The sequence below is a fragment of the Bradyrhizobium sp. BEA-2-5 genome, from assembly GCF_032918025.1.
Taxonomy (GTDB): Bacteria; Pseudomonadota; Alphaproteobacteria; order Rhizobiales; family Xanthobacteraceae; genus Bradyrhizobium; species Bradyrhizobium pachyrhizi.
This window is the reverse complement of the sequence record NZ_CP136629.1, coordinates 57672-115220: the sequence shown is the minus strand read 5'-3', so window position 1 is coordinate 115220 and position 57549 is coordinate 57672. Positions and strand designations below refer to the sequence as shown.

49 protein-coding genes, 1 tRNA gene and 1 pseudogene (2 of these 51 running past the window's edge) are annotated in these 57549 nt (G+C 65.9%); 24 read left to right on the top strand and 27 right to left on the bottom strand.

Annotated elements, in window-relative coordinates; all coding sequences use genetic code 11:
* Positions 1-363 carry the 5' portion of an organic hydroperoxide resistance protein gene (locus tag RX327_RS00505; RefSeq protein ID WP_317249139.1) on the bottom strand. The gene continues 63 nt to the left of window position 1, outside the view, so only the first 363 of its 426 coding nucleotides appear in the window; the start codon lies at positions 361-363; the stop codon falls past the left edge of the window.
* A 168-nt stretch (positions 364-531) separates the two neighbouring features.
* Between RX327_RS00505 and RX327_RS00500 the strand changes: the two genes are divergently transcribed.
* Positions 532-993: a MarR family transcriptional regulator gene (locus tag RX327_RS00500; RefSeq protein ID WP_317249138.1), complete on the top strand. Its 462-nt coding sequence runs from the start codon at positions 532-534 to the stop codon at positions 991-993.
* A gap of 59 nt (positions 994-1052) precedes the next feature.
* On the opposite strand, the gene RX327_RS00495 is transcribed toward RX327_RS00500, so the two are convergent.
* Both RX327_RS00495 and RX327_RS00490 read right to left on the bottom strand, forming a co-directional pair.
* Positions 1053-1128, bottom strand: a tRNA-Ala gene (locus tag RX327_RS00495).
* 94 nt (positions 1129-1222) lie between these two features.
* Complete coding sequence (locus RX327_RS00490; RefSeq protein WP_317249137.1) at positions 1223-1630, bottom strand: TIGR02300 family protein; 408 nt, start codon at positions 1628-1630, stop codon at positions 1223-1225.
* A 145-nt stretch (positions 1631-1775) separates the two neighbouring features.
* Here RX327_RS00490 and aroA point away from each other — a divergent pair, with 145 nt between their 5' ends.
* The 12 genes from aroA to RX327_RS00430 all read left to right on the top strand — a co-directional run bounded on the left by aroA (position 1776) and on the right by RX327_RS00430 (position 14454).
* On the top strand, positions 1776-3113 hold the full coding sequence (aroA, locus tag RX327_RS00485; RefSeq protein ID WP_317249136.1) for a 3-phosphoshikimate 1-carboxyvinyltransferase: 1338 nt from the start codon (positions 1776-1778) through the stop codon (positions 3111-3113).
* Complete coding sequence (gene cmk / locus RX327_RS00480) at positions 3110-3739, top strand: (d)CMP kinase (RefSeq protein WP_317249135.1); 630 nt, start codon at positions 3110-3112, stop codon at positions 3737-3739. Before aroA ends, cmk begins: the two co-directional genes overlap by 4 nt.
* Before the next feature lie 393 nt (positions 3740-4132).
* Complete coding sequence (gene rpsA, locus RX327_RS00475; protein ID WP_317249134.1) at positions 4133-5842, top strand: 30S ribosomal protein S1; 1710 nt, start codon at positions 4133-4135, stop codon at positions 5840-5842.
* 470 nt (positions 5843-6312) lie between these two features.
* Positions 6313-7290: a signal peptide peptidase SppA gene (sppA, locus tag RX327_RS00470; RefSeq protein ID WP_317249133.1), complete on the top strand. Its 978-nt coding sequence runs from the start codon at positions 6313-6315 to the stop codon at positions 7288-7290.
* Positions 7291-7464: 174 nt separating this feature from the next.
* Positions 7465-7794, top strand: coding sequence for an integration host factor subunit beta (locus RX327_RS00465; RefSeq protein ID WP_317249132.1), 330 nt, complete (start codon positions 7465-7467; stop codon positions 7792-7794).
* Positions 7795-7878: 84 nt separating this feature from the next.
* Complete coding sequence (locus RX327_RS00460) at positions 7879-8265, top strand: lipopolysaccharide assembly protein LapA domain-containing protein (RefSeq protein ID WP_028337541.1); 387 nt, start codon at positions 7879-7881, stop codon at positions 8263-8265.
* 76 nt (positions 8266-8341) lie between these two features.
* The gene (locus tag RX327_RS00455; RefSeq protein ID WP_317249131.1) at positions 8342-9043 is read left to right on the top strand and encodes a phosphoribosylanthranilate isomerase; all 702 of its coding nucleotides are present in this window, start codon (positions 8342-8344) and stop codon (positions 9041-9043) included.
* Between the two features lie 120 nt (positions 9044-9163).
* Positions 9164-10381 carry a tryptophan synthase subunit beta gene (gene trpB, locus RX327_RS00450; RefSeq protein WP_317249130.1) on the top strand — a complete coding sequence of 406 codons (1218 nt, stop codon included), beginning with the start codon at positions 9164-9166 and terminating at the stop codon, positions 10379-10381.
* A complete protein-coding gene (gene trpA, locus RX327_RS00445; RefSeq protein ID WP_317249129.1) occupies positions 10378-11214 on the top strand; it encodes a tryptophan synthase subunit alpha in 837 nt (278 codons plus the stop codon). Before trpB ends, trpA begins: the two co-directional genes overlap by 4 nt.
* 104 nt (positions 11215-11318) lie before the next feature.
* Positions 11319-12260, top strand: coding sequence for an acetyl-CoA carboxylase, carboxyltransferase subunit beta (gene accD / locus RX327_RS00440; RefSeq protein WP_317249128.1), 942 nt, complete (start codon positions 11319-11321; stop codon positions 12258-12260).
* Positions 12261-12355: 95 nt separating this feature from the next.
* Complete coding sequence (locus tag RX327_RS00435) at positions 12356-13600, top strand: bifunctional folylpolyglutamate synthase/dihydrofolate synthase (RefSeq protein ID WP_410712227.1); 1245 nt, start codon at positions 12356-12358, stop codon at positions 13598-13600.
* 113 nt (positions 13601-13713) lie between these two features.
* The gene (locus tag RX327_RS00430; RefSeq protein ID WP_317249126.1) at positions 13714-14454 is read left to right on the top strand and encodes a metallophosphoesterase family protein; all 741 of its coding nucleotides are present in this window, start codon (positions 13714-13716) and stop codon (positions 14452-14454) included.
* 106 nt (positions 14455-14560) lie between these two features.
* On the opposite strand, the gene RX327_RS00425 is transcribed toward RX327_RS00430, so the two are convergent.
* The 6 genes and pseudogenes from RX327_RS00425 to RX327_RS00400 all read right to left on the bottom strand — a co-directional run bounded on the left by RX327_RS00425 (position 14561) and on the right by RX327_RS00400 (position 24357).
* Entirely contained in the window at positions 14561-15019 is a 459-nt protein-coding gene (locus tag RX327_RS00425; RefSeq protein ID WP_050383451.1) for a DUF2231 domain-containing protein, read from the bottom strand.
* 84 nt (positions 15020-15103) lie between these two features.
* Positions 15104-16116: pseudogene (locus RX327_RS00420) on the bottom strand (ATP-dependent DNA ligase).
* 147 nt (positions 16117-16263) lie between these two features.
* On the bottom strand, positions 16264-16584 hold the full coding sequence (gene trxA / locus RX327_RS00415) for a thioredoxin (protein WP_074121876.1): 321 nt from the start codon (positions 16582-16584) through the stop codon (positions 16264-16266).
* Positions 16585-16700: 116 nt separating this feature from the next.
* Positions 16701-20177, bottom strand: coding sequence for a double-strand break repair helicase AddA (gene addA / locus RX327_RS00410; protein WP_317249125.1), 3477 nt, complete (start codon positions 20175-20177; stop codon positions 16701-16703).
* Entirely contained in the window at positions 20171-23317 is a 3147-nt protein-coding gene (gene addB, locus RX327_RS00405) for a double-strand break repair protein AddB (protein ID WP_317249124.1), read from the bottom strand. The genes addA and addB overlap by 7 nt, the downstream gene beginning before the upstream one ends.
* Before the next feature lie 80 nt (positions 23318-23397).
* Positions 23398-24357, bottom strand: a complete 960-nt coding sequence (locus tag RX327_RS00400) for a LysR family transcriptional regulator (RefSeq protein WP_244481772.1) — start codon at positions 24355-24357, stop codon at positions 23398-23400.
* A gap of 54 nt (positions 24358-24411) precedes the next feature.
* On the opposite strand from RX327_RS00400, the gene RX327_RS00395 reads away from it, so the two are divergent.
* Positions 24412-25335 carry a hypothetical protein gene (locus RX327_RS00395; RefSeq protein ID WP_244481771.1) on the top strand — a complete coding sequence of 308 codons (924 nt, stop codon included), beginning with the start codon at positions 24412-24414 and terminating at the stop codon, positions 25333-25335.
* Positions 25332-26345: a DUF2891 domain-containing protein gene (locus tag RX327_RS00390; RefSeq protein ID WP_050383446.1), complete on the top strand. Its 1014-nt coding sequence runs from the start codon at positions 25332-25334 to the stop codon at positions 26343-26345. Before RX327_RS00395 ends, RX327_RS00390 begins: the two co-directional genes overlap by 4 nt.
* 16 nt (positions 26346-26361) lie before the next feature.
* Here the strand turns inward: RX327_RS00390 and RX327_RS00385 are convergent, their stop codons facing one another.
* The 8 genes from RX327_RS00385 to ubiE form a co-directional block, all read right to left on the bottom strand.
* Positions 26362-27084, bottom strand: a complete 723-nt coding sequence (locus tag RX327_RS00385) for a nucleotidyltransferase family protein (RefSeq protein ID WP_317251421.1) — start codon at positions 27082-27084, stop codon at positions 26362-26364.
* Positions 27085-27209: 125 nt separating this feature from the next.
* Positions 27210-27530: a PilZ domain-containing protein gene (locus RX327_RS00380; protein ID WP_317249123.1), complete on the bottom strand. Its 321-nt coding sequence runs from the start codon at positions 27528-27530 to the stop codon at positions 27210-27212.
* 87 nt (positions 27531-27617) lie between these two features.
* Positions 27618-29141: a tRNA (adenosine(37)-N6)-threonylcarbamoyltransferase complex ATPase subunit type 1 TsaE gene (gene tsaE, locus RX327_RS00375; protein WP_317249122.1), complete on the bottom strand. Its 1524-nt coding sequence runs from the start codon at positions 29139-29141 to the stop codon at positions 27618-27620.
* The gene (locus tag RX327_RS00370) at positions 29138-31648 is read right to left on the bottom strand and encodes a sensor histidine kinase (protein ID WP_317249121.1); all 2511 of its coding nucleotides are present in this window, start codon (positions 31646-31648) and stop codon (positions 29138-29140) included. The genes tsaE and RX327_RS00370 overlap by 4 nt, the downstream gene beginning before the upstream one ends.
* Positions 31649-31967: 319 nt before the next feature.
* Positions 31968-32426 (bottom strand): dUTP diphosphatase, encoded by a 459-nt coding sequence (gene dut, locus RX327_RS00365; RefSeq protein ID WP_317249120.1) that lies wholly within the window; start codon positions 32424-32426, stop codon positions 31968-31970.
* Positions 32423-33847 (bottom strand): bifunctional phosphopantothenoylcysteine decarboxylase/phosphopantothenate--cysteine ligase CoaBC, encoded by a 1425-nt coding sequence (gene coaBC, locus RX327_RS00360; RefSeq protein WP_317249119.1) that lies wholly within the window; start codon positions 33845-33847, stop codon positions 32423-32425. Before coaBC ends, dut begins: the two co-directional genes overlap by 4 nt.
* A 69-nt stretch (positions 33848-33916) precedes the next feature.
* The gene (gene ubiB, locus RX327_RS00355; protein ID WP_317249118.1) at positions 33917-35491 is read right to left on the bottom strand and encodes a 2-polyprenylphenol 6-hydroxylase; all 1575 of its coding nucleotides are present in this window, start codon (positions 35489-35491) and stop codon (positions 33917-33919) included.
* Positions 35488-36249: a bifunctional demethylmenaquinone methyltransferase/2-methoxy-6-polyprenyl-1,4-benzoquinol methylase UbiE gene (ubiE, locus tag RX327_RS00350; RefSeq protein WP_317249117.1), complete on the bottom strand. Its 762-nt coding sequence runs from the start codon at positions 36247-36249 to the stop codon at positions 35488-35490. Before ubiE ends, ubiB begins: the two co-directional genes overlap by 4 nt.
* 162 nt (positions 36250-36411) lie before the next feature.
* Between ubiE and mutM the strand changes: the two genes are divergently transcribed.
* The 3 genes from mutM (at position 36412) to ggt (ending at position 39683) form a co-directional block, all read left to right on the top strand.
* Positions 36412-37317 carry a bifunctional DNA-formamidopyrimidine glycosylase/DNA-(apurinic or apyrimidinic site) lyase gene (gene mutM / locus RX327_RS00345; protein ID WP_317249116.1) on the top strand — a complete coding sequence of 302 codons (906 nt, stop codon included), beginning with the start codon at positions 36412-36414 and terminating at the stop codon, positions 37315-37317.
* 1 nt (position 37318) lies between these two features.
* Positions 37319-37882 (top strand): GNAT family N-acetyltransferase, encoded by a 564-nt coding sequence (locus RX327_RS00340; protein ID WP_050383440.1) that lies wholly within the window; start codon positions 37319-37321, stop codon positions 37880-37882.
* A 121-nt stretch (positions 37883-38003) separates the two neighbouring features.
* Entirely contained in the window at positions 38004-39683 is a 1680-nt protein-coding gene (ggt, locus tag RX327_RS00335; RefSeq protein ID WP_050383609.1) for a gamma-glutamyltransferase, read from the top strand.
* Positions 39684-40178: 495 nt separating this feature from the next.
* Here the strand turns inward: ggt and RX327_RS00330 are convergent, their stop codons facing one another.
* Positions 40179-41549 carry a serine protease gene (locus RX327_RS00330; RefSeq protein WP_317249115.1) on the bottom strand — a complete coding sequence of 457 codons (1371 nt, stop codon included), beginning with the start codon at positions 41547-41549 and terminating at the stop codon, positions 40179-40181.
* 226 nt (positions 41550-41775) lie between these two features.
* Here RX327_RS00330 and RX327_RS00325 point away from each other — a divergent pair, with 226 nt between their 5' ends.
* Complete coding sequence (locus tag RX327_RS00325; protein ID WP_317249114.1) at positions 41776-42579, top strand: molybdopterin-synthase adenylyltransferase MoeB; 804 nt, start codon at positions 41776-41778, stop codon at positions 42577-42579.
* Between the two features lie 212 nt (positions 42580-42791).
* Here the strand turns inward: RX327_RS00325 and RX327_RS00320 are convergent, their stop codons facing one another.
* Positions 42792-43799 carry an aldo/keto reductase gene (locus tag RX327_RS00320; RefSeq protein WP_317249113.1) on the bottom strand — a complete coding sequence of 336 codons (1008 nt, stop codon included), beginning with the start codon at positions 43797-43799 and terminating at the stop codon, positions 42792-42794.
* A 121-nt stretch (positions 43800-43920) separates the two neighbouring features.
* Here RX327_RS00320 and RX327_RS00315 point away from each other — a divergent pair, with 121 nt between their 5' ends.
* Positions 43921-44832, top strand: a complete 912-nt coding sequence (locus RX327_RS00315) for a LysR family transcriptional regulator (protein WP_317249112.1) — start codon at positions 43921-43923, stop codon at positions 44830-44832.
* 593 nt (positions 44833-45425) lie between these two features.
* Here RX327_RS00315 and RX327_RS00310 read toward each other — a convergent pair.
* The gene (locus RX327_RS00310) at positions 45426-46427 is read right to left on the bottom strand and encodes a 2-hydroxyacid dehydrogenase (RefSeq protein WP_131870462.1); all 1002 of its coding nucleotides are present in this window, start codon (positions 46425-46427) and stop codon (positions 45426-45428) included.
* Positions 46428-46765: 338 nt separating this feature from the next.
* On the opposite strand from RX327_RS00310, the gene RX327_RS00305 reads away from it, so the two are divergent.
* Entirely contained in the window at positions 46766-47290 is a 525-nt protein-coding gene (locus RX327_RS00305) for an SH3 domain-containing protein (protein WP_410712132.1), read from the top strand.
* A gap of 178 nt (positions 47291-47468) precedes the next feature.
* Here RX327_RS00305 and irrA read toward each other — a convergent pair whose 3' ends face one another.
* Complete coding sequence (irrA, locus tag RX327_RS00300) at positions 47469-47960, bottom strand: iron response transcriptional regulator IrrA (RefSeq protein WP_317249110.1); 492 nt, start codon at positions 47958-47960, stop codon at positions 47469-47471.
* Between the two features lie 327 nt (positions 47961-48287).
* On the opposite strand from irrA, the gene fabA reads away from it, so the two are divergent.
* From fabA to fabV, 3 genes are all read left to right on the top strand, one after another.
* Positions 48288-48809 carry a 3-hydroxyacyl-[acyl-carrier-protein] dehydratase FabA gene (fabA, locus tag RX327_RS00295; RefSeq protein ID WP_317249109.1) on the top strand — a complete coding sequence of 174 codons (522 nt, stop codon included), beginning with the start codon at positions 48288-48290 and terminating at the stop codon, positions 48807-48809.
* Between the two features lie 43 nt (positions 48810-48852).
* Positions 48853-50076: a beta-ketoacyl-ACP synthase I gene (gene fabB, locus RX327_RS00290; RefSeq protein WP_317249108.1), complete on the top strand. Its 1224-nt coding sequence runs from the start codon at positions 48853-48855 to the stop codon at positions 50074-50076.
* Positions 50077-50154: 78 nt separating this feature from the next.
* Positions 50155-51327 carry an enoyl-ACP reductase FabV gene (gene fabV / locus RX327_RS00285; RefSeq protein WP_317249107.1) on the top strand — a complete coding sequence of 391 codons (1173 nt, stop codon included), beginning with the start codon at positions 50155-50157 and terminating at the stop codon, positions 51325-51327.
* A 249-nt stretch (positions 51328-51576) separates the two neighbouring features.
* Here the strand turns inward: fabV and RX327_RS00280 are convergent, their stop codons facing one another.
* The 6 genes from RX327_RS00280 to truB all read right to left on the bottom strand — a co-directional run.
* Complete coding sequence (locus tag RX327_RS00280; RefSeq protein WP_317249106.1) at positions 51577-52173, bottom strand: glutathione S-transferase family protein; 597 nt, start codon at positions 52171-52173, stop codon at positions 51577-51579.
* A complete protein-coding gene (locus tag RX327_RS00275; protein ID WP_317249105.1) occupies positions 52170-52646 on the bottom strand; it encodes a GNAT family N-acetyltransferase in 477 nt (158 codons plus the stop codon). The genes RX327_RS00280 and RX327_RS00275 overlap by 4 nt, the downstream gene beginning before the upstream one ends.
* A 123-nt stretch (positions 52647-52769) precedes the next feature.
* On the bottom strand, positions 52770-53504 hold the full coding sequence (locus tag RX327_RS00270) for a superoxide dismutase (RefSeq protein WP_050383432.1): 735 nt from the start codon (positions 53502-53504) through the stop codon (positions 52770-52772).
* Positions 53505-53710: 206 nt separating this feature from the next.
* The gene (gene pnp / locus RX327_RS00265; protein ID WP_317249104.1) at positions 53711-55873 is read right to left on the bottom strand and encodes a polyribonucleotide nucleotidyltransferase; all 2163 of its coding nucleotides are present in this window, start codon (positions 55871-55873) and stop codon (positions 53711-53713) included.
* A gap of 315 nt (positions 55874-56188) precedes the next feature.
* Entirely contained in the window at positions 56189-56458 is a 270-nt protein-coding gene (gene rpsO, locus RX327_RS00260; RefSeq protein WP_008540131.1) for a 30S ribosomal protein S15, read from the bottom strand.
* A 2-nt stretch (positions 56459-56460) separates the two neighbouring features.
* On the bottom strand, positions 56461-57549 hold the 3' portion of the coding sequence (gene truB, locus RX327_RS00255; RefSeq protein WP_317249103.1) for a tRNA pseudouridine(55) synthase TruB. It continues 18 nt past the right edge of the window; the window shows 1089 of its 1107 coding nt (coding positions 19-1107); the start codon falls outside the window, past its right edge — the gene reads right to left on this strand; its stop codon occupies positions 56461-56463.

Below are 57549 nucleotides of genomic sequence, written 5' to 3'. Positions count from 1 at the left end.
ATGCGCCTTTTCGACCAGCGCCTCGGCCTCGGCGCGGGCAAGGCCCGGCAGCGAGACGGCCAGATCGATGTCGAGGCCGAAGCCGCCCTCGGAGCGCGGGCCGATGCCGACGGTCGAGGTGACGGTGGCGTCGGCCGGCACCTTCGGGCCGCCCTGCGAAGCCACGAACTTCATCGCGCCGATGAAGCAGGCGGCATAGCCGGCCGCGAACAGCTGCTCGGGATTGTTGCCGGCGCCGCCACCGCCGCCGAGCTCCTTCGGCGTGGTGAGCTTGACGTCGAGTGCGCCGTCGAGGGTCGCGGCATGGCCGTCGCGGCCGCCGGTGGCTTTTGCGCTGGTCTTGTAGAGGACGTTCACGGACATTGTGGTCTCCCTTGGTGGGTTGGGCTTGAATTCAACAACACGTGTATTGCACGCAAATATATTGCGCACAATATAAAATATGCGGCCTCACATTTAATTGTTCGCAATTGAATCCGCGGTCCCGTGAGCCCAGAATGACCCGGAAACGAGATGGATTCGATGGGAATCATGGCCAGGAAACCGACGGCGGCGGATCAGGCATTGCGGCTCGACAACCAGATCTGCTTTGCGGTCTATTCCGCAGCGCATGCCTTCAACCGCGTCTACAAGCCGCTGCTCGACCGGCTCGGCCTGACCTATCCGCAATATCTGGTGATGCTGGTGCTGTGGGAACGCGACGACGTGCCGGTCAAGGACATCGGCGAGAAGCTGTTCCTGGATTCGGGCACGCTGACGCCGCTCTTGAAGCGGCTGGAGGCGGCCGAGTTGATCAGGCGGACCCGGAGCACCGAAGACGAGCGGGTGGTGCTGATCGCGCTGACGCCGCAGGGTCACGTGCTGCGCGAAAAGGCCCGCGCCGTGCCGCAGTCGATCCTGGCGGCGTCGGATTGCTCGGTGTCGGAACTGGTCGCGATGAAGGACGAGATCGTCGCGCTGCGCGACAGGCTCAATGCGGTGATCGGGGAGTAGGGGGCGTCTTCGCCCTTCGGGCTACGCCGGACACCACGCGTAGCCCGAAGGGCGAAGCGTGGTGGAGCCAGGCGGGATCGAACCGCCGACCTCTTGCATGCCATGCAAGCGCTCTCCCAGCTGAGCTATGGCCCCTTATCCAGTTTGGATGATCCTGGGGGATCGATCCCGGCCGCGAGGCCTAGACGACTCGCGCGGCAGCACCGTTGATCATAGATCAGGGCTGATCTCAAGTCTCTTCATCACCTCCGACGTCACCAATGATGTCGGTCACGTCCTCATCACCCTCTTCCTCGTCGGCAATGAAGGTCGAATCATCGTCATCGTCGTCGTCGATGGTCTCGTCGACCTCGATATCGTCCTCGGATTCGGGCACGACGGCCTTGACCTTGCCGGTGTTTTCCTCGGCGTCGGCCTCTTCGAGGGAGACCAATTCTTCGGCCTCTGCCGGCTCCGGCATGTCGGCTGCGGTCGCAGGCGAACTGACGGTGGCGCCACGGCCCCGCGGCGGGGCGACCGGGGCGATCGGCACCACCTCGCCGGTATAGGGCGAGATCACCGGATTCTTGTTGAGGTCATAGAACTTCTTGCCCGTGGTCGGGCAAATACGTTTAGTTCCGAGTTCGGACTTGGCCACGTGGTAATCCCAGAATTTTCCTGAAAAACGGAGCTTCACTTGGCTAGTTGAGGGGCCGCTGTCAATAGCGGTTTGCGCGCATTTGACGGGCGCGTGACGCGGTGTTGCCTATGTGATACCTGCCGCGGCGCGAGAGGACACAATCTTGGCCCATTCTGACACCCCGACCCCGCTGGAATCGCGCGCGTGCGGCCCCCTGGCCGGCACGGTCCGCGTGCCCGGGGACAAATCGATCTCCCACCGCGCCCTCATCCTGGGCGCGCTCGCGGTCGGCGAGACCAGGGTTTCAGGCCTGCTGGAGGGCGAGGACGTCCTCAATACAGCCAAATCCATGCAGGCGCTCGGCGCCAAAGTAGAGCGGACGGCGCCGTTCGCCTGGACGGTCTCCGGCGTCGGGGTCGGCGGCTTCGCACAGCCCGCCGCGCCGCTGGATTTCGGCAACTCCGGCACCGGCTGCCGGCTGGTCATGGGCGCCGTTGCCGGCTGCCCGATCTCGGCGGTGTTCGACGGCGACGCCTCGCTGCGCAGCCGCCCCATGCGCCGGATCCTCGATCCGCTGGAGCTGATGGGCGCCCGAACCAGCAACATAAGCGAGGGCGGCCGTCTGCCGCTGACCCTCCAGGGTGCGCGCGATCCGCTGCCGATCATCTACAGGACCCCGGTCGCCTCGGCCCAGATCAAATCGGCCGTGCTGCTGGCGGGCCTGGCTGCGCCGGGCACCACGACCGTGATCGAGAGCGAGGCCAGCCGCGACCACACCGAGCTGATGCTGAAGCATTTTGGGGCCGACATCACCTCGGTCCAGGAAGGCCAGCACGGCCGCCGCATCACGCTTGTGGGCGAGCCCGAGCTGCATGGCGCCAACGTCGTTGTCCCCGCCGATCCCTCTTCGGCGGCCTTCCCGATTGTTGCGGCGCTGGTCGTCGAGGGTTCCGATATCGTGCTGTCCGACGTCATGACCAATCCGCTGCGCACCGGTCTGTTCACCACGCTGCGCGAAATGGGCGCCTCGATCGAGGAGAGCGAGGTGCGGGGCGATGCCGGCGAGCCGATGGCGCGCTTGCGCGTGCGCGCCTCGAAGCTGCGCGGCGTCGAGGTGCCGCCGGAGCGCGCGCCCTCGATGATCGACGAATATCTGGTGCTGGCGGTCGCAGCCTCCTTCGCCGAAGGCACGACGATCATGCGCGGGCTGCAGGAGCTGCGCGTCAAGGAATCCGACCGGTTGGAGGCGACCGCCGCCATGCTTCGCGTCAACGGCGTCAAGGTCGAGGTCTCAGCCGATGATCTGATCGTCGAGGGCCGCGGCCATGTCCCCGGTGGCGGCACCGTCGCCACCCACATGGACCATCGCATCGCGATGTCGGCCCTGGTGATGGGCTGCGCCTCCGACCAGCCGGTGACGGTCGACGACACCGCTTTCATCGCCACCAGCTTCCCGGATTTCATTCCGATGATGCGTTCGCTAGGGGCCGAGTTTTCATGATCATCGCCATCGACGGGCCGGCGGCCTCGGGCAAGGGGACGCTCGGCAAGCGTCTCGCCCATCATTACGGCTATCGCCACTTGGATACCGGCGTGATCTACCGCGCGGTGGCCTATTCGATGATGCAGGCCGGCGCCGAGCTCAGCAACGAGGTGCTGGCCGTGGCCGCGGCGCTGGAGCTCGACCCCGAAAAGTTCGGCAATCCCGCGCTGAAGACCCAGAAGGCCGGCGAGGGCGCCTCGATCGTCTCGGCGATCCCCAGGGTCCGCGAGGTCCTGGTCAACTTCCAGCGGCAATTCGCCGCCGATCCGCCCGGGGCGGTGCTGGACGGCCGGGACATTGGAACCGTGATCTGCCCCCATGCCGACGTGAAGATCTTCGTCGTGGCAGACCCCCGCGTGCGGGCGCGGCGGCGCACGCTGGAGGCGCGCGCCCGCGGCGAGGACGCCGACGAAGAGGCGGTGCTCGCCGACATCCTCAAGCGCGACGAGCGGGACAAGAACCGGGCGATCGCGCCCCTGCGGCCGGCTCCGGACGCCCACACGCTGGACAATTCGAACCTCGACATCGAGGCCGGCGTGCGTGCCGCCATCGCCATCGTCGAGGCCGCGCGCGCCAGGCGCTAGAATCGCGGGCCGTCGCGGCGCTTTCGGCCCGAAAACCCAGCAAAATGGGGCATTTCCTGCTTGCCGAAAGTCGCATGCAGGGCTATATCAGCGCCGTTCGGAGCAGCATCGACGATGTCGAGGCCGTGTCTGAGCGGGCCGGCGATGGGTTTGAGTCAACCTCAAACGAAACCAACGCCGCATCTGGAGGAACGCCCGCTCCCAGGTCTTGCAGTCGATATTTTCGTTTCAGGTTCCGGATCAATCATACGTACCGAACGTGCAGTCTTGCTGCCGGCCCGCTGTTGCACCTCCTGCAATGAGCGGTCGTCAGGGTTTGCGGAACCCCGACACTTCACGCACGGTGCGCCCATGAACCCAACGGCCGGCAAGACTTCCGCAACTGGAGAACAAATGGCTTCGACTTCTGCTGATACCTATAGCCCCTCGCGTGACGATTTCGCCGCGATGCTCGACGAGTCCTTCGCAGGCGGCAACCTGCAGGAAAGCTCCGTCATCAAGGGCAAGGTGGTTGCAATTGAAAAGGACATGGCCGTCATCGACGTCGGCCTGAAGACCGAGGGCCGCGTCGCGCTGCGCGAATTTTCCGGCCCCGGCCGTGAAAGCGATCTCAAGGTCGGCGACGAGGTGGAAGTGTTCCTCGATCGCATCGAAAACGCGCTCGGCGAAGCCGTGCTGTCCCGCGACAAGGCGCGCCGCGAAGAGAGCTGGGGCAAGCTCGAGAAGGCGTTCCAGAACAACGAGAAGGTCAACGGCGTCATCTTCAACCAGGTCAAGGGCGGCTTCACGGTCGACCTCGACGGTGCCGTGGCATTCCTGCCGCGCTCGCAGGTCGACATCCGCCCGATCCGCGACGTTGCGCCGCTGATGAACAACTCGCAGCCGTTCCAGATCCTCAAGATGGACCGTCGCCGCGGCAACATCGTCGTCTCCCGCCGCACGGTGCTGGAAGAGACCCGCGCCGAGCAGCGTCAGGAGCTGGTGCAGAACCTCGAAGAGGGTCAGGTCATCGACGGCGTGGTCAAGAACATCACCGATTACGGTGCGTTCGTCGACCTCGGCGGCATCGACGGCCTGCTGCACGTCACCGACATCGCGTGGCGCCGCGTCAACCACCCGACCGAGGTGCTCTCGATCGGCCAGACCGTGAAGGTCAAGATCATCAAGATCAACCACGAGACGCACCGCATCTCGCTGGGCATGAAGCAGCTGCTGGACGATCCGTGGCAGGGCATCGAAGCCAAGTACCCGCTGGGTGCCCGCTTCACCGGCCGTGTCACCAACATCACCGACTACGGTGCGTTCGTCGAGCTCGAGCCGGGCATCGAAGGCCTGATCCACGTCTCCGAGATGTCGTGGACCAAGAAGAACATGCATCCCGGCAAGATCGTCTCGACCTCGCAGGAAGTCGACGTGCAGGTGCTGGAAGTCGATTCCGTCAAGCGCCGCATCTCGCTCGGCCTCAAGCAGACCATGCGCAACCCCTGGGAGGTCTTCGTCGAAGCTCACCCGACCGGTTCGGTGGTCGAGGGCGAGGTCAAGAACAAGACCGAGTTCGGTCTGTTCCTGGGTCTCGAGGGCGACGTCGACGGCATGGTCCACCTCTCCGACCTCGACTGGAAGCTTCCGGGCGAGCAGGTGATCGACAACTACAAGAAGGGCGACATGGTGAAGGCCGTGGTGCTCGATGTGGACGTCGAGAAGGAGCGTATCTCGCTCGGCATCAAGCAGCTCGAAGGCGACCCCTTCGCCGAGCCGGGCGATGTCAAGAAGGGCGCGGTCGTGACCTGCGAAGTGCTCGAAGTGAAGGAGAGCGGTATCGAGGTGAAGATCGCCGGTACCGACTTCACCACCTTCATCAAGCGCTCGGAGCTCGCGCGTGACCGCAACGACCAGCGCGCCGAACGCTTCGCCGTCGGCGAGAAGGTCGATGCCCGCGTGATCCAGTTCGACAAGAAGGCCCGCAAGGTCCAGGTGTCGATCAAGGCGCTCGAAGTCGCCGAAGAGAAGGAAGCCATCGCGCAGTACGGCTCTTCCGATTCGGGCGCGACGCTCGGCGACATTCTGGGCACCGCGCTCAAGAACCGCGACACCGACAAGTAAGCGTTCGCGTGATTTGAGCGAACAATCGGGGCCCCGGCGCAAGCCGGGGCCCCTTTTGTGTATCTTGCCGCGTAGCCCGGATGGAGCGAAGCGATCCGGGACTTTCAATCCGCGCTGCTGAAGCCTCCCGGACTACGCTTCGCTTCATCCGGGCTACCGATTTCTCTTCCCCTTCCCCCTGAAAGGGGGAAGGTAGGGATGGGGGTCAGCCACAGGCGATGCTGCTCATGGAGAGAGCTGATCCCATCCCCACCCGCTTTGCTCTGGCGAGCAAAGCGACCTCCCTTTTCAAGGGGAGGTTAAGGCGCGACCGGGATGAAGGGCACGTGCACGCGGGCTACGAGTGTCTCCGAATACCGGGCCTTGTTTTCTTCATATTGCGTCGCAATTGATGTATTTGGCTAAGCTGATAGTGACGCTGCGACTGCAAAACGCGCGGATTGCGCGCTGACCATTTCTGGAGAGATCCGATGTCGCTGGATTCAGACGTGATCGTCGATCGTCGCCGCATCAGGCGCAAACTGACGTTCTGGCGCGTCGCCGCCGCGGTCATTGCGATCGCGGCCATTGTCGGCGTGGGCGTGATCGCCGCCGGCGGGCGCGGCGGCTTCTCGACATCGAACACGATCGCGCGGGTCAATATCGACGGACTGATCCGTAGCGACCAGGATCGCGTCGAGGCGCTGGAGCGGCTCGGCAAGTCGAGCTATGCGGCTGTTGTCGTTCACATCAACTCGCCGGGCGGCACCACTGCCGGCTCCGAGCAGCTCTACGACTCGCTCACCCGCCTGAAGGCGAAGAAGCCGCTGGTCGTCGTCGTCGAGGGTCTCGCCGCATCGGGCGGCTACATCACGGCGATCGCGAGCGACCACATCATCGCCCAGCAGAGCTCGCTGGTCGGCTCGATCGGCGTGCTGTTCCAGTACCCCAACGTTTCGGAATTGCTCAAGACTGTCGGCGTGAAAATGGAGGAGATCAAATCTTCCCCGCTGAAGGCCGCGCCCAACGGCTTCGAACCCACCAGCCCGGAGGCCCGCGCCGCGATCGACGGTCTCGTCAAGGACTCCTATGCATGGTTCCGTGGATTGGTGAAGCAACGGCGCGGCATGGACGATGACCTGCTGGAGAAGGTCGCGGACGGTCGCGTCTTCACCGGCCGGCAGGCGGTCGATCTCAAGCTGGTCGATCAGCTGGGGGACGAGAAGACCGCGATCGCCTGGCTGGTTGCCGAGAAGAAGGTCAAAAGCGACCTGCCGGTGCGCAATTACAAGCTTAATCCGCGGTTCGGCGACCTGACCTTCCTGCGTACGGCGGCGTCCGTGACGCTCGATGCGTTCGGTCTTGGCGCGATCGCGCGGCGGATCGAGCAGGGCGGCGTGGCCGAGGCAGTCGACCGGTTCGGGCTGGACGGCATGCTGGCGCTGTGGAGCCCGGCCGGAACCAACTGATCGGCTGCCAAAGGCGTGCTCATCAGGCTATTCCCGCTTTGCGGGAATCGCCGCATGCCCCAATTGGGCTATTTGTCACGTGATTTCACGGCGCCCTAAATCGATTTAGCGTCTTGACAGTGCACGGCATTTTCACGGAAATGGGTTTCCGCAAGAGCCCGGATCCCACTCTCGATGATCAAATCCGAACTTGTTCAGCGTATCGCCGAGCACAACCCGCATCTGTACCAGCGGGATGTCGAGAACATTGTGAATGCGATTCTCGAAGAGATCGTAGCGGCGCTTGCGCGTGGTGATCGCGTCGAGCTGCGCGGCTTCGGTGCCTTCTCGGTCAAGCACCGCCCTGCACGCGCTGGGCGCAATCCACGCACCGGCGCCCATGTGCCCGTCGATCAGAAGAGCGTTCCGTTCTTCAAGACCGGCAAGGAAATGCGCGAGCGGCTGAACCGCGACGTGACCGAGGCGGGCGCCGCCAAGGTCGATGCGCCCAAGGCTGATGCTTAAGGCCGACGCCTAAGGCGCGACGTCAGGCGTTGCCGTGCTGCGGGCGATATGCCCGCACTTTCTCCATCGCTGCGAGAGATGGTCATGCGAAAGTTCTTCACGGCAGTGGTCGTCATTCCGCTCGGACTGATCTTCATCATTTTTGCAGTCGCCAACCGTCACTGGGTGACGGTGTCGTTCGATCCCTTCAATTCGGTGACCCCGACGGTTGCAGTCACACTGCCGCTGTTCGTCGTCATTATCGCCTCCGCGATCCTGGGCGTGATCGCGGGCGGCATCGGAACCTGGTTCAAGCAAGGGCGCTGGCGCCGCGCGGCCCGGCAGCACGAGGCTGACGCCCGCCACGTCCGCGCCGAGCTCGCCGAGCTCAGGGCCGCCGCCTCCCGGGACGACGCGCAGCGCCGTCCGGCCCCGGCCCTATCAGGTTTTTACGGGGCCGCCGGGCGAGACAAGCTGGGCGCGACGTTGTAGAACCCGCCCCGTCGGACCGGGGACCGCCCCCGGTTCCGGCCGCCCGAAAACCCGTTTTGAGACCCGTTTTGAGACCATGTCCCTGCTCGTCAAAATCTGCGGCCTGTCCACGCGGGAGACGCTTCAAACGGCGCTCGACGCCGGTGCCGACATGGTGGGGTTCGTGTTCTTTCCGCCGTCGCCGCGTCACATCAGCCTCGAGACCGCGCGCGAGCTCGGCAGCCGCGCCAAGGGCCGCGCCGTCAAGGTCGCCCTGACCGTCGATGCCGACGATGCGACCCTGGAAAACATCGTCGAGACGTTGCGGCCGGATATCCTGCAATTGCACGGCAAGGAGACCACGGCGCGGCTGCGCGACATCAAGGCGAAGTTCGGCCTGCCGCTGATGAAGGCGCTGCCGGTCGAGACATCGGCCGACCTTGCTCCGCTGCCGGGCTACGCCGCAGTCGCCGACAGCATCTTGTTCGACGCGCGCGCGCCGAAGGATGCGACGCGGCCCGGCGGCCTGGGGGAGCCCTTCGACTGGCACCTGCTGGAAAATCTCGATCTGAAACTGCCCTATATGGTCTCGGGCGGGCTTCACGCCGACAACGTCACTGAAGCCCTCCGTGTCACCCGCGCCGGCGGCGTCGACGTGTCCTCCGGTGTCGAGAGCGCCCCCGGCGTCAAGGATCCCGAGATGATCAAGGCCTTCATTCGCGCCGCGCGCGCAACCCAGCCTTCTTCACCTCTCCCCGTGAACGGGGAGAGGTCGGCCGCGCAACGCGCGGGCGGGTGAGGGGGCTTGCAACGATGATCGAGCGAGCGGAGAAACCCCTCACCCCAGCCCTCTCCCCGCAAGAGCGGGGCGAGGGAGCGGAAACAGCGCCGCAAGCCGGCAAGAAGAACTGATGGTTCGATGAATCCAAACCTGCCCAATTCCTACCGCAGCGGCCCCGACGAGCGCGGCCATTTCGGCATCTTCGGCGGCCGCTTCGTCGCCGAAACCCTGATGCCGCTGATCCTCGACCTGGAGAAGGCCTACACCGCCGCCAAGGACGATCCGGCCTTCCAGGCCGAGATGAACGGCTACCTCAAGAACTATGTCGGCCGGCCTTCGCCGCTCTATTTCGCCGAACGCCTGACCGAGCATCTCGGCGGCGCCAAGATCTACCTCAAGCGCGAAGAGCTCAACCACACCGGTTCGCACAAGGTGAACAACGTGCTCGGCCAGATCATGCTGGCGCGGCGCATGGGCAAGAAGCGCATCATCGCCGAGACCGGCGCCGGCCAGCACGGGGTCGCCACTGCGACGCTGTGCGCGCGCTTTGGCCTCGAATGCGTGGTCTATATGGGCGCCGTCGACGTCGAGCGGCAGCAGCCCAACGTCATCCGCATGGAGATGCTGGGCGCGAAGGTGATGCCGGTGCAGTCGGGCACGCGCACGCTCAAGGACGCCATGAACGAGGCGCTGCGCGACTGGGTCACCAACGTGCACAACACCTTCTATTGCATCGGCACGGTCGCAGGCCCGCATCCCTATCCGACGCTGGTGCGCGACTTCCAGTCGATCATCGGCAACGAGACCAAGGCGCAGATGCAGGAGGTCGAGGGACGCCTGCCGGATTCGCTGGTCGCCTGCATCGGCGGCGGCTCCAATGCGATGGGCCTGTTTCATCCGTTCCTCGACGATCCCTTGATCGAGATCTTCGGCGTCGAGGCCGCCGGTCACGGACTGACGCAGCTGCACGCCGCTTCGCTGGCGGGCGGCCGTCCCGGCGTGCTGCACGGCAACCGCACTTATCTCTTGATGGATGCGGACGGCCAGATCCAGGACGCGCATTCGATCTCGGCCGGCCTCGACTATCCCGGCATCGGGCCCGAGCATTCCTGGCTGCACGAGGTCGGCCGCGTGAACTATCTCTCCGCGACGGACGACGAGGCGCTCGCCGCGTTCCAGCTGCTGTCGAAGCTCGAAGGCATCATTCCCGCGCTCGAACCCGCGCACGCTATCGCCAAGGTGATGGAGCTCGCGCCGAAACGGCCCAGGGATCACCTGATGGTCGTCAATCTCTCCGGCCGCGGGGACAAGGATGTCCCGCAGGTCGGCGACATCCTGAAGGCGAGGAAGAAGTGACCACCCGTATCGACGCACGTTTCGCCGAGCTGAAGCAGCAGGGCCGCTCGGCCTTCGTGACTTTCCTGATGGCCGGCGATCCCGATCCTGCGACCTCGCTCGCGATCATCAAGGCGCTGCCGAAGTCCGGCGCCGACGTGATCGAGATCGGCATGCCCTTCACCGATCCGATGGCCGACGGCCCGTCGATCCAGGCTGCGGGCCTGCGCGCGCTCAAGGCCGGTATGACGCTGAAGAAGACGCTCGAGCTGGTGCGCGGCTTCCGCAGGGACGACAACGCGACGCCGATCGTGCTGATGGGTTACTACAATCCGATCTACATCTATGGCGTCGACAAGTTCCTGGTCGACGCCAAGAGCGCGGGCGTCGATGGTCTCATCATCGTCGACCTGCCGCCGGAGGAAGACGACGAGCTCTGCCTGCCCGCGATGAAGGCCGGCCTCAATTTCATCCGCCTGGCGACGCCGACCACCGACGACAAGCGGCTGCCGGCGGTGCTCGCCAACACCTCGGGCTTTGTCTATTACGTCTCGATCACCGGCATCACCGGCGCCGCGACGGCCGATTCGAAGGTGGTCGCGGAAGCCGTGGCCCGCATCAAGCGGCATACGAAACTGCCGGTCTGCGTCGGCTTCGGCATCCGCACACCGGAGACGGCGCGCGCGATCGCCGAGAACGCCAACGGCGCGGTGGTCGGCACCGCGATCGTCGATGTGGTGCGTGCCAATCTCGATGCCGAGGGCCGCGCGACGCCGAAGACCGTGAGCGCGGTGGCGGACCTGGTGTCGGCGCTGGCGCAGGGGGTCCGGGGCGCCAAACAGGCCGCTGAATAAGCCACATTTTGCGGCAACAAGGCCGCCGATGGCGGCTTGCCGGGCTCGCCCGGCCCGCCATATATCCAGCTGGTGCGGAACCGATCCGCATTTCGGAGCAAACCATGAACTGGCTTACCAATGTGGTCCGGCCGAAGATCCGCAACATGCTGCGGCGGGAGACGCCGGAGAATCTGTGGATCAAATGTCCGGATTCCGGGCAGCTCGTGTTCTACAAGGACGTCGAGGCCAACCAGTTCGTCATTCCCGGCTCGAACTACCACATGCGCATGGGCGCGGTGGCGCGTCTGAAGTCGATCTTCGACAACGAGACCTGGTTCGACGTTGCGCTGCCCGAGGTCACGCCCGACCCGCTCAAGTTCCGCGACGAGAAGAAATATGTCGACCGCATCAAGGATGCGCGGGCGCGGACCAATCTGAACGACGCGATCAAGGTCGGCTACGGCAAGCTCGAAGGCTCCGCCATCGTCGTCGCCGTGCAGGATTTCGACTTCATGGGCGGCTCGCTCGGCATGGCCGCGGGCGAGGCCATCGTGCGCGGGATGGAGCTCGCGGTCGAGAAGAAGTCGCCGTTCATCGTGTTCGCCGCCTCGGGCGGCGCGCGCATGCAGGAGGGTATCCTGTCGCTGATGCAGATGCCGCGCACCACGGTCGCGGTGCAGATGCTGCGCGAGGCAAAACTGCCCTATATCGTCGTGCTGACCAATCCGACCACCGGTGGCGTCACCGCGTCCTATGCGATGCTGGGCGACGTGCAGATCGCCGAGCCCGGTGCGCTGATCGGCTTCGCCGGCGCGCGCGTGATCGAGCAGACCATTCGCGAGAAGCTGCCGGAAGGTTTCCAGCGCGCCGAGTACCTCAAGGAGCACGGCATGGTCGACATGGTCGTGCATCGCCACGAGTTGCGCCCGACGCTGGCGCGACTCTGCCGACTGCTGACCAAGGCGCCGGCGCTGGAATCCGTATCGAAGCCCACGGCACCGGTCATCGAACCGGCCCAGATCGTCACGGCGCCTGAGACGGTGCCGGCTGCGCCGCACGCGTGACCGCAAGCGCCGCCTCACCGCAAGCCTCGTTCGAGGCGTTGATCGCGCGGATATCGGCGCTGCATCCCAAGCGCATCGATCTCAGCCTCGATCGGATGCGCGGCCTGATGGAGCGGCTCGATCATCCCGAGCGCAAGCTGCCGCCGGTGATCCATGTCGCCGGCACCAACGGCAAGGGCTCGACCATCGCCTATCTGCGCGCGATTCTCGAAGCCGCCGGCCTGCGCGTGCACGTCTTCACCTCGCCTTATCTCGTCCGCATCAACGAATGCTTCCGGCTCGGCCGCGTGGGCGGCGGCGTGCTCGTCGGTGACGACGAGCTGCGCGAGACGTTCGAGCAATGCGAACGCATCAACGCCGGCAATCCCATCACCATCTTCGAGATGGAAACGGCGGTGGCGTTCTGCCTGTTCGCCAAGCATCCTGCCGATGTCGCATTGCTTGAAGTCGGCCTCGGCGGCCGGCTCGATTCGACCAACGTGGTCGATGCGCCGGCGGCCTGCGTCATCACGCCCGTCAGCATGGACCACATGGATTTCCTCGGCGATACGCTGACGTCGATTGCCGGCGAGAAGGCCGCGATCATCAAGCGCAAGGTGCCGGTGATCTCGGCCGAGCAGGCGCCGGATGCGATGGCCGTGATCGAGGCGCAGGCGAACCGCATGCGCGCGCCGCTGCACGCGGCCGGCCAGCAATGGCATGTCGGCGTCGAGCGGGGCCGGCTGGTTTATCAGGACGAGCGCGGCCTGCTGGATCTCGCCGCGCCAAAACTGTTCGGCCGGCACCAGTTCGACAATGCTGGCCTTGCGATTGCGACGCTGCGCGCGATCGACGCATTCAAGCTCAACATCGCGGCCTTTGAAGCCGGCATCGTCAATGCGGAATGGCCGGCGCGGATGCAGCGGCTGGTTTCCGGCGCGCTGGTCGGCCAGGGTCCGCAGGGCTCCGAGATCTGGCTCGACGGCGGCCACAATGCGGAGGGCGGGCGTGTCGCTGCGGCGGCGCTCGGCGATCTCGAGGAACGGGTGTCGCGGCCGCTGGTGGTGATCGCGGGCATGATGGCCAACAAGGACGCGCAGGGATTTCTCGCCAATTTCGCCGGCCTCACCCGCCACATTATCGCCGTCCCGGTGCCCGGCCGCGACAACGGCATGGCGCCGGACAGGTTGGCTGACGCCGCGCGGGCGCTCGGCATGCGGGTCGAGATCGCTGATGGCGTCGACGCCGCCTTGCGGCGGCTTGCCGCGCTGGCCTACGACGTACCGCCGCGCATCCTGATCACTGGCTCGTTGTATCTCGCCGGCCACGTGCTGGCGATCAACGGCACGCCTCCTGCATAACGTTTGTGTTGTAGCCCGGATGCAGCGAAGCGAAATCCGGGCCTTTCAATCCGTCACGGAAGCCCTCCCGGATTACGCTTCGCTGCATCCGGGCTACGGCAGGACATCATACCATGCGTTTTGCCGCGATCGCCGACGTCCACGGCAACCATCTCGCGCTCGAAGCCGTGCTGTCGGACATCCGCGCGCACGGTATCGCCGACATCGTCAATCTCGGCGACATGCTGAGCGGCCCGCTCGATGCGCGCCGCACGATCGAGATCCTGATGCAGCTCGATGCCGTGCATGTGCTCGGCAATCACGACCGCTATCTGCTCGATCGCCCGCATGAGAAAATGGGTTCCTGGGAGCGGCTGACCTATACCCAGCTCGAGCCGCAGCATCTTGACTGGCTGCGCACGCTGCCGGCGAATTCGATCTATCGCGACGAGGTTTTCCTCTGTCATGCAACGCCCCAGGATGACGAGACCTACTGGCTCGAGACCGTGCTGCCGGGCGGCGAAGTCTGCATGTCCTCGCTGGAAGCGATCGAGGCGAGAGCGGCCGGCGTGCCGCAATCGCTGATCCTCTGTGCACACACGCACACTCCGCGCGCCGTGCGGCTTCGCGACGGCCGGCTGATCGTCAATCCCGGTAGCGTCGGCTCGCCCGGCTATCGCGCCGGCAAGCCGCATCCGCATGTCGTGGAGGCCGGTTCGCCCGATGCGCGCTATGCGATCCTCGAGCGGGTCGATGGTGGCTGGGACGTAACCTTCCGCCACATCCCCTACGACCACGCGGCAATGGCGGCGCTGGCGCGCCAGCACGGCCAGGCCGAACTCGCCTCGGCGCTGGCGACGGGATGGATACGCTGACTTGCCTAAAGCATGATCCGGAAAAGTGCGAAGCGGTTTTCCGAAAAGATCATGCTCAAACAAAGAGCGAAGGCGCGATGACGATTCAACCTAATCTCATCGCGCTTTAATGGATGTGCGCCTCATCCGAGACGCCGACATGCTCGCGATAGACCATCTCCCAGCCCTTCCAGCCGGTGAACAGCAGGATCAGGACCACGATGAACGATAGCGCGAGACCGGTCGGCACGATGGCGGAGGTGCCGTGCTCGAAGCGCGAATACCAGTTGTACAGCTCGATCAGCACCGCGATGACGTTGCCGCCGGCATGCTGCCACGCATCGGAAAGGTTGCGGACCTGATCGTCTCCGAGGAGATCGATCACGCCGGCGACGGCGGCGAGCGCGGCCATGATCAGGCCGATACCAAGCAGCCAGAGTGAGGCGCTGGCCCAGAAGTCAGTGCCCGTCTTCCAGAATGCGAGATCGGCAACGAAGGTCAAAACAAAGCATACGACCGGAAACGGAATAAGCATCGGATGGATAGGATGTCCCGCGACCTGCGCGGTTGATCTGGGGTTCGACATGGATCCCTCCTGAGGGCCATTTGATCCCTCAACATGGACCGCCTGTCCGGGTTCCTATTTCGCTGCAGCGCACCAGCAGTGCCGTCACCCCCGCAACAGCTTCATGGGATCCGCGACCTTCTGCTTCAGCTGGTCGAAGCGGCATTGCCGCGGCGCCTTGTCCGGGCGCCAGCGCAGGATCGAGGTGCCGTGGCGGAAGCGGTCGCCGCTGAAATGATCGTAGCAGACCTCGATGACGAGCTTCGGCTTCAGTGGGCACCATTTCGCCGAGCGTTCGGTCGACCAGCGGCTCGGCCCGCCCGGCGCGTTCCCGGTGAAGCCAGGCTTGGCGATCAACGGCTCGAGGCGGTCGGTGAGCGCCGGCTTGTCCTGTTGCCTGATGGCGGAGGTGAAGCCCACATGGTGCAGCAGGCCGTCATCGTCGTAGAGCCCGAGCAGCAGCGAGCCGACCACCTTGCGACCGGCGATCTCGTTGGTGGCGTAGCGGAAGCCGCCGACCACGCAATCGGCGCTACGGAATTTCTTGATCTTCTGCATGCCGTCGCGATTGCCCGCCTGATAAGGCAGGTCGACGCGCTTGGCGATGACGCCATCCGAGCCGCCGCCGGATTGCGCGAGCCATTTCCTGGCAAGCGCGTAGCTTGTCGTCGCCGGGGACAGCCGAAAGCTGGAATTGGATTTCAGTTGCGACCTGGCGAACGCCTCGAGCTGCGGTCGTCGTTCGCTCAAGGGCTGACCGGAAAGCTTCTTCCTGGCTGGCGCGGCCAAGAGATCGAACGCCAGAAACAAGGCCGGCGTTTCCTGTGCGAGCCGCATCACCCGGCTGGCGGCAGGGTGAATGCGCTGCAGGAGATCGTCAAAAGAGAACGTTCGGCCGTGCGGCACCACGATCTCGCCATCGAGCACGAACGATCCGCCTTCAGCTTCAGCGCGGCGGTGACGATCTCGGGGAAATAGCGCGCAAGATCCTCGCCGGATTTCGAGCGCAGATCGACGTTGCCGCCCTCGCGCGACAGCAGGCAGCGGAAGCCGTCCCACTTGGGTTCATATTGCCATTCCTTGCCGCGCGGGATCTCGTCGACCGAACGCGCCTCCATCGCGACGAGCGGCGTGGACCTGGAAGCGGGCTTCTGACGCGGTGAGGGCAAGTGCGGGGACCTTCAAACGCAACACACACGGTCCCAACGCAAACGGCCGGCGAATCCGCCGGCCGTGCACGAATTTATTAATCAGAAGGAGCAGGATCAGACCGCGGAGGTGATCCACTGCTGCAGCTTCGCCTTGGGCGCCGCGCCGACCTGGCGGGAGGCCATCTCGCCGCCCTTGAAGATCATCAGGGTCGGGATCGACATCACGCCATATTTGGAGGCGGTCTTCGGGCTCTCGTCGACGTTGAGCTTCACGATCTTGACCTTGTCGCCCATCGCGCCGGCGATCTCGTCGAGGGCGGGCGCGATCATGCGGCAGGGGCCGCACCATTCAGCCCAGAAATCGACGACCACGGGGCCGTTCGCCTTGAGCACTTCGGTTTCGAAATCAGCGTCGGAAACCTTGCTAACGGCCATGTGTGTACCTCGTTCGGTTGGGACAAAAGGGCGCGGTTGAGAATCGCGCCCGGGAGCATGGGGCAAACGTATGAATGCCCCCTTGCCGGGTCAAGCTTGCTCACGCCGACATGAACTTATGCCAGGGCGGCGTCCAGCGCGGAGGCGGAAATCTCCATGATTTCAGTCGTTTCGGTCCAGAGCAGGGCGGCCCGCACGGGCCGCTGGGGATAAAGCCTGGCGAGTACCGCACGGTACAGCGCGAGCTGCCGGACATAGCCCCGCGGCGCCTCGGCTGCGGTCCTGGGCGGGGCATGGTTGGTCTTGAAATCGACGATCAGGACGTCGGTCGGCGTCACAACCAGGCGGTCGATCTGGCCCGAGACCAGCGCCTTCGGCTGGCCTGGCCGCTCCAGCCGCCCGACGATCGAGACTTCCGCGCGGCTGCCGGGCGCGAACACGGCGGCAAAGCGCGGATCGGCGATCAGGCCGAGCACCTGATCCGCGAGCACGGCCTGCTCCTGTTCGCTCCAGCCGTCGGCATTGCGCGCGAGGTAGCCGAGCGCGGCGCTGCGCCGCCGCTCGAGGGCCACGTCGGGCAGGGATTGCAGCAGACGGTGCACCAGCGTGCCGCGTTGCAGGGCGCGGGCACGCAGCAGCACCGATTCGCCGGTTCGGATCGGATGGCTGTCGTCATCAGCCGGATCGGACGGGCGCAGCATGCTCGCCGCTGATGCTTCCGGTGCGGCCGCAGCACGCAGCCAGGACGGCAGCTCGATCGGCACCGCGGCCGCTGACGCAGCCGCGCCGGCGAGATCGGCGACGTCATCCGGCCGCGAATAGCGCATCACCTTGCCGCCGGGCGTCTCCAGCTCCTCGAGCTTGAGCCCGGAATTGGCGAGTCCCTTGGTGATCAGATCGTACCAGGACGATTTGCGCACCGTACTCATGTTGCCGGGCATGCAGCCGCCGACGATCAGCCGGTCGGCCGCGCGCGTCATCGCGACGTAGAGCAGGCGGCGATACTCGTCCTCGGTCTCCTCGAGCATCGCCTTGCGCGCCTCGGCGACGCCGGGCGGATCCTCGGCCTTCTTGCCGGCCCACACCACGACCCCGGGCGCGTTCGGCGCGGCATTGCCCTGCGGCAGATGGATCAGCCGCAGCCGCTGCGTGTCCGACGGCGAGGTCGTCGTGTCGACCATGAACACGACGGACGCCTCGAGCCCCTTGGCGCCGTGCACGGTCATCACCCGCACCTCGTCGCGCGAGATCTCCATGTCGCGCTTCACCTCGGTGTCGGCCGAACGCAACCAGGCCATGAAGCCCTGCAGCGAGGCCGGCGCCTTGCGCTCATAGTTCAGCGCCAGCTCCAGGAATTCGTCGAGCGCATCGTTGGCCTCGTGGCCGAGCCGGCGCAGGATGCGCGCGCGTCCGCCGTCGCCGCCGAGCAGCCAGGCATAGAAGGCGAACGGCGTCTCCTGGGTGAAGCGGCGCTCGCATTGTTCGAGACGCCGCAGCGCGGCCGCGAATCGCTCATCCGTCGGTGCCTGCCCGGCCAGTGCGTCGCGCAGCGAGCTGCGACGCTCGTACGCCAGCTTGAACAAATCGTCGTCATCGAGCCCGAACAGCGGGCTCTTCAGCGCCACCGCGAGTGCGAGATCGTCCTGCGGCAGCAGCAGCGCGTCGGCAAGGTTCATCAGGTCGGTGATGGCGATGTGCTCGGTGAGCTTCAGCCGGTCGGCACCGGCGACCGGAATGTTGGCATGCTTCAACGCCTGGATCACGGCGTCGAAGGCGTTGCCGCGCCGGCGCACCAGGATCAGCATGTCGCCATAGCTGAGCGGCCGCCGCCCGCCGGCGCTGCCGGTCATGGTGCCGCTGGAGACCAGCCGCTTGATCTCGGTCTGGATGCGGCGGGCGAGCTTGACCTCGGGACTGGTGACGGCGACGCCGTCAAACGGGGCGCGCCAGCCCTCGATGTCCTGCCTGTCGTCGGCCTCGGCGAGGTCCCACAGCTCGATCAGGCTGGGGCCCGCATCGGCCATCGCGTTGTGGATCGGGTAGCCATTCTCGACCGCATGAATGCTACGAAAGATGTCCTGCTCGCGGAAGACGTGGTCGACCGAGTGCAGGATCGTCGCGCCCGAGCGGAACGAATAGGTGAAGGCGACCGGATCGAATTTCAGCCCGGCCGCGGTGAACTTGCGATGCAGCTCGCGCCGGCGCGCATCGAACTCGTGAGGCGCCGCGCCCTGGAACGAGAAGATCGACTGCTTCTCGTCGCCGACCGCGAAGATGGTGCGGTTCAGCCCCTCGCGCGCGCCTTCGCCGGCGGTGAATTCGGAGATGATGTGCGCGACGATGTCCCACTGCCGGGGGCTCGTGTCCTGCGCCTCGTCGATCAGTACGTGGTCGACGCCGCGGTCGAGCTTGTAGTGCACCCAGCCCGAGGCGACGCGATCGAGCATCGCCAGCGTCTTGTCGATCAGGTCGTCATAGTCGAGCAGCCCGCGCTCCTGCTTCTCGCGGCGGTAATTCGCTGCAGCGGCGGTCGCGATGTGCAGCAGCGCGGCGGTGCGGTCGCGCGCGACCACGGCGCGGCGGCGTTCGATCAAGGGACCGAGCCGATCGATCTCCGCCTCGACCCGATGGCCCGCGACCGAATTCTTCTTGATGAAACTGTTGGTGACGACAGACGCACGCGGCGCGCGGTCGTCGGTGAGGAAGACGCCGAGATATTCGTCGACCTGGGCTGCACCGGTGAAGGTCAGCGCGCTCCGCAGCCGTTCTGCCTGCTTCTGATCCGCCTTGCTGCTGGTATCGAGGAGCGTCGCCATCTCCTTCCAGCCCGAGCGCGGCAGATTCGGACCGTCGACGATCTCGCGCTCGACATTCTCGATGCGATCGTCGGCGGAGACGCCGAGCGCCGCCGACATCTGCGCGGCGGCGGCCGCGGCGCTGCCCGCGGTGTCGGTCCAGGCCATGAAGTGATCGCGGCTGAGGCACGCCTCGCGCACGACTTCCTTGAAGGTGACATCGGCGGCATTTGCCATCGCCGTCCGCAGCGCGCGGCCGATGGGGCTGTCGGGAATCCGCGACGCTTCGAGGAACACCGCGAGATTGGCGCGCTCCATCATGTCGGTCTGGTCGCGCTCGTCGATCACGGCGAAGCGCGCCGGCACGTTGGCCTCGAACGGAAACTGCTGGAGCAGGCGGGTGCACAGCGCGTGGATGGTCTGCACCTTCAGCCCGCCCGGGGTCTCCAGCGCGCAGGCGAATAGCTTCCGTGCCTCGCGCCGCAGCTTTGCGCTCGGATGCGGGATGCCGACGGCGCGGATCGCGGCATCGAGCCCGGCATCATCCAGCGTCACCCAATGCCCGAGCGTGGTGAACACACGCTCGGCCATGTTGGCGGCGGCGGCCTTGGTGAAGGTGATGCAGAGGATCTTTTCCGGCGGCACGCCCGACAGCAACAGGCGGATCACGCGCTGCACCAGCACATGCGTCTTGCCCGAGCCGGCATTGGCCGAGACGAAGGCCGATGCAGTCGGATCGGACGCCCGCGCCTGCCGCGCGCGCACCTCGTCGGGGATGGGGCGCGGCGCCTTCACCATTCCTCGATCCCCAATCCTCCGGCGGCGGACCATTCCTTGATCCGGGCGAGGTCGTCATAGGTGCCGTAGCGGTTCGCCCACATCGGCAGATTCAGCGAGGTATAGGCCTGGCTCTCGTCCTCGAAGGCACGGATCAGCGCTTCCAGCTTGCGCCGCGCGCTGTCGGCGGCCTCATCGGGCGGCTGCGGCGTGTCGTTGGTCTTGATCTTCAGCTCCAGCGAACGCTGCTCGCCCGGCGGGTTGTTGCCGCTCAGCCTGACATAGACGAGGTCGCCGACCGAGGAGTCGGCCGGGATGTCGGGGAAGCCGCCCTCGCGCAAAATCGCGGCTTCCAGCGTGAGCTGCGGTGACAGGCCCATGCGGACCTGCTTGCCGGTCGGCGGCTGCCCGGTCTTGTAGTCGAGAATGGCGTAGCCGCCGCCCTGGCGGCGCTCGATGCGGTCGGCGCGCGCGGAAAGGATGAAGGTCCTGGCATCGTCGAGCGGGATACCGATCTCGCCGCGGATCTCGGCCTTGATGGCCTCGATCTGGCCGCGCCGGGCCTGCTCCCATTCGGCAAACCATCCTGCGATGCGCTGGAAGCGCGGCCACCACAGCGCCCGCGCCTCGGGCCGCTCCATCAGCGGCGCAAAATATTTGGAGCCGATCTCGCGCAGCGTGCGCAGGGTGTCGGCAGGCAGCGCGTCGGCATAGACCTGCGTGAACTCGCCGAGCGCATCGTGAATCGCCGAGCCGCGGTCGGCAGCCGAGAGCGGCATGTCGACCGGATCGAGCGCATCGAGCCGCAGGATGCGTTTGGCGTAGATCGTGTAGGGATCGCGCAGCCAGTCTTCGATTTCGGTGACGGACATCTTGAGCGGCCGCGTCGCGCGCGGCGGCCGCGGCTCCGGCTGCGGGATCGGCTCGACCTTGTCGGGCCGGTCGAGCTCGGCGGCATATTGCACGTAAGTTTCGCCGGCCGATGTCGCGGCCCTCCAGCGCGCCTCGCCCGCAACGGCTTCGAGCCGATGCAGAAAGCGCGAGGCGACCGCCGGCGCGCCGCCGGCCTTGGCGGAATGGGTGAGGATCACCTCGCCGCCGCCGAGCAGTTGCGCGAAGTCATGGGCGGAGAGGCCGATGCGGCGCTCCGGCAGGTCGAGCCCGAGCTCGTGCCGCATCGGCCGGCTGAGCCAGGGATCGATGCGCGGCGCCGGCGGCCAGACACCTTCGATCAGACCGCCGAGGATGACGCGATCGGATTCGGTGAGACGGGCTTCGAGCTGGCCGAAGATGTTGAGCTGCGCGCGCGCCGCTTCCGGCCGCCGCACCATGCGGTCGGCGAACGCGGTCTGGAACACCTCGGGATAGTCGGCGAGCGGCGTCATCAGCCCGCTCGGCTGCTGCTTGGCGAGCAGCTCGTCGAACGCGGACGCCAGCGACGCACCGGCGCGCTCCTCGAACGCGACAGCAACGCCGTTCTGATCGCCGGACAGCGCAATCAGGGCCTCGCGGTGGCGCGCGGCGAGCTCGGCGAAATCATAGGGTTTTGACGACGCCATGCCTTCGAGCGGCGCCAGCGCCGCCTGCAACTTGGCGATCAGGTCCTGCGCCCGGTTGAGTTCGTTGTCGCGCAGCCGGGCGCGCGGCTCCATCGCGTGCAGCGACGAGGTCTCGCCGCCGTGCAGCTTGATCAGTTCGGCGCGGAAGCGCGCGAAGTCGCGGGCGAGGCCGGCGGTCCCGGCTTGCGGCCGCGTGCCGCGCAGCAGCGCGATCTCCAGCACCTCGATCGCGCGCCGCAGCGCGCCATGCGAACGGCCGAGCCGGCATAACGGATGCTTCAGCATCGCCAGCAATGTCGGCGGCTCCAGCCCCTTCGTCGCCGCCTCCGCGGTCAGGCGGGCGAACACGCCGGCCGGTGTTTCCATCAGCACATCGCCGCCCGAATCGTCGAAGGCGAGGTCCCATCGGGTCAGCGCCGCCATCACCCGCCGCGCCAGCGCGCGGTCGGGCGTCACCAGCGCCGCCGATTTGTCGAGATGCCGCGCCTCGCGCATCGCAATGGCGATCGCGAGCGCTTCCATTTCAGGGTTGGGGGCTTCGACGACAGCGAGGTTGGTCATCCCGGCGGAAATCCGCGCCACGATCTCCGGCCGTTCCAGCCGGTCGTGCCACTGCGCCGTTGCGGTCGAGGGACGCATCGTCTCCGACACCAGCACCTCGCGGCCGAGCGGCGCCGGGTCGGCAAGGCTCTCGACATCGCGACGCTTGATGCCGAAGCGGTCGAGCAAGGCGTGCATCGCGAATTGCGGATGGTTCGACGAGGGCGGCGTTACGAACCTGCCGTCGTCGCCGCGCTCGCCGCCGATCGTGTCCCAGCTGCCGTCGTCGAGATCGGTGTCGAGGCCGGGCAGCACCACCGCGCCGTTCGGCAGCTTCGCCACCACGTGCAGGAATTTCGCCGTCGCCGGCATCGAGCCGGTCGAACCGGCGGCGATCACCGGGCCCGCGTGGTGCGCGGTCAGCCGTTTGGCTTCCGCCGCGATCAGGAGATCGCGCCGCGCGGCCGGCTCGATCCGGTTGATCTCCGCGAGATGATTGGGCCAGGCGATGCGCGCGATGCGCAGGAATTCGAGCGAGTGCTGCCAGTACCGATCGAGCTGGTCCGGTACCAGTCCATCGAGCGCGCTCCAATCGACTCCGCGCGTGACCATGTCGTCGATCAGGCGCGCGAGATCGGATGCAAGCGCCAGCGTCGAGGCCGGCCCGCCGACCACCAGTGGCGCCGACACCGGCGTCTTCGCCCAGGCCGCGACAAGATGCGCCAGGGTCAGCCGGCGCTCGAGCTCGCCGAGCCTTGGCGGGATCTCCAGCGGCGCGGCGCCGCCGACGTCCTCGCTTTGGTCGGCGAAGGCGAGCTCGTCCTCGTCGATGTCGCCGAGCGCGACGATGCGCGGCAGCACGACCGCGTCCGACTCGAGCACATCGAGGAAGATTTCCCGCGCCAGCCGCCCTGCGCGGCGGGTCGGCAGATACAGCGTGGCGTTGGCGAGCCTTTCCGGATCGTTCTGCGCCTCGAATCCCGCGACCAGCCGGCCATCGACCAGCGCCGAGATGACGGTCCGCAGGAACGGCGCAGAAACGGGAACACTGAAGACGCGCATGGGCTGCCTGATTCGAATCCGGCGCCAATATAGGGAGCGGCGGCCGTCGTTAGCCACCCCTGTCGGAGAACCGTCACCGCTCAATATCGCAATCGGCCGGCGCAGCGATCGGCGGCATCCAGGAACCAGCGCAACGCCGGATCCTGGGCGGCGCGGCTCGTATGAATCAGGTCGATCGCGAAGGCGGGGATGTCGATCGGCGGCGCGACGACGGCAATGTCGGCCAGATGCGTGAAGCGCCGGGCGACGCGCTCGGACATCGTGGCGATCAGGTCGGTGCCGGCCACGGCGAACGGGACGGCCACCACATGCGCGAGCGTCACCGCCACCCGTCGTTTCAGTCCATGGCGCGCCAGCAACGCGTCGATCACGCTCGGCAGGCCGTCGCCGCCGGCCGCCGAGAACAGCGCGTGCGGCAGGGTCGCGTAATCTTCCAGACTCAGGCGCTCCGATCGGTTCGTGCGCGCGGTATCGCGGACGCAGACAAAGCGTTCCTCGAACAGCCGGTGCCGGACACAGCGCGGCGACTCCGGCAGGTGCCCGCCGATCAGCGCATCGAGTTCTCCGCGCTCCAGCTTCGCCAGCGCCACCGTCGCGTCGGTGAGCGGGCGCACGGCAAGGTCAATGCCGGGCGCTTCGATGCGCAGCAGCCGGGTCAGTTCCGGCACCACAACGAGATCGCCGTAGTCGGTCGCGGCGATGGTGATGCGCCGTCGCGCGATGGCCGGATCGAAGCCCTGATCGGGCACCAACGCGCTCCGGATTTGTCGCAGCGCTTCGCCGATCGGCCCGGCCAGCGCCAGCGCCTTTTCGGTCGGCTGCATGCCCGCGCCGGCACGCAGGAACAGTTCGTCGGCAAACAGCGCACGCAGCCTCCGCAACGCGCTGCTCATGGACGGCTGGGCGAGCCCGATGCGCTCGGCCGCCCGGGTGACGTGGCGCTCCTCCATCAGCGCCTCGAAGGCGACCAGCAGGTTGAGATCGATGGCGGCTAAATTCATTGTAGCAATAGTGTATATAACAATAATCGATTTCAACAATGATTTGCTCCGGCCTATGCTCGTTGGCCGGACATGACGACGGGACCCAGGAATTTGGCGAGATTTGCGAGGCTGGTGCCGCGCGGGCCGACACTGCTGATCATCGGCGTGCTGGCAGGATTGGCTTTCCCGGCCTTGGCGGATGGCGTGCGCCCGCTGATGGCGGCGGCGATCTTTGTTCTGGTGCTCGGCACCTTCCTCCAGGTCGACGGGACGGCGTTCCGACGCGCGTTGCGGCGGCCGCTGGTCTGGCTGCTGTTGCCGGCGCTCGCCATGCTGGCGAGCCCGCTTGCAGTCGGCCTTGCCGCGCGCGGCGCCGGCTTTCGACCCGAGTTGATCGTCGCATTGGTGCTGTCGGTGTGTGCGCCGCCGTCGAGCGGCACGGCGGCCGTCGCGCGCATGCTCGGCTTCGACGCGACCATTCCGTTGGCCGTGACGCTGCTGTCGATGGCGCTCGCGCCGGTCACGGTGCCGCTGATCGCCGCGGGATTTGCCGGTCTCGCGCTCGATCCGCTGGCGCTTGCGACGCGGCTGGCGCTGCTGGTCGGCGCCGCCGGCGGTCTGGCGTTGCTGCTGCGCCGTCAGGCCGCTGCACGGTTGACGCAGCATGCACGCATCATCGACGCGCTCGTGCTCGCCTCGCTGCTGCTGTTTGCGATCGCCACCATGGCCGGGGTGCGCACCCAGATCGAGGCGCAACCGGCCGCCGCGTTCACCTGCGTCGGCCTTGCTTTCGCCTGCAATATCGCCCTGCAATTGTGTGGCGCGCTGCTCACGCCGGGCAATCTGGCTGCACGGCTGACCAGCGGCCTCATTCTCGGCAACCGCAATGTCGGACTGGTCTGGTCGGCGATGGGCGCTGCGGTGTCGCCGATGACGGCCTTGTTCTTCGCCGCGACGCAGTTTCCGATCTATATGACGCCGCGGCTGATCGAGATGCTTGTTCGCCGCGAGCGCAAGGAGAATGCCTCACCATGAGCGCGACGATCCTGACCGAAGACCTCGCCGTCCGCTTCGCGCGCATCGCGCTCGGCCATGTCACGCGCGAATATCCGAACAAGCCGGATCACGTGCTGGCGGGGCCGCAGGATGCGCGCACGCCGCGTGAGCTGCATCCGGTGTTCTTCGGCAGCTACGACTGGCACTCCTGCGTCCACAGCTACTGGATGCTTGCCCGGCTGCTGCGCCGCTATCCCTCATCGGAGGCGGCGGACGATATCCGCGCGCTGTTCGACGCGCAGTTTGTTGCTGAGAAGATCGCGGCCGAATGCAGCTATCTCGCCACCCCGACCGCGCGCGGCTTCAAACGGCCTTACGGCTGGGGCTGGCTGTTGAAGCTTGCGGCAGAGCTCTCGCTCCTCGAGAACACCAACTGGCGCGAGCGGATCGCTCCGCTTGCCGGGATTTTCGCACAGCGTTTCCGCGATTTCCTGCCGCTCGCCACCTATCCGGTGCGGGTCGGCACCCATTTCAACACCGCGTTCGGGCTGCGCATGGCGGCCGACTACGCCGCAGTGACACAGGACGATGCGTTCGGTGCGCTGTTGCGCGACACGGCGCTGCGCTGGTACGGCGCCGATCAGGACTGCCCCGCCTGGGGTGAGCCGAGCGGCGACGACTTCCAGTCGTCCGCGCTGATCGAAGCGGAGTGCATGCGCCGGCTGCTGGCGCCGGGCGACTTCCTGCCCTGGTTCGACCGCTTCCTGCCGCGGCTCGAACTGCGCGAACCAGCAACCCTGTTCCGGCCCGCCACGGTCACCGATCGCACGGATGGCAAGCTGGCGCATCTCGACGGGCTCAATCTCAGCCGCGCATGGTGCTGGCGTTCGCTGGCCGGCACGTTGCCGGCGGCCGATGCCCGTCGTCCGATCCTGCAGGATGCCGCGCGCCGTCATCTCGACGCCGGCCTGCCGCATATCGCCGGCGACTATATGGGCGAACACTGGCTTGCAAGCTTCGCGGTGCTCGCGATCGACGCCGAGGGCTGACGACGACGGGTGCCGCCTACGCGACGCTTTCCAGGTAGGCTTCTTCCGCGGCCTGGATCGCGTCTGGAGTGCCGACATGCATCCAGACACCGTCAAGCCGCAGGCCGAACAGCCGCTCCTGCTCGTTGGCGCGATCGAACATCTTGGTCAAAGAGAACTCGCCGGCCGGCGCGTCGGCGAACAGCGCAGGCGACATGATCGCGGCGCCGGCATAGACGAACGGCACCACCTGGTGCTCGCGCCGCTTGCGCAACGCGCCATCCGGCAACATCGAATAGTCGCCGCGGCCGCCATAGCCGATGCTGGTTGCTGTCGGCGCCATCAGCAGCAGGATATCCATCCGCGCCGGGTCGAAATTTTCAGCGAGCCGCGTCAGGTTCGAACGCACGCCATCGATCCACAGCGTGTCGGAATTGACATGGAAGAACGGCGCGTCGCCGAGCAGCGGCAGCGCCTTGACCACGCCGCCGCCGGTGCCGAGCACCTGGTCGCGCTCGTCGGAGATGGTCACGCGCGGATGGCTGCGGGTCTTGACGTGCTCGATGATCTGGTCGGGCAAATAGTGCACGTTCACGACGGCTTCGCTGACGCCGGCGCCGGCGAGCTTGTCGAGCACGTGGTCGAGCAGCGGCTGGCCGGCCACCGGCACCATCGGCTTCGGCATCGTGTCCGTCAGGGGGCGCATGCGCAGGCCAAACCCTGCGGCGAGCACCATGGCTTTATGGGGAGTGACGGGCATCTTCCGGATATTCTCGGTCATCATCTCTCATGCGCCGATCATATCACGGCGATTCGGCAAGCACATCAATCAGACGCCATAGTCACGAGACATGACGGCCGTAAGACGGCAATGACGACCCTGGCCTAGACGTCGGCAGCTTGCGTGCCGCGTCTGGCGGTTTTCTTCTTCTTGTCGCCTTGTTTGAGGAAATTGACGCCGATCTGGTCGCCATTGACCCAGGCAAGCTCACAGCGCCGGTACGCCAGCCCGGTGGACGACAGCAGGAGAAAGAATTCCTTCAGATGGAGCCCTTCCACCGAGCCGTCGATGGTCAGCTTGGCGCCGCTCTCGGAGACGTCCTCCATGGTGCAGTCGCGCCGCCAGGTGCCGTCGATTCCCATGATGTGCGCCGCTATGCCGCGCTCAAAGGTGACACGATCGCCCTTGCGTCGTTCCGTCCCCATCGTGTGGTCCCGCTCCAGATCCGGCCGCGCCATGGATCAGGTGCGGGCTCGGCAACCTTAGGGGACCCGAGGCTAATAACCCGTAAACTACGGTACTGGAGGAGGGACGTTGGCTGTGTACCAGATGCGGAAGCTGGTCAGCGCGGGATGCGCCAGCGAGCGCTGGAGGTAGGTCCAGATCCGCGGCTGGTGACGCAGATAATGCGGCTTGCCGTCGCGGCGGTTGAGCCGGGCGAAGGTGCCGAGCAGGCGCGTGTTCCGCTGCGCCGACATGATGGCGTAGAGCTCGGCAAAGCCGGCCGCATCGAAGCCTTCATCGGTCGCGCGCCGCGCCTTGATGTAGCGGGTCAATAGCGACAACTCGAGCTGCTCGGGCACATCGATCCGGGCATCCTGCAGCAGCGACACCACGTCATAGGCTGCGGGGCCGAGCAGCGCGTCCTGGAAATCGATGATGCCGACGCGCAGGATGCCGGTGCGTTCGGCAAGCCAGATGATGTTCGGCGAATGGAAGTCGCGGATCACCCAGGTCCGCGGCGCGGCTGCGGGCTTCTCCAGCAGGCCGCGCCACATCCCGAGAAATTCGGCGCGAAGCTCCTCGCTCGGCTGCACGCCGCGGTCGGGCAGGTACCATTCAAGCATTAGCCCGATCTCGATCAGCCAGGCGTCGATGTCGAACACCGGGATGTCGTAGCTCTCGTCTGACGTCAGCGGCAATTGCTCCGGCAGCACCTCGCGGTGCAGTGCCGCCAGCATGTCGACGGCGGCCTCGTAACGCTCGGCGATCGGCTGCGGTGGATCGCCATCGATGACGCTTTCGGCGCCGAAATCCTCGGTGATGAGGAAGCCGGATCCGAGATCGATGTGGCGGATCGCGGGCGCGGAGAAACCATGCTTGCGCAGGCCGTTTCCGATCGCGACGAACGGCCTGACGTCTTCGGCGAGATGCACCGCTGCGCTATAGGACTGGCCGCTGTAGATCGCCGGGCCGTCGGGACGGCGCGGCGAGTTCATCAGGATGACGGTGCCGTCGTCGTTGCGCAGCCGTGCATAGGAGCGTGTCGAGGCATCGCCCGGCATGCGTTCGCGCCGGGCATTGAGAAAGCCCGCGCGATCGAGGAACTGGCGCAGCTCGTTGAGTCGCGCGACCTTCGCTGCGCCCTTGCCATGGCCGGTGATCTCGGCCGCGCGTGCCGCCGATCCGAGCGCCGGGCGATGGCTGAATGCGATATCGATGCGGTTGGCGGGCATCGCGTCGGGCGCGCGCTCCGGCCACTCGATCAGCGCCACGACGTCGTCGGGGAGCGGCGACAGGCCGATCTCCTCGAGCTCGCTCTCGTCCTCGACGCGGTAGAGATCGGCATGCATCACCGGGAAGGGCGGCAGCTCGTAGCCCTGCACCAGCGTGAAGGTCGGGCTCGGCACTTCCAGCGTCTCGTCGCCGGCGAGGTAGCGGATCAGGCTGCGTGCTGCCGCAGTCTTGCCGGCACCGAGATCGCCGGTGAGGGTGATGACGTCACCGGGGCCGACCAGCAGCGCGAGGTCGGCCATCAGCTCTGCTGTCGCGGTCTCGTTCGCGAGTGCCACCGAGAATGTCGAGGTCGCCGTCATTCGGCGGCGTCGCGATGCGCCGCCTGGTCGGTCGGGAAATCGCAGATCACGACCGTGCCTCGGCCGACGATCGAATCCACCCGCACCTTGCCGCCATGCAGCTCGACGAAGGAGCGCACCAGCGACAGGCCGAGCCCGGCGCCGCGGTGACGCGAGCCCTGCGAGCGGCTTTCGAACCAGTTGAACACCTTGTCCCGCATCTCGGCCGGAATGCCGGGGCCGGCATCGGTCACCGCAAACACCACGCGGTGCTCGGTGCGGTGCGCGCTGATCGTGACGGTGGCATCGTGCGGCGAGAAGCCGACCGCGTTGGCGAGCAGATTATACAGCACCTGCACCACGCGCCGCTCGTCGCCGACGAAGGCGCCGATGTCGGGCTCGATATCGACCTTCAGCGTGATGCGGTCGGTCGCGAGGCGATCCTGGATGCCTTCGGCCGCGGCCTCGATCGCCTGGCCGATATTGACCGGGCCGAGTTCCAGCTTCATCGCGCCGGCGTCGATGGTGGCGAGATCCAGGATGTTGTTGGTGAGCGCGAGCAGCGCATTGGTCGATTTGGTGACGTAGTCGAGATATTCGGCCTGCTTCGGCGTCAGCGGCCCGGTCGAGGGATCGCTGAGGAAATGCGCAAAGCCGATGATGGTGGTGAGCGGCGAGCGCAGCTCGTAGGAGACGTGGTGGACGAAATCCACCTTCATCTGGTCGGCGGCCTCCAGCGCCTCGTTGCGCTCGCGCAGTGCGCGCTCGACGTTCTCGGTGTCGGTGATGTCCTGGAACGTCAGCATGGTGGCGCCGTCGGGCAGCGGCCGGATCATGCCGTCGAGCACGCTGCCGTCCTTGCGCTCCAGCTTCAGCGGCACGTCGGCGCGGTTTTCGATCGAGGTGATCGATTCGCGCAGCGTGCGCCAGGTCAGGGCGTCGTCGAACAGCGGCCGGCACAGCGCTTCCACTGCCTCGATATGCGGCTCGCCCTGCAGCGCGTCGGCCGGCAGCTTCCACATCTTGGCGAACGGCGGGTTGAACAGTTCGGCGCGTCCGTTGCTGCCGAACACCGCCACGCCCTCGGCGAGGCTGTCCAGCGTCTCGCGCTGAACGCGGATCAGGCCGTCGAAGCGGCGGGCGAGGTCGAGGCTCTCGGTGACGTCGTCGAACAGGTAAGTGACGCCGCCTTCGGGGTTCGGCGTGGTGACGACCGAGAGCGCGCGGCCGTCGGGCAGGAACCAGGTGTCCTTGGCAGTCTCGACCGCGCGATAGGCTTCGTGCAGCTTGGCCTTCCAGGCGCGGAAATCCGGCTGCTCCGGCAGCTTGCGCGCGGCGCGGAGCTGGTCGAGCACGCTGGAATCGTCAGGGTTGGCGTCGAGGAAGGTGCGGTCGAGGTCCCACAGCCGCCGATAGGAATCGTTGTAGAAGGCGAGCCGCCGGTCGGTATCGAACACCGCGACGCCCGAGGACAATTGGTCGAGGGTGCGCCGGTGCGCTTCGACCATCCGCGCGATCGCCGCGCGCAGCGCCGCAGCTTCGCTGGCGTCGATCGCAATGCCGGCGCTCCCGCCGGAGAGCTTGAGCGCCTGCACGTCGTAGATCCGCCGCTCGCCGCTGACCACGATCGGCAGCCGCGCGGCATAACTGGCATTGTCGTTCAGCGCGCGGGTCAGCTCGCCGCGCTGGTCGCTTTCGAGCAGTTCGAGATTGCGCTGCAGCGCGTCCGACACGCTCTTGCCTTCGGTGGCGCGGACATAGGCCGCGTTGGCATAGCGCAGGTTGCCCTCGAGGCTCTTGGCCCAGATCGGCCATGGCGCGGCGGCGGCGAAATCGCGCAGCAGCTCGGTTTCCTCCTGCAGCGTCTTGAAGCGCAGGTTGGACTCGGCGAGCTCGCGGCGCAGCCCGCCGAGCTCGCGAATCCGGACGATGGCCTGGCCGCCGATGGCGCGGCCGATCGCCTCGATGGCGCGGCCGGCCGAGGTCGAGAGGTTGAGCAGGAATGCCTCGCCCTTCTCGCGCAGCGCATCGACCGCGTGATCCATCTGCAGCGCCGGCTCGGGCGGCAGCCAGGTTCCGAAGGCGAGGACGCGTTGCGGCGAGCCTTCCTGCGACATCACCAGCGAGATGTCGCCCGAGATCTGCGGCCGGTTGTCGCCCGCGGCCCAGGAGATCAGGACCTGCGGCTCGACGAACAGCAGCGCGCGCAGCCGGTCCGATTGCGCCTGCAGGTCCGTGATCTCGGACTGCAGCTGCTCCTCGTTCCTCGTCGCGCGCACGCGGGTGCGCATCAAGAGGATCGCGGCGACGGCCGAGAAGCCGACCAGCGCAAGCGACGTCGCGAGGACCGCGACCTCCTGGTGATTGAAGCCGAAATGATCCGACATCGCCTGGGCGACCGGGCTCTCGGCGGCAAACGAGGCGCGGGCCGGCAGCAGTGCGGTGATGGCGAGCCCAATCATGCCGTCGCGCGCCAGTGAGGTGCATGACAGCAGGGTTCGACGCATTGCCGCGACTACGCCCGACATATGTTGCCCCAGAACGCACAAACCCCAGGCATGATCCGGAAAAGAGGAGACCGGTGTTCCCTCACGGCAAACGTACAACGTTTGTCCGCCGATCATGCCCAAGCAGGACCAGTCAGCCCGACGAAGACCCCCCGTCGCGCTCGAATCAAAACAGAATAGTCCCAACGGGACTCGGCGAGTAAGAGTCCAGACCGTGAACGCAGAATCCCCTGTGAAAAAATGCGGCCGGGTGGGGCGGATTTTACGCGAATTGACCCCGTAGTCGTGCGGAGAGCGCATGAAGCGTGATCTCCCGAGGCTCGTCCGCACACTTCGCGCGCTAGCGTCCGGTCGAGCCGAAGCCGCCGCCGCCGCGCCCGGTCGCCGATAGCACGTCGACCGGAGCCAGCTCGGCCCGCGTGACCGGCGCGATCACCATCTGCGCGATGCGCTCGCCGCGCCGGATCGAAAACACCTCGTGGCCGTGGTTGATCAGGATCACCTTGATCTCGCCGCGGTAGTCCGCGTCGATCGTGCCCGGCGAGTTCAGCACGGTGACGCCGTGCTTGGCGGCAAGCCCCGAGCGCGGCCGCACCTGCGCCTCGTGCCCCGGCGGCAGCGCGATCGTCAGTCCGGTCGGAACCATCTCGTAGCGGCCCGGCAGCAGCAGCAGCGGCGCCGACCGCGGCACCGCCGCCAGCAGGTCGAGGCCGGCCGCGTCGGCGGTCTGATAGATCGGCAGCAGGAGATCTGCGCCATGCGGCAATTGGTGGACTTCGACCTTGATGGTGGCGCTCACGATGCGGTTCCTACGGCTCTTGCGATGCGCGACACCAGCGCGGTCGCGACTTCCTCCTTGGTCATGACAGGCCAGGAGTCGACGGTGACGTCCTTGCCCTCGCGCGAAAGCAGGTGGACGGTGTTGCGGTCGCCGCCCATCACGCCGGTCGCCGGCGACACGTCATTGGCGACGATCCAGTCGCAGCCCTTGCGCGCGAGCTTGGTCTTGGCGTTGTCGATGAGATGTTCGGTCTCGGCGGCAAAGCCGATCACCAGGGGCGGGCGCTTGTCGGTCAGCTTCGAGATCGTGGCGAGGATATCGGGATTCTCGATCAGCTGAAGCGGCGGCATGCCGGCCGCGGTCTTCTTCAGCTTCTGCTCGCCCTCGTTGGCGACGCGCCAGTCGGCGACCGCCGCGGCGAAGATCGCGATATCGGCGGGAAGCGCGGCCTCGACCCGGTGCAGCATGTCGCGCGCGGACTCCACGCGCATCACCGAGATGCCCTGGGGATCGTCGAGGTCGACCGGGCCGCTCACCAGGATCACCTCGGCGCCGGCGGCCTGCGCGGCGGCGGCAATGGCAAAGCCCTGCTTGCCGGAGGAGCGATTGGCGATGTAGCGCACGGGGTCGATCGGCTCGTGCGTGGGACCCGCGGTGATCAGCACGCGCTTGCCGGCGAGCGGCCGCGGCACCGGCGGCCGCAGCATGCGGTCAGCAGCGGCGGCGATCTCGGTCGGCTCGGCCATCCGCCCGACGCCGGCCTCGCCGGCTTCCGCCATCTCGCCCGCGTTGGGGCCCACGGTATGGACGCCGTCGCGGCGCAGCTGCAGCACGTTGCGGCGGGTGGCCGGATTGCTCCACATCAGCGGGTTCATCGCTGGCGCCAGCAGCACCTTGCGGTTGGTCGCGAGCAGGATGGCGCTGGCGAGATCGTCGGCGTGGCCGTTCGCCATCTTCGCCATCAGGTCGGCGGTCGCCGGCGCCACAACGATCAGGTCGCAGTCGCGCGCGAGGCGAATATGGCCGGCGTCGAATTCGCTCTGGGGGTCGAACAGGTCGGTGTAGACGCGCTCGTGCGAGAGCGCGCTCACCGCCAGCGGCGTCACGAATTGCTGGGCCGCCTTGGTCAGCACGCAGCGGACCTCGATGCGCCGCTCCTTCAGCCTGCGGATCAGGTCGAGCGACTTGTACGCCGCGATCCCGCCGCCGATGATCAGGGTGACGCTCGGCTCTCCGGCCGCGCCGGCGGCCCGTGGAACAGGGGCGGCAACCGTCGCGGAACCCGCCCCAAGCGTCTCTGCGGGCCCCGTACCGCCGTCCGCGAGCTCCCGCAGGATGACCCGGACCTCTTCCTCGACCGACCTGCGGTTCTTGGCCGAGCGCAGCCGCAGATAGGCCTTCAGCGTATCGTCGAGTTTGCGGATGGTCAGGCTGGCCATGGCGTGCCCTCAGGCATCATGCTCAATCAAGTGTGATAGCGATGCTATCACATGGTGCATGCATTGCAATCAGTGCGCCCGGATGGCGAAAAAGATCGCGATGGAGGCGATCGCAATGACCCAGAGGCCGACGGTCTGCACCCGCGCCTTGCGGGCCTCGGCGCGGGCCATTTCGTCGATCGAGTCCGACGACAGCATGTGGCCCTCCCGCGTCATGGTCTCCAGCTGCTCGAGCACGGTCACGGCGCGGCTGGCGATCGACGGCAGGTTGGCGAGGATGCGGCCGAGCTCGCCCGCGCCCGATAGCGCGCCCTGGATGCGGCCGGCCGGGCCGAGATTCTGCGTGATCCATTCGCGTACCACGGGGTCGGCGATCTTCCAGATGTCGAGCTTGGGATCGAAGCCGCGGGCCACGCCCTCGACCACCACCATGGTCTTCTGCAGCAGGATCAGCTCGGGCCGCGTGGTCATGTCGAACAGGCCGGTGACCTCGAGCAGCAGCGTCAGCAGCCGCGCCATCGAGATCTCCTCGGCGGTGCGGTTGTGAATCGGCTCGCCGATGGCGCGGATGGCTTGCGCGAAATTCTCGACCGAATGGTGCGCGGGCACATAGCCCGCCTCGAAATGCACCTCGGCGACGCGGCGATAGTCGCGGGTGATGAAGCCGAGCAGGATCTCGGCGAGGAAGCGCCGCTCCTTCATGCCGAGCCGGCCCATGATGCCGAAATCGACAGCGACGAGCCGGCCGGCGTCATCCAGGAACAGATTGCCCGGATGCATGTCGGCGTGGAAGAAGCCGTCGCGCAGCGCGTGCCGCAAGAAGCTCTGGATAATCTTGCGGCCGAGGTCGGGCAGGTCGACCTGCGACTCAGCAAGGCGCTTGTGGTCGTTCAGCGCGATGCCGTCGATCCACTCCATCGTCAGCACGTTGTGCGTGGTGCGGTCCCAATCGACGGTCGGCACGCGGAAATCGGGATCGTCGCGCGTGTTCTCTGCCATCTCCGACATCGCGGCGGCTTCCAGCCGCAAATCCATCTCCATCGCGACAGAGCGCGACATCGTGTTGATGACCTCGATCAGCCTCAAGCGCCGCGCCTCGGCGGAATGCGCCTCGGCCTTGTGCGCGACAAAGAAGAAGTCGCTGAGGTCGCGGCGGAAGCGCGCGGCGACACTGGGCCGGAGCACCTTGACCGCAACCTGCTGCCGGACGCCGTCGCGCTCGATTTCGCCGCGATGCACCTGCGCGATCGAGGCTGCGGCAACCGCAGGGCCCAGATGCACAAAGGCCTGCGCCAGCGGCCGTTCCAGCGACGTCGCGATGGCGGCCTCGGCCTCGTCCTGCGGAAACGGCGGCAGGCGATCCTGCAGGCTTTCGAGGTCGCGCGCCATGATAACGCCGACCACGTCGGGACGCGTCGCCAGGAATTGTCCGAGCTTGAGATAGGCGGGTCCGAGCCGCGTCAGTGCGCGCGACAACCGCGGACCTGACTTGGCCGAGCGGCGCTCGATCAGCCGCGCCAGCTTCAGCGCGAGCTGCCCGGGCGGCGGCACCAGCGCGGGATCGACCGAGCCGAATACGCCCTCACGCGCGAACACGAACGCGGCGCGGATCAGGCGCGTCATGTGGGTGATGGCAGAGATCACAAACGCCAGCCCGAATGCAGTGCCACGATGCCGCCGGAGAGTGTCTGCCAGCTGACGCGGGAAAAGCCGGCCTCGCGGATCATGTCGGCGAAAGCGGCAGGCTTCGGAAACTTGCGGATCGATTCGACGAGATATTGGTAGGATTCGGCATCGCCCGTGACCATGCGGCCGAGCGGCGGGATCACCTTGAACGAGAACAGATCGTAGAGCCTGTCGAGCCCGGGCATTTCGACGGTGGAGAACTCCAGGCAAAGGAAGCGGCTGCCGGGCCTCAGCACGCGATAGGCCTCGCGCAGCGCCAGGCCGATCTGCGGCACGTTGCGAATGCCGAAAGCGATCGTATATGCGTCGAACGCGCGGTCGGCAAAACCCAGCGTTTCGGCGTTGCCCTCGACGAACGACACGCGGTCATCGAGATGCTGCTTGGCGGCGCGTTCGCGGCCCACGGCCAGCATATCGGTGTTGATGTCGCAGACGGTGGCATGGAAACCCGCACCCGCGGCCTTGGCGGCGCGGAACGCGATGTCGCCGGTGCCACCGGCAACGTCGAGCAGCGCGAACGGCCGGTCGCCCCGGGGCGGATCGAGCGCCGTGATCATGATGTCCTTCCAGACCCGGTGCAGGCCGCCGGACATCAGGTCGTTCATCAAGTCATAGCGCGACGCCACGCTGTGAAACACATCGTTCACCAGCGTCTGCTTGTCGCCCAGGGGGACGTCCCTGAAGCCAAAATGCGTGGTTTCGCCCGGCCGATCCATTAACTCATACTCTTACCTTTTGGTCGCGTTTTCTTCACGCGAACCGGTGCCCATCCCGTATCAAGTACGGGACAGGCTTCGCTCGAAAACGCTCCAGCCAGACCATAGCGCGCCCGCCGCAATGGCGCTATCACACCGCCCTCATAAGGTGAATGCCTGACCATGCCTGAATTGCCCGAAGTCGAGACCGTCCGCCGCGGCCTTCAGCCGGTGATGGAGGGGTCCAAGATCCTCAAGGCCGAGGCCCGCCGCAAGGATTTGCGGTTTCCGTTTCAAAAAGACTTTATCGCCCGGCTCGAGGGCCGGACCATCACGGGGCTCGGCCGCCGTGCAAAATATCTCATGGCCGATCTCGGCTCCGGCGACGTCCTGCTGATGCATCTCGGCATGTCGGGCTCGTTCCGCGTGCTGAAGCAGGACGGCGCGGCGACGCCGGGGCAATTCCACCATCCGCGCAGCGAGGATCGCGCGCATGATCACGTCGTGTTCCACATGTCGTCGGGCGCGGCCGTCGTCTTCAACGATCCGCGCCGCTTCGGCTACATGAAAGTGATCGCGCGCAATGCGCTCGACGACGAGCCGCTGCTGCGCGGGCTCGGACCCGAGCCGCTCGGCAACGAATTCGACGCCGCGATGCTGGCGCACTCCTGCGCCGGCAAGACCACCAGCCTGAAGGCCGCGCTGCTCGACCAGCGCGTCGTGGCAGGGCTTGGCAATATCTATGTCTGCGAGGCGCTGCACCGCTCGCATCTGTCGCCGCGCCGGATCGCCGCGACCTTGTCGACGAAGTCCGGACAACGCAAAGGCGTCGCCGGGGGCGAGCCAACGGACCACGCCAAGCGGCTAGTCGACGCGATCCATTCGGTGCTCAACCAGGCGATCAAGGCCGGCGGCTCCTCGATCAGCGACCATCGATTGACCAACGGCGATCTCGGTTATTTCCAGCATTCGTTCCAGGTCTATGACCGCGAGGGCGAGACGTGCCGTACGTCCGGCTGCGAAGGCATCGTCAGGCGTTTCACCCAGAACGGCCGTTCGACGTTCTGGTGCCCGAAGTGCCAGAAGTAACATGTTCGAGACCCCGCGCATCGAGACGCAGCGCCTGATCCTGCGGCCGCTTGCGCCCTCGGATGCGTCGGCGATCCAGCGTCACTTCAACAATTGGAACGTGATCAAGACTCTCGCCACGGTGGTGCCGTGGCCTTATCCCGGCGACGGCGCGGAAAGCTTTATCAGGCGGGAGCTCGACAAGATCGCGGCCGGCGAGGAAAGCTATCAATGGGTGCTGGTGTTGCGTGCCGGCGATGGCGAGGCGATCGGCAACATCAATTTCCGGCCGCGCGCCGACGGCCGCAAGGGCAATCGCGGATTCTGGCTCGCCGAGCCGTATTGGAATCAGGGCCTGATGACGGAGGCGATCGCGGCGGTGAACGATTTCGCCTTCCTGACGCTTGGCGTCGATCACTTCCACGTCTGCAACGCGCAGTCCAATGTCGCCTCGCGCCGGGTCAAGCAGAAGACCGGAGCCGAATTCGTCGGCTTCGTCGAGCTTCCGCACCATAACGGCGAATCCAGAGCGGAGAAATGGAAGGTGACGCGCGAGACCTGGTTGCGCGATCGCGCGAAGCCGTGACCTTATTTGCGAATACCGCCGCGAGGAAAAACGCCGTATCTTGACCGCGCATAAAGGGTTGGCGAACATGGTCCATCGCTCCATCAAGAACGAGAACACAATGGCGATGAACGGCATGTCGATGAATGATGCCTGGCGCGACCGCGCCGCGACAAGTTTTCAATGCGAGAAGCAACCGGCCACCAGCAGCCGCGGCATGGTGGTGAGCAATCATCCGTTGGCATCGAGCGCGGGCGCCGAGATGCTGGCTGCCGGCGGCAATGCGATCGATGCGGCAATCGCCACCTTGTTCACGCTGACCGTGGTCGAGCCGATGATGGTCGGCATCATCGGCGGCGGCATGGCGCATATTCGCCTCGCCGACGGCAGCCATCGCTTCATCGATGGCCAAAGCACGGTGCCGCAGGCGGTGCGGCCGGATACCTATACCTCGAAGCCCGGTTCGGCGCACGACGTGTTCGACACCGTCGGCGACGAGAATTTGAACGGGCCGAAGGCGGTGGCGGTACCGGGCTCGCTGAAGGCCTGGTGCGAGACGCTGCGCCGCTTCGGCACCATGAGCCTCGCCGACGTGATGCAGCCCGCGATCAAGCACGCCGCGCGCGGCTATGCAGCAACGCCCTATTTGCATGAATGCATCACCGACGGCGCCGAGGAGATGCTGAAGGACAAGCCGATCTCGGCGATCTATCTGCCTGATGGCACGCCGCTGAAGCCCGGCGAGCGCGTGGTGCAGGCGGAATATGCCGAGACGCTGAAATACATCGCCGATCATGGCGACAACGCGCTCTACCAAGGGCCGCTCGGCGACATCCTGGTCGACTACATGAAGAAGAACGGCGGCTTCATCGCGCAACAGGATCTCGCGACCTACAAGACCGTCGAGCGGCAGCCGATCCGCTGCGACTACCGCGGCTGGGAAATCCTCGGGCCTCCGCCCCCGGCGGCGTCAGGCGTGCACATCACGCAGATGCTCAATATCCTCGAAGGCTATGACATCGCGCGGCTCGGCTTTGGCACGACCGAGACGATCCACTATCTCGCCGAGGTGCTGAAGATCGCCTTCGCCGACCGCGCGGCCGCGAGCGGCGATCCCGCCTATATCAACGTGCCGGTGGAGCGGCTGACCTCGAAGGCCTATGCCGAGGAGCGCCGCCGCGCGATCGATCCCGCCGCTGCACAAGCCTGGGGCGCCGGCGTCACCCAACTCGAAAGCGCGCACACCACGCACATGACCGCGGCGGATGCGATGGGCAATGTGGTCGCGACCACCCAGACCATCAACAATCTGTTCGGCGCCAAGATCCTGATCCCCGGCCTCGGCACCGTGCCGAACAACTACATGAACCTGTTCGATCCGCGGCCGGGGCATGCACTGTCGCTGGCCGCCGGCAAGCGCGTCACCACCTCGATGTCGCCGATGATGGCGCTGCGCGACGGCAAGCTCGCTTACGCGCTCGGCCTGCCCGGCGGCAAGCGCATCTTCCCGAGCGCGATGCAGGCGTTGATCAATCTGATCGACCACGGCATGAGCCTGCAGGAGGCGGTCGAGGCGCCGCGGGTCTGGACCGAGGGCAATGCGCTGGAGGTCGAGCAGGCGGTGCCGGAGGCCGTCCGCGCCGCGCTGTCAGCCAAGGGCCACAGAGTGCAGGTCGTGCCGACGGTGGCCGGCGGCATGAACGCGATCCAGTTTCACGCGGACGGCTCGATGTCGGGCGCAGCCTGCTGGCGCGCCGACGGCACGCCGGTCGGCATTGCCGGCGGCCTCGCCCGCGCCGGGGTGCGGTTTGCGTTGAGGTGACGCCGACTACGCTGTTTGACAGGTTGAACCGAGAACCATCCTCAACGTCGTCCTGGCGAAAGCCAGGACCCATTACCCCAAATCTCATTGTTGTGCGACGCCGGGGCCGCGATCCGGTTTCATCGCTGAATGCGGTGGTTATGGGTCCTGGCTTTCGCCAGGACGACGTATGGGAAGAGCCGTGGTGAATCACAGGAGTCTCTGGAATGCCTGATCGTCCGCCGTAGCCTGTCATCGGGCGCGCGTTCGCGCGACCCGGTGGCGGACGATGACACCGCGTGTTTGAAATCTTGAATCGAGAGCATCCCCATCGTCGTCCCGGCGAAAGCCGGGACCCATAACCACAGCCCGTCATTGTTGCGCGCTGCTGAAACGACGAGTCTCGCCTACAACGCCCGCTGCGGCGTATGGGTCCCGGCCTGCGCCGGGACGACGAAATGGACAGAACCCGGGCTGCGCTGCCGGATCACCCGCATGCGCGGGCGACGGCTTGAATTATTTCCTGACGCAGATCACGCGGACCACGGCGGCCATGGCGTCCGCCGAGTCGCCCGACGCGGTGACGCCGTGCGCCTTCAGGAAGCTGCGCACCGTGTCGGCCGGCACCAGCGCGGCCTGCGCCGGCGGCGCCGCGTTTGCGGGGCCCGCAACGATGACGGGCTTCAGCACCGCGATGCCGGCAAACCTGCCGCCGCCGTCGAGCGCCGCCGCGCCGGAGAACCCGAGCGCCGGCGCCGGTGACAGCGCCTGATCGCCGCCGCCGGTCTGCGCGACCGAAGCCTTCACGCTGCTCGCGGCCGCGCCGCCGCCCTGGCTCTGCGGATCGGCGATCCCGGTGATGTCGAACGCGGTCTGCGTCGCCTGGCCTGCGATATTGAGCGGCTTCAGCCCGCGCGCGCCGTAGATGCGCAGCAGCGCGAGATCGTGATCCTTGTCGTCGGCGATCCGATCGGCATTGCCATAGCCCGGGATCGTCAGCGCGATGCAATCGTCGGTCGCCACGCGGTCGGTGACGATCGCACCGTCGTCGCTGACGACGATGCCGGTGCCGTATTCGACGGTCTTGCGCGGCGGCGGCCCGGCTTGCGGTCCGGACGGAAATGCATTGAAGGCACTCGACATCGCGATCACGACCGGCTCGATGGTGGTTTGCATCGCCTGGTCGTAGACGATCGTCATGGTGCGGACCTCGTCACCCTTGAAGGCGCCTCGCACGTAGAACTTCTTCAGGCCCTGCAATCCCGACAGCACGAAGAAGTCGGGCTTCACCACGGTGTAATCGACCTTGCGCCCGGACGGCTCCTTCTCCAGATCGGCGAGCTTTGCCGAGGTCGGGTTCACCTCCTTGCGGCGGCTGAGCAGCACCTGAACGGTGCCGGTCGGCGAGGTCCATTTGGCCCCGGCGGCATCGCTGGTGAGCTGCGGCACCAGCTTGGTGGGAATGCCGAGCCGCGCCCCGGTGGCCGGCTCGGTGACGATCCGCCAGCCGACACCTTCCTGCTTCCGCCGCGCAGTGTCGGCGAGCGCGGCGCGCTCCTGCGGATTGAGCACGCCGGTCGGCTTGCCGCCCTTGGTCTTCTGGTACTCCTTGATGGCGTTGACCATGCGCTCGCTGACGTCGCCGGTGATGGCGCCGTTGTACTGGCCGACCCAGGCGAGGTCGGACTGGAGCGACAGCCGCTCCGCCTGCGTCATCGCGCCAGCGGTATCCTCCGGCTTCTGCAAAGCGGGGCGTATCGGCACCGTCGTCACGGTCTTCGGCTTCGCCCCCGCCGTCGAGGGCGGGGTCATCTGGGCCTCTGCCATGCCCATCCCTGTGACCGTAATGGAGGCGGCCATCAATGTTGCCGAAAGCACCGATCTCATGACAAATCCGGGGGGAATGACTGACACCATTGACGTCCAGGCAATTAAGCACATCTGCTTGGTCGGCAACAACCGCGCTCCGGTTCAGGGAGTGCGTCAACCCTCATCCTGAGGAGCGGCGAGAGCCGCGTCTCGAAAGATGAGGCCAGAGAACCCGGCCTCATGGTTCGAGACGCGCTTCGCGCTCCTCACATGAGGGGATCGATATGTGGGAACTGATCGAACAATGCTGACTGCCGACGAACTCGAACGCTATGCTCGCCATATCGTGCTGCGCGATGTCGGCGGGCCGGGCCAAGCCGCGCTGAAGCGGGCCTCCGTGCTGGTGATCGGCGCCGGCGGGCTCGGCGCGCCCGCGCTGATGTATCTGGCTGCCGCCGGCGTCGGCACGCTGGGCGTGGTCGACGACGACGTGGTCTCGCTGTCCAACCTGCAGCGCCAGGTCATCCATGCGACGTCCGATATCGGCAAGCGCAAGGTCGACAGCGCGGCGGCGCAGATCCATGCGCTCAATCCGCATGTGACGTTCGAGGCGCATCCGATGCGACTCACCGCCGACAATGCGATGGCGCTGATCGCGAACTACGATCTCGTGCTCGACGGCTCCGACAATTTTTCGACGCGCTATCTCGTCTCCGACGCCTGCTTCTTCGCGAAGCGGCCGTTGATCACGGCGGCGCTCGGCACTTTCGACGGCTCGCTCACCACCATCCGCGCGCATGAGACGAACGAGCAGGGCGAATTCAACCCGACCTATCGCTGCCTGTTTCCGGAAGCACCCCCGCCCGGAACCGTTCCGGCCTGTGCGGAGGCCGGAGTCATGGGGGCACTCGCGGGCGTGCTCGGCTCGATGATGGCGCTGGAGGCGATCCGCGAGATCGTCGGCTTCGGCGACGGCCTGGTCGGCCGCCTCCTGATGATCGATGCGCGCGCGATGCGCTTCGAGACGCTGCGCTACGGGCGCGATCCGCAGAACCCGCTCAATGGCGATGGGCCCGCCATCACTGACCTCAGCGTCCATCGCACCTGATTGCTGTCGTTAGAGCCTTTCCCGTTCCGAGAGAATCGGAACGGGACTCCAGACTCTTGTTGTGACGCGTTTTCTTCACGCGAACCGGTATCCACTTCGCTCGAAAACGCTCTAAAGCGCGATGAGATTGGGATGAATCGTCATCGCGCTCCAGGTCGTCGTTTGAGCATGATCTTGTCGGAGAACCGCCGCGCACTTTTCCCGATCATGCTTTAGGTGCTGGCCCGCTTCTCGCTGTCGAGATGCGCCATCTGCTCGGCCGCATAGCGCGTGCCGGCCGCGATATCCGGCGGGAAGGCTTTAGCCAGCGCTGCGAGATGAGCCTGCGTCAGCGTCAGCTTGGTCGCGCCGAGCGCTTCGGTGAGACGGTTGCGGGTGCGGGCGCCGACCAGCGGCACGATCTCCTTGCCCTGCGCCGCGACCCAGGCGATTGCGACCTGCGCCGGCGTTGCTCCGATCTCGGCGGCAATGGCGCGCAACTGCTCCACCAGCGCGAGATTGGCGTCGAGGTTCGCACCCTGGAAGCGCGGCGTCATCAGCCGATAGTCCTTGCCGACCTTGCCCGAATCCTTCGACCAGTGACCGCTGATCAGGCCGCGCGCCAGGACGCCGTAGGCGGTGATGCCGATGCCGAGCTCGCGGCAGGTCTTGAGGATGTCGCGTTCGATGCCGCGCTCGATCAGCGAATATTCGATCTGGAGATCGGCGATCGGATGCACCGCATGCGCGCGGCGGATGGTGTCGGAGCCGACCTCGGACAGGCCGATATGCCTGACATAGCCCGCCTTCACGAGATCGGCGAGGCCGCCGACGATCTCTTCGATGGGAACGTTCGGATCGAGCCGCGCCGGACGATAGATGTCGACATGGTCGGTGCCGAGCCGCTGGAGCGAATAAGCGAGGAAGTTCTTGGTTGCGGCCGGCTGGGTGTCCATTCCGGCGAATTCGCCCGCGGGGCCACGGAGCGCGCCGAACTTGACGCTGATCTGCAGCCGGTCGCGCGCGACGTCCTTCAGGGCTTCCTGCACCAGCATCTCGTTGTGACCCATGGCGTAGAAGTCGCCGGTATCCAGCAGCGTGATGCCGGCATCGAGCGCCGCATGCACCGTGGCGATGCTCTCGCCGCGGTCGGCCGGGCCATAGACCTCGGACATGCCCATGCAGCCGAGGCCGAGGGCCGAGACGGTGGGCCCGGTTGAGCCGAGTTTGCGTGTGTCCATGTGGATGTTCCTCGAACGTTTGCGGCGGAAAATCCGTCGCCAAATGCCGAGGTGATATGGGCCGGCCGGCTTTCGCCGATAAGCTGGACAATCGCGAATGACTTGTTCACTATATCGAACAATGCAGGATTTCGACCTTCGCGACCTCGACGCCTTCGTGGCGGTGGCGCGCACGCGCAACTTCCGGCGTGCGGCGCTCGAGCAGCGCGTCTCGGTCTCGAGCCTCAGCCAGCGGCTCCGGGATCTGGAGGAGCGCCTCGGCGTCCGCCTGATGAACCGCACCACGCGCAGTGTCGCGCTGACCGAGGCGGGCGAACTGCTGCTGTCGCGCGTCGCTCCGGCCTTGGTCAACGTCGCCGATGCGATCACCGAGGTGCGCGGCCTGCGCGCCGAGCCGTCGGGGCGGTTGCGCATCAACGCGCCGCCGCCTGCGGTCGATCTCGTGCTGGCGCCGATGATCGCGCCGTTCCTCGCCAGATATCCGCGGGTCGAACTCGACGTCGTCGCGGAGAGTGCGTTCGTGGACATCGTCGCGCAGGGCTTTGACGCCGGCGTGCGTTACGGCGAGCACCTGGCACAGGACATGGTCGCGGTCCCGCTTGGCGCGCCGCAACGTTACGCGATCGTGGCGTCCAGTGAGTATGTCGCAAAGCACGGCCGGCCGATGCATCCGAAGGATCTGCTGGCGCACCCCTGCATCCGCAGCCGCTTCAGCAACGGCGTGATGTTCGATTGGGAGTTCGAGAAGAACGGCCGCGTGGTGAAGATTTCGCCGCCGGCCAGGCTGACCGCGACCCATCTCGGCCTCGCGCTGCGTGCAGTCCATGACGGCGTCGGCTACTGGGCGACGTTCGAGGGCTATGTCCGCTACGGCGTGAAATCCGGCGCGCTGGTCAGCGTGCTCGACGACTGGTGCCCGCCGTTCGACGGACCGTTCCTCTATTATCCGAGCCGCCGTCAGCCGCCGCCCGCGCTGGCCGCCTTCGTGTCGTTCGTCGCCGACTGGCGCAAGCAGGCGCGGCGGAAGAGATAGGGCAGGCTGTCACCACATCGTCGTCCCGGCCTGGTGCGCAATTGCGCACGGGAGCCGGACCCATAACCACAGCTCTCACAAATGCGAAGGCTGGAGCCCCAGCTCGGTCCAACCACGAACACCGGTGGTTATGGGTCCCTGCTTTCGCAGGGACAACACCGAATGTTGGTCTCAGAGTGTGCTCGGCAGTCCCGTAGCCCGGCAACTTTGCATGGGGTTGTTTTCGATATTTTGGCAGCTCGCCCCAACGACGGCGGGCTAAGGCTATCCACGTTCCGTAGCCCCGTAGCCCGGATGGAGCGAAGCGCAATCCGGGGCGGTCTGTCCGCGGATACAGGCCCCGGATTTCGCGGAGCCTGTCATCGGGCGCGCGTTCGCGCGACCCGTTGGCTCCATCCGGGCTACAGATCTCTCTTCCCCTTTCCCCTGAAAGGGGGAAGGTCGGGATGGGGGTCCAGCCACACGCACCGTCGCTCGTGGAGAGAGATGATCCCCACCCGCTTTGCTCTCGCGAGCAAAGCGACCTCCCCTCTTCAAGGGGAGGTTGGAACTGCGTGGCTTGTATCGAGCGCGGCGTAATCCCGGTTACGAAATCAGAGCATGCTCGGCAGCACGCGATCCGGCGGCTTGTGGGCGTCGAGGAAGGTGCGAATGTTGATGATCACCTTCTCGCCCATCTCGACGCGGCCTTCGATCGTGGCCGAGCCCATATGCGGCAGCAGCGTCACCTTGCCGGCCCTGGCGAGCCGCACCAGCTTCGGGTTGACCGCGGGCTCGTGCTCGTAGACGTCGAGGCCGGCGCCGGCAATCTCGCCGCCTTCGATCAATTTGATCAGCGTGTCCTCGTCGGTCACCTCGCCGCGCGCGGTGTTGACGATGTAGGCGTCCTTGCGGATCAGCTTCAGCCGCCGCGCCGAGAGCAGGTGATAGGTCGCGGGCGTGTGCGGACAATTCACCGAGATGATGTCCATCCGCGCCAGCATCTGGTCGAGGCTTTCCCAATAGGTCGCGCCGAGCTCTTCGGCGATGACGGGAGCGACGGGACGGCGGTTGTGATAGTGGATCTGAAGGCCGAATGCGCGCGCGCGGCGCGCCACCGCCTGGCCGATGCGGCCCATGCCGATGATGCCGAGACGCTTGCCGCCGATGCGGTGGCCCAGCATCCAGGTCGGCGACCAGCCCGCCCAGGGCTTCCCTTCGGTCAGGATCGAGGCGCCTTCGATCATCCGCCTGGGCACGGCGAGGATCAGCGCCATGGTCATATCAGCGGTGTCTTCGGTCAGAACCTTCGGCGTATTGGTGACGGTGATGCCGCGGGCATGGGCGGCTGCAACGTCGATATTGTCGACGCCGTTGCCGAAATTGGCGATCAGGCGGAGCTTGCAGTCGGGCTGGTTCACGACATCGGCGCTGATGTGATCGGTCACGGTCGGAACCAGCACGTCGGCGGTGCGCGCGGCCTCCGCGATCTGGTCGGGTGACATCGGCGTGTCCTCGAGATTGATGCGCGCGTCGAACAGCTCGCGCATTCGCGTCTCGATCGAATCCGGCAGCTTGCGCGTCACCACGACGAGGGGCTTTTTCTTCACCGACATGTCCTGCTCTCATGAGGCGCGCGGCGTGCCAAAAAGCAAACCGTTGAGGCCTCATTAACCCGGTTGTTCGACACTGCTGATAGCCGCGCTGTCCCGGCGTTTCCTTCGCGCTTCCTAGGGTTCCCCGATACTTGCCCCGGCTTTTCGCCAAGGCGAAACGACGAGCAAATTCGGGTGTTCTGGCTCTCAGGCGTTCCGTCCTCTCTAGCAGAAGGCCGGGCCAAGACAAGAACCACTCGGGCTTGCAGTGTGGGGGCGAACGGGCGCGGGGCCTTCGGGCGTGGTTTGGGTTGCAATTCGCCGAATGCGGGTTGGGCATCTCGGCAGGAGACGAGTTGATGGTCTGGCGTTTCGGTTCATTGGTGGCGCTGGTCGGAAGCATGCTGAGTGCGTCGGTCATGCCCGGACATTCAGCCAAGGATTTGAGCCCCACCGCCAGCGGCTTGCCGGTGCCGCGCTATGTCAGCCTCAAATCGGATCACGTGAACGTCCGCGCCGGCCCGACCAAGGACAATGACGTCGCCTGGGTCTACACCCGCGCCGGCCTGCCGGTCGAAATCACCGCCGAGTTCGAGAACTGGCGCCGGGTGCGCGATTCCGAGGGCGCCGAAGGCTGGGTCTATCACTCGCTGCTGTCGGGCCGCCGCACCGCGGTCGTCACCATGAAGCACAAGGACGACCTGGCCTCGCTGTACGATCGCCCGGACGCGACCAGCGCCGTCGCGGCGCGCCTCCAGGCCGGCGTTGTCACGCAGGTGAAGAAGTGCGCCGCAAACTGGTGCCGCGTCATCGGCAACGGCTTTGACGGCTGGATCCAGCAGGAGCGCCTCTGGGGCGTCTACGCCGACGAGAAGGTGGACTGACGCGCAGCGTCATTCCGGGATGGTCCGCGAGGACCAGACCGCAGGTGCGCAATTGCGCACCGGGGAATCTCGAGATTCCGGGTTCGATGCTCCGCATCGCCCCGGAATGACGTAAGTGCAAAACGACAATGGCCGGGACGAGCCCGGCCATCACAACTCAAATCGACGGTAAGACGCCTCAGCGCTTCTTGCGCAGGCGCACGACCATGTCGATGCGGGAGATCTCGTAGCCCTCGGGCACCTCCGGCATCTTCGACAGCACGAGGTTCGGGTCGGGAATGTCGACCAGCTCATGGCTGTTCTCGAGGTAGTAGTGATGGTGGGTCGTGACGTTGGTGTCGAAATAGGTCTTGGTGCCGTCGACGCTGACCTGGCGGAGCAGGCCGGCATCGGTGAGCTGGTTCAACGTGTTGTACACGGTCGCCAGCGATACCGGAACCTTGGCCAGCGTCGCTTCCTCGTAGAGCATTTCAGCCGTGAGGTGACGTGCACCCTTGCCGAACAGCAGCCAGCCGAGCGCCATGCGTTGGCGCGTCGGACGGAGCCCCGCGGACTGGAGCATTTCGTTGACGTCGTGCCACGGGCAGCCGGTCAAGGCCGGCTGGTGCCCAGCGCCCCGGGCAGCCGGGTGCACGGCATCATCATTCACAGCCGGTACTTCCTCGTTCATATCCACTCTATGCACCCAACTCAGGCAATATTCCTCATAAATATAAAAAGGATGCCTATCAGATGCAAGTTTTTCGCAACTAGAACGAATCCAAGCTGCGGTAGAAACCTAAGGAGAAGCGGTCATTTATCCTCCGAATGCCGCTTTGCCGCCCAGTTGGCGCTATGTTAGAGAGCGCGCGGACCACATATGCGCTTTCGGCAGAGATAACAGGCCGTAGCGTACCCAGGTAGCGCCAAGATGCGGGACGGGTTATTCCGGTTCCCGTGGGTAGATCAAGGTCCGACCAAGCAAAGCGCTCATCGGGACATCAGAGGTGGAAAGAGGATGCTGGATCGGCGCGGCGGATACGAATACGAGGATTTGCTGGCTTGCGGGCGCGGCGAGATGTTCGGTCCGGGCAATGCCCAGCTGCCGCTGCCGCCGATGCTGATGTTCGACCGCATCACGGAGATCACCGACAATGGCGGTGAATTCGGCAAGGGCCTGGTGCGCGCCGAGCTCGACGTGAAGCCTGACCTCTGGTTTTTCGGCTGCCATTTCAAGAACGACCCGGTAATGCCGGGCTGCCTCGGCCTGGATGCGCTGTGGCAAATGGTCGGCTTTTACCTCGGCTGGGTCGGCGGCGAAGGCCGCGGCCGGGCGCTCGGCCTGAGCGAGCTGAAGTTCGGCGGCCAGGTGCTGACCGACGCCCGCAAGGTTGTGTACAACATCGACATCAAACGCGTGATGCGGGCAAAGCTGGTGCTCGGCATCGCCGACGGGTGGCTTTCGGTCGATGACCAGATTATTTATCGCGCCAAGGATCTGAAGGTCGGCCTGTTCAAGCAGGGCACGGCGCCATCTTGAGCAGGATCATCATGCGGCAACATAAAGGCAGGGCGAGGCGAACATGAGGCGGGTTGTGGTCACCGGAATGGGCATCGTCTCGTCCATCGGAAACAACACCCAGGAAGTGCTTGCGAGCCTTCACGAGGCGAAGTCTGGCATTTCGCGGGCAGGGAAATATGCCGAGCTCGGCTTCCGTTCGCAGGTGCAAGGTGAGCCCACGCTCGATCCGTCGACGGTGGTCGACCGCCGCGCGATGCGTTTCCTCGGCCAGGGTGCGGCGTGGAATCACGTCGCGATGGAGCAGGCGATCCAGGACTCCGGCCTGTCGCCGGATGAAGTCTCCAACATCCGTACCGGCATCATCATGGGCTCCGGTGGACCGTCGACGCGCACGCTGGTGGAGGCCGCCGACATCACCCGCTCCAAGGGACCCAAGCGCGTCGGCCCGTTTGCGGTGCCGAAGGCGATGTCTTCCACGGCCTCCGCGACGCTCGCAACCTGGTTCAAGATCAAGGGCGTGAACTATTCGATCTCCTCGGCCTGCGCGACGTCGAACCATTGCGTCGGCAATGCCTATGAGACGATCCAGATCGGCAAGCAGGACATCATCTTCGCCGGCGGCTGCGAGGAGCTGGACTGGTCGCTGTCGGTGCTGTTCGACGCCATGGGCGCGATGTCCTCGAAATACAACGACACGCCGGCCACGGCCTCGCGTCCCTACGACCTCAATCGCGATGGCTTCGTCATCGCCGGTGGCGCCGGCGTGCTGGTGCTGGAAGAGCTCGAGCATGCCAAGGCGCGCGGTGCGCGCATCTATGGCGAGATCGTCGGATATGGCGCGACCTCGGACGGCCACGACATGGTGGCGCCGTCGGGCGAAGGCGCCGAGCGCTGCATGCGCATGGCAATGTCGACGGTGAAGACCAGGGTCGACTACATCAATCCGCACGCGACCTCGACACCCGCCGGCGATCCGCCGGAGATCGAGGCGATCCGGAAAGTGTTCGGCGTCGGCGAGAAGTGCCCGCCGATCTCGGCGACCAAGGCGCTGACCGGCCACTCGCTGGGCGCCACCGGCGTGCAGGAAGCGATCTATTCGCTGCTGATGATGAACAACGGCTTCATCTGCGAGAGCGCGCACATCCAGGAGCTCGATCCCGTGTTCGCCGACATGCCGATCGTGCGCAAGCGCATCGACAACGTCAAGATCGGCACCGTGCTGTCGAACTCCTTCGGCTTCGGTGGCACCAACGCCACGCTGGTGTTCAGCCGGCTGGATGCGTGATTTCGCCTCTCCTCGCTTGCCGAGGAAGGTCCGCAGGCAGCGAATGAGAACATTGCAACGATCCGGAATGGGGTGGGAATGATTATTGAACCGCGCGTGCGAGGCTTCATCTGCACGACGGCACATCCCGTCGGCTGCGCCACGAATGTCCGCGAACAGATCGCCTATGTTCTGAAGCAGGGCCCGGTCGCCGACTGCCCGAAGCGCGTTGCCGTGCTGGGCTGCTCGACGGGGTATGGCCTCGCGAGCCGCATCGTCGCGACCTTCGCCGGCGGCGCCGATACGATCGGCGTGTCGCTGGAGCGCGAGCCGTCGGAAAAGAAAAGCGCCAGCGCCGGCTGGTACAACAACCGCGCCTTCGAGATCGAGGCCCAGAAGATCGGACGATCACCGCTCACGCTCGAAGGCGACGCCTTCTCCGACGAGCTGAAGGCGACCTTCATCGAGCGTGTGCGCGAGAAATTCGGACAGCTCGACCTGCTGGTCTACAGCATGGCCGCTCCGGTCCGGACCGATCCCGACACCGGCAAGACCTATCGTTCGGTGATCAAGCCGCTGGGCGCCCCGGTCGAGATCAAGACACTCGACACCGAGACCGGCGAGGTGTTCCGGACCACGCTCGAGCCGGCGAGCGAGGAGCAAACCGCGGCCACCGTCGCGGTGATGGGCGGCGACGACTGGAAGCGCTGGATCGACCAGCTCGCGGATGCCGGCGTCCTCGCGCCGGGCTTCCGGACGCTCAACTACACCTATATCGGCAGCGAACTGACCTGGCCGATCTACTGGAACGGCACGCTCGGTCGCGCCAAGGTCGATCTCGACAGCAAGGCGGAAGCGATCCGGGGCCGGCTCGGCGCGGACGCGGCCCGCGTCGTCGCGCTGAAGGCCGTGGTCACCCAGGCGAGCTCGGCCATTCCGGTGGTGCCGCTCTATGGCACGGTGCTGTTCAAGGTGATGAAGCAGCTCGGTCTCCACGAAGGCTGCATCGAGCAGATCGATCGCCTGTTCCGGACGAAGCTCGGTAAGGGTGTCGCGCTCGATGACGCGCAGCGCGTCCGGGTCGACGACTGGGAGCTGTCGCCCGAGGTGCAGACGGAAGTGTCGCGGCGCTGGCCGCTGCTCACCACCGAGACGCTCGGCGAGTTGGCCGATCTCGGCGAGTACAAGAGCCAGTTCCTCCGCCTGTTCGGCTTCGGCATCGACGGCGTTGACTACACGCAGGACGTCGATCCCCGCGTCGTGCCGGGTTAGGCCGTTCGGGAATCACGCGAGAGAGGTCACAGACCTGTCTTCTCCTTGCCCCTGAAAGGGGGAAGGTCGGGATGGGGGGCAGCCGTGGACGATGCTGTCTGCGGAGAGAGCGGATCCCCACCCGCTTTGCTCTGGCGAGCAAAGCGACCTCCCCTTTTCAAGGGGAGGTTAAGACGTGTTCCGGATTTCGCGGAGCCTGTCATCGGGCGCGCGTTCGCGCGACCCGTTGGCTTCTCCGGGCTACGCGCTTCATCCCGCCGCGATCTTCTCTGCGCGCTGGAACGCGGGCCGGGCCACGCAGCGGCCGATATAGGCCTCGAACGACGGCCGCGGCGGCACCATCTTGAACACGCGTACCGCAAAGTTCAGTCCCGCGCCGATCGCGATGTCGGCAGCGGAGAATTGATCGCCGAGGATCCATGGCCCCTTCTGCAGCTCGGCGTCGAGCACGTCGAACACCTGCGCGGCGCTGCCCCACGCGGCGGTGCTGGTCGGCACCTCGAGCTTGGTGAAGAGCTGGATCAGCGCCGGCTCGATGCAACTCGGCGAAAAAAACAGCCACTGCAGATAGCGCGCCCGCTTCGGGTCCGTCGCTGCCGGCGCGAGTTTCGTCTCGGGATAGCGGTCGGCGATGTAGGCGCAGATGGCCGCGGCTTCCCCGAGCGCCGCGTCGCCGTCGGTCAGCGCCGGAACCTTGCCCATCGGATTGATCTTTAGAAAGTCCGGCGTCTTCTGCGCGCCGGTGCTGATGTCGGTCAGCACCCGTTCGTATGGCAGACCGGATTCCTCCAGCAGCCAAATGGCTGAGAACGAGCGCGAGCGCGGCGACCAGTACAGCTTGATCATGGCCTAGCCTCCGATGTGCGGTTTGTTTTCTTCCACCGATAGTGCTTCATCATGAAGCCGGTGACCGGATTGGGCTCTTCCTTCTCGAATACAAAACCCTCGCGCTCGTACCAGCGCCAGGCCTTTTCGTTCTCGCGCACGCATTTCAGCCAGATCTCGTCGGGCATCTGCCGGCGCGTGAAGGCAAGCAGCTCGCGTCCCAGGCTCCGGCCCTGATAGGCGGGGACCACCATCAGCTGATCGAGCAGCAAGGTCGGCAGGTGCAGCGCCAGCATGGCGGCGATGGCGCCGCGATCGTCGGCGACGAACAGGCTCCAGCCACCAGCGATCTCGCGCGGCAAGCGGATACGCAGATCGTTCAACAGGCTGTCGCTGGCTTGCGAGAGCCCGGTCGAAGCCCAGCTGTCCATCCAGGCGCGCGCGATCGCGTCAAGTTCGTCGGGACGAGCGGGGCGGATGTTCGGCGCCGTCATTGTTCCCTATCGCGTGCGACGCCGGCGGCGTGACGCTGTGGATGCATAAAGGTGAAAGCCCGCGATCGCCTCGCGGGGCTTTCAACTCTAGCGCAGTTGTTTGCGACCGGCGAGGCCGGCGGCTCACACGCCGAGCGTGCCGGCCTTTGCTGCCGCATAGCGCTCGGCCACGGCCTTCCAGTTCACCGTATTCCACCATGCTTTGAGATAATCCGGCCGGCGGTTCTGGTAGGTCAGGTAATAAGCGTGCTCCCAGACGTCATTGCCGAGCAACGCGCGCTTGCCGTCCATGATCGGATTGTCCTGGTTCGGCCGGGTCTCGATCGCGAGCTTGCCGTCCTTGGTTACAGTGACGAACACCCAGCCGGAGCCGAACACGCGCCCGCCGGCGGCGTTGAAATCGGTCTGGAATTTTTCCATGCCGCCGAGGTCGCGATCGATCGCGGCGAGCACCTCGCCGTCCGCCTTGCCGCCGTTCGGTCCCATGATCTGCCAGAACATCGTGTGGTTGGCATGGCCGCCCATGTTGTTGCGCACGCCGGTGCGGATCGCCTCCGGTACGCCGCCGAGATTGGCGAGCACCTCGACGACCGGCTTCTCGGCGATCTGCGGATTGTCCTTGGCGAAATTGTTGAGGTTGGTGACATAGGCCTGGTGATGCCGGTCGTGATGGATCTCCATCGTCTTGGCATCGATATGCGGCTCCAGCGCATTGGTGGGATAGGTCAGCGGATCAATCTTGAACGGTCCGGCTGGAGCCTGCGCCGTGGCTTGCGCGAACGCTGCGCGCGATGCGGCGGCGGCCGCGGCGATGCCGCCTGCTGCGATGATCAAATGGCGTCGGGACATCGAGGACATCGTGGTTCTCCGTGCTGGGAAAGCTTCCTGATGTTAGGCCCGAGTTGTGAACGGGTTCCAGCGAATCCGGTCACAATGCCGGGTCAAAACCGCGCATGCCGATCAGCGGAGATTGATTTGCGTCCGATCTCGGCGAACCAAAAAGGGCGGCCACAGGGCCGCCCTTTTCGTAACAGTCGATTTGGTAACAATCGATTTGCCGTGGCTTACTCGCCGGCAGCTTCGCGCGGCGCCGCAGCCGGCGCTTCGGCCTTCTCCTTGGCCTCGAGGTCCTCGCCGGTGGTCTGGTCGACCACCTTCATCGACAGGCGGGTCTTGCCGCGATCGTCGAAGCCGAGCAGCTTGACCTTGACCTTGTCGCCTTCCTTGACGACGTCGGAGGTCTTCTGCACGCGGCTGGAAGCGAGCTGGCTGATGTGGACGAGGCCGTCCTTGGAGCCGAAGAAGTTCACGAAGGCGCCGAACTCCATCACCTTGACGACGGTGCCGTCATAGATCTGGCCGACTTCGGGCTCGGACGCGATCGACTTGATCCACTTGATCGCGGCCTTCATGGCTTCGCCGTCGCTGGAGGCGACCTTCACGGTGCCGTCGTCCTCGATGTTGACCTTGGCGCCGGTCTTCTCGACGATCTCGCGGATCACCTTGCCGCCGGTGCCGATCACTTCGCGGATCTTGTCGGTCGGGATCTTGAAGGTCTCGATGCGCGGCGCATATTCGCCGAGCTCGGCGCGGGCGTTGGTCAGCGCCTTGGCCATCTCGCCGAGGATGTGGATACGGCCGTCCTTGGCCTGGCCAAGGGCGACGCGCATGATCTCTTCGGTGATGCCCTCGATCTTGATGTCCATCTGGAGCGAGGTGATGCCCTGCTCGGTACCGGCGACCTTGAAGTCCATGTCGCCGAGATGGTCCTCGTCACCGAGGATGTCGGAGAGAACCGCGAAGCGCTTGTCTTCGAGGATCAGGCCCATCGCGATGCCCGCGGTCGGCCGCTTCAACGGCACGCCCGCATCCATCAGCGCCAGCGAGGCGCCGCAGACCGACGCCATCGACGAGGAGCCGTTGGATTCGGTGATCTCCGAGACCACGCGCACCGTGTAGGGGAACTCGTGGTGCGGCGGTAGCACCGGATGGATCGCGCGCCAGGCCAGCTTGCCGTGGCCGATCTCGCGGCGCTTGGTGCCGCCGAGGCGGCCGGTCTCGCCGACCGAATAGGGCGGGAAGTTGTAGTGCAGCAGGAACGTTTCCTTGTACGTTCCGGACAGCGCGTCGATGTACTGCTCGTCCTCGCCGGTGCCGAGCGTGGTCACGACCATCGCCTGGGTCTCGCCGCGGGTGAACAGCGCCGAACCGTGGGCGCGGGGCAGCACGCCAACTTCGGCGATGATGTTGCGGACCGTCTTGCTGTCGCGGCCGTCGATGCGCTTGCCGGTGTCCAGGATGTTCCAGCGAACGATCTTGGCTTCCAATTCCTTGAACACGCCGGCGACGCGGAGCTTGTCGTATTTCGGCTCCTGCCCTTCGGGGAAGTAATGGGCGATCACCTTTTCCTTGACCTTGCCGACCGCGGCGTAGCGATCCTGCTTGACGGGAATCGCGTAGGCGGCGCGCAGCTCCTGCTCGACGAGGCCGAGCATCTCCTTCTCGAGCGCGGCGTTGTCGATCACGGTGACTTCGCGCGGCTCCTTGGCGGCCTTCTCGGCGAGCTCGATGATCGCGTTGATCACCGGCTGGAAGTGGCGGTGACCGAACATCACGGCGCCGAGCATGATGTCTTCGTTCAGCTCCTTGGCTTCCGATTCCACCATCAGCACGGCGTCGGCGGTGCCGGCGACGACGAGGTCGAGCTGGGTGTCGACCATCTCGTCGAGCGTCGGGTTGAGGATGAACTCGTCATTGGCGAAGCCGACGCGCGCTGCGCCGATCGGGCCCTTGAACGGGGCGCCTGACAGGGTCAGCGCAGCCGACGACGCGACCAGCGCGACGATATCCGGGTCGTTCTCCATGTCGTGCGACAGCACGGTGACGATCACCTGGGTCTCATTGCGCCAGCCGTCGACGAACAGCGGGCGGATCGGACGGTCGATCAGGCGGGAGACCAGCGTCTCCTTCTCGGTCGGACGGCCCTCGCGCTTGAAATAGCCGCCGGGAATGCGGCCGGCCGCGTAGGTCTTCTCCTGATAGTCGACGGTCAGCGGCAGGAAGTCGACGCCCTCGCGCGGCGCCTTCGCCGCGACGACGGTGGCGAGCACCACGGTCTCGCCATAGGTGGCGACGACGGCGCCGTCGGCCTGGCGGGCGATCTTGCCGGTTTCGAGCTTGAGTGGGCGTCCGCCCCAGTCGATCTCGACTGAATGCTTATTGAACATAGTGGTCTTCTTTCATGGGTTCTCGAAAGCACGGCGCTCTGAAACACAAAGACCATGCCAAGACGGCGAGACACTGATGCGCTGTTGCGATCAGCGTCCTGCGATCCTGCCATGGTTTTTGGATTTCGGATGGCGTCCATCCTTTCGGGTCATCTGGGCATCTTGCCCGGTCCAGCGGCCGGATTGCTACTGGACGCTAGTGTGCATGGCGCGACTGCCATGCTGCGCATGATCATCTTTCGACAATTCGAAAGCCCGAGTTCACGGACGACCATGCGAAAACGCGCGCGAACCCTCGCGCGCGTGCTTCTCAAATTAACGACGAATATTGTGCTTCTCGAGCAGCGCCTTGTACCGCGCCTCGTCCTTCTTCTTGAGATAGTCGAGGAGCGAGCGGCGGGTCGAGACCAGCTTCAAGAGGCCGCGACGCGAATGGTTGTCCTTCACGTGGGTCTTGAAATGGTTGGTGAGGTTGTTGATGCGTTCCGACAGGATCGCGACCTGAACCTCGGGCGAGCCGGTGTCGCCGGCCTTGGTGGCATTCGTCTTGATGACTTCCGCTTTGCGTTCTGCGGCAATCGACATCGTCAATTTCTCTCGTTGCGACCGGAGCTGGCAGTCAGGCCGGTCAGGTTGAACACACGCTTGGGGATGATTTCGCCATTGCCGACTTCAGCAAGCGCGAGAAGCCGGCCTGCCACCGTGACATAGACTGTGCCGCTACAAGTGGGCGCATCCCGTCCGCGCAACAAAACGGCCTGGCCCCTATGGAGCCTTGCCGCATCAGCCCGAGTGACGGCCAGTGCCGGGATGTCGTCCAGCGCGGTCTCAACGGGCAAAAGCGCGTCGGCGAGGCTGCCCTCGCCGGACGCGGCTCTATCGCACAAAGCCTCCAACTGATCCAGCGGAATCATGTCGTTTTCGCCGAATGGGCCGACCAGGGTCCGCCTGAGGGCGCAGATATGGCCGTAAGTGCCGAGAATCCGGCCCATATCGCGGGCCAAGGCGCGGACATAGGTGCCCTTGCCGCACTCGGCCTCGAATACGGACTGGCCGTTATCGCCATGTTCCACAAGGGTTAATTCGTGAATCTCGACCGGCCGGGGGGCCAGTTCCACGACCTCGCCGTCGCGGGCGAGGTCATAGGCGCGCTCGCCCTGGATCTTGATCGCGGAGTAGCGCGGCGGGATCTGCTCGATCACCCCGGTGAAGCGGGGCAACAGTTCCCGGATCGAATCGGCGGTCGGCCGGCTCTCGCTGGTCCTGACCGGCCGACCCTCGATGTCGTCGGTGTCGCGCTCCTCGCCCCAGCAGACCGTGAACTGGTAGCGCTTGCGGCCGTCCATCACGAAGGGAACGGTCTTGGTGGCCTCGCCGAGTGCGATCGGCAGCCCGCCAGAGGCGAGCGGATCGAGCGTACCGGCGTGGCCGGCGCGCTTGGCGTTGAACATGCGCTTGAGCACCGCAACCGCCTGCGTCGAGGTCATGCCGATCGGCTTGTCGAGCACGACCCAGCCATGGACGTCGCGGCGGTCCCGGCGCGGCTGCTGGTTCTGCCTGCCCTGCTTCTGGCGCGGGTTGTTGTTGGTGCGGCGCGCTTCGTCGGCGCGCTGCCCGGCAAAAGCATCCCGCTCAGCGTCGCGGGCGTCGGCATCCTTCGCGTCCACAGCGCTGTT

Bases quoted from the DNA above. Each gene is read 5' to 3' on its own strand.
- rpsA (WP_317249134.1), top strand. From the start codon at position 4,133: ATGGCTTCGACTTCTGCTGATACCTATAGCCCCTCGCGTGACGATTTC.
- ggt (WP_050383609.1), top strand. From the start codon at position 38,004: ATGAATGATGCCTGGCGCGACCGCGCCGCGACAAGTTTTCAATGCGAG.
- RX327_RS00330 (WP_317249115.1), bottom strand. From the start codon at position 41,549: ATGAGATCGGTGCTTTCGGCAACATTGATGGCCGCCTCCATTACGGTC.
- ubiE (WP_317249117.1), bottom strand. From the start codon at position 36,249: ATGGATCGGCCGGGCGAAACCACGCATTTTGGCTTCAGGGACGTCCCC.
- addA (WP_317249125.1), bottom strand. From the start codon at position 20,177: ATGGTGAAGGCGCCGCGCCCCATCCCCGACGAGGTGCGCGCGCGGCAG.
- accD (WP_317249128.1), top strand. From the start codon at position 11,319: ATGAACTGGCTTACCAATGTGGTCCGGCCGAAGATCCGCAACATGCTG.
- RX327_RS00460 (WP_028337541.1), top strand. From the start codon at position 7,879: ATGCGAAAGTTCTTCACGGCAGTGGTCGTCATTCCGCTCGGACTGATC.
- mutM (WP_317249116.1), top strand. From the start codon at position 36,412: ATGCCTGAATTGCCCGAAGTCGAGACCGTCCGCCGCGGCCTTCAGCCG.
- RX327_RS00325 (WP_317249114.1), top strand. From the start codon at position 41,776: ATGCTGACTGCCGACGAACTCGAACGCTATGCTCGCCATATCGTGCTG.
- RX327_RS00380 (WP_317249123.1), bottom strand. From the start codon at position 27,530: ATGGGGACGGAACGACGCAAGGGCGATCGTGTCACCTTTGAGCGCGGC.
- fabV (WP_317249107.1), top strand. From the start codon at position 50,155: ATGATTATTGAACCGCGCGTGCGAGGCTTCATCTGCACGACGGCACAT.
- irrA (WP_317249110.1), bottom strand. From the start codon at position 47,960: ATGAACGAGGAAGTACCGGCTGTGAATGATGATGCCGTGCACCCGGCT.
- RX327_RS00385 (WP_317251421.1), bottom strand. From the start codon at position 27,084: ATGCCCGTCACTCCCCATAAAGCCATGGTGCTCGCCGCAGGGTTTGGC.
- trxA (WP_074121876.1), bottom strand. From the start codon at position 16,584: ATGGCCGTTAGCAAGGTTTCCGACGCTGATTTCGAAACCGAAGTGCTC.
- RX327_RS00340 (WP_050383440.1), top strand. From the start codon at position 37,319: ATGTTCGAGACCCCGCGCATCGAGACGCAGCGCCTGATCCTGCGGCCG.
- cmk (WP_317249135.1), top strand. From the start codon at position 3,110: ATGATCATCGCCATCGACGGGCCGGCGGCCTCGGGCAAGGGGACGCTC.
- fabA (WP_317249109.1), top strand. From the start codon at position 48,288: ATGCTGGATCGGCGCGGCGGATACGAATACGAGGATTTGCTGGCTTGC.
- pnp (WP_317249104.1), bottom strand. From the start codon at position 55,873: ATGTTCAATAAGCATTCAGTCGAGATCGACTGGGGCGGACGCCCACTC.
- RX327_RS00435 (WP_410712227.1), top strand. From the start codon at position 12,356: ATGCGCGGCCTGATGGAGCGGCTCGATCATCCCGAGCGCAAGCTGCCG.
- coaBC (WP_317249119.1), bottom strand. From the start codon at position 33,847: ATGGCCAGCCTGACCATCCGCAAACTCGACGATACGCTGAAGGCCTAT.
- addB (WP_317249124.1), bottom strand. From the start codon at position 23,317: ATGCGCGTCTTCAGTGTTCCCGTTTCTGCGCCGTTCCTGCGGACCGTC.
- RX327_RS00310 (WP_131870462.1), bottom strand. From the start codon at position 46,427: ATGTCGGTGAAGAAAAAGCCCCTCGTCGTGGTGACGCGCAAGCTGCCG.
- RX327_RS00500 (WP_317249138.1), top strand. From the start codon at position 532: ATGGCCAGGAAACCGACGGCGGCGGATCAGGCATTGCGGCTCGACAAC.
- RX327_RS00305 (WP_410712132.1), top strand. From the start codon at position 46,766: ATGGTCTGGCGTTTCGGTTCATTGGTGGCGCTGGTCGGAAGCATGCTG.
- RX327_RS00430 (WP_317249126.1), top strand. From the start codon at position 13,714: ATGCGTTTTGCCGCGATCGCCGACGTCCACGGCAACCATCTCGCGCTC.
- sppA (WP_317249133.1), top strand. From the start codon at position 6,313: ATGTCGCTGGATTCAGACGTGATCGTCGATCGTCGCCGCATCAGGCGC.
- RX327_RS00455 (WP_317249131.1), top strand. From the start codon at position 8,342: ATGTCCCTGCTCGTCAAAATCTGCGGCCTGTCCACGCGGGAGACGCTT.
- rpsO (WP_008540131.1), bottom strand. From the start codon at position 56,458: ATGTCGATTGCCGCAGAACGCAAAGCGGAAGTCATCAAGACGAATGCC.
- RX327_RS00425 (WP_050383451.1), bottom strand. From the start codon at position 15,019: ATGTCGAACCCCAGATCAACCGCGCAGGTCGCGGGACATCCTATCCAT.
- RX327_RS00390 (WP_050383446.1), top strand. From the start codon at position 25,332: ATGAGCGCGACGATCCTGACCGAAGACCTCGCCGTCCGCTTCGCGCGC.
- RX327_RS00465 (WP_317249132.1), top strand. From the start codon at position 7,465: ATGATCAAATCCGAACTTGTTCAGCGTATCGCCGAGCACAACCCGCAT.
- RX327_RS00370 (WP_317249121.1), bottom strand. From the start codon at position 31,648: ATGTCGGGCGTAGTCGCGGCAATGCGTCGAACCCTGCTGTCATGCACC.
- RX327_RS00270 (WP_050383432.1), bottom strand. From the start codon at position 53,504: ATGTCCTCGATGTCCCGACGCCATTTGATCATCGCAGCAGGCGGCATC.
- RX327_RS00275 (WP_317249105.1), bottom strand. From the start codon at position 52,646: ATGACGGCGCCGAACATCCGCCCCGCTCGTCCCGACGAACTTGACGCG.
- trpB (WP_317249130.1), top strand. From the start codon at position 9,164: ATGAATCCAAACCTGCCCAATTCCTACCGCAGCGGCCCCGACGAGCGC.
- fabB (WP_317249108.1), top strand. From the start codon at position 48,853: ATGAGGCGGGTTGTGGTCACCGGAATGGGCATCGTCTCGTCCATCGGA.
- RX327_RS00315 (WP_317249112.1), top strand. From the start codon at position 43,921: ATGCAGGATTTCGACCTTCGCGACCTCGACGCCTTCGTGGCGGTGGCG.
- RX327_RS00280 (WP_317249106.1), bottom strand. From the start codon at position 52,173: ATGATCAAGCTGTACTGGTCGCCGCGCTCGCGCTCGTTCTCAGCCATT.
- tsaE (WP_317249122.1), bottom strand. From the start codon at position 29,141: ATGACGGCGACCTCGACATTCTCGGTGGCACTCGCGAACGAGACCGCG.
- RX327_RS00320 (WP_317249113.1), bottom strand. From the start codon at position 43,799: ATGGACACACGCAAACTCGGCTCAACCGGGCCCACCGTCTCGGCCCTC.